General features: G+C 41.9%; 59 protein-coding genes and 1 pseudogene (1 of these 60 cut by a window edge). 23 read left to right on the top strand and 37 right to left on the bottom strand.

The annotated features are described in order from the left end of the window. On the bottom strand, positions 1-82 hold the beginning of the coding sequence (cydB, locus tag RMY31_RS32525) for a cytochrome d ubiquinol oxidase subunit II (RefSeq protein WP_322662692.1). Its footprint begins 932 nt before the window's first position; only the first 82 of its 1,014 coding nucleotides appear in the window; the start codon lies at positions 80-82; the stop codon falls past the left edge of the window. A gap of 339 nt (positions 83-421) precedes the next feature. On the opposite strand from cydB, the gene RMY31_RS32520 reads away from it, so the two are divergent. Further along, the gene (locus RMY31_RS32520) at positions 422-1,192 is read left to right on the top strand and encodes an FkbM family methyltransferase (RefSeq protein WP_322662694.1); all 771 of its coding nucleotides are present in this window, start codon (positions 422-424) and stop codon (positions 1,190-1,192) included. A gap of 179 nt (positions 1,193-1,371) precedes the next feature. Here RMY31_RS32520 and RMY31_RS32515 read toward each other — a convergent pair whose 3' ends face one another. Both RMY31_RS32515 and ald read right to left on the bottom strand, forming a co-directional pair. Continuing rightward, positions 1,372-1,500, bottom strand: coding sequence for a hypothetical protein (locus tag RMY31_RS32515; protein ID WP_409879063.1), 129 nt, complete (start codon positions 1,498-1,500; stop codon positions 1,372-1,374). Positions 1,501-1,682: 182 nt separating this feature from the next. Then, positions 1,683-2,774, bottom strand: a complete 1,092-nt coding sequence (gene ald / locus RMY31_RS32510) for an alanine dehydrogenase (protein ID WP_322662696.1) — start codon at positions 2,772-2,774, stop codon at positions 1,683-1,685. A gap of 350 nt (positions 2,775-3,124) precedes the next feature. Between ald and RMY31_RS32505 the strand changes: the two genes are divergently transcribed. From RMY31_RS32505 to RMY31_RS32495, 3 genes are all read left to right on the top strand, one after another. Then, the gene (locus tag RMY31_RS32505; protein WP_322662698.1) at positions 3,125-3,295 is read left to right on the top strand and encodes a hypothetical protein; all 171 of its coding nucleotides are present in this window, start codon (positions 3,125-3,127) and stop codon (positions 3,293-3,295) included. A 379-nt stretch (positions 3,296-3,674) separates the two neighbouring features. Next, positions 3,675-3,968 carry a hypothetical protein gene (locus RMY31_RS32500; protein WP_322662757.1) on the top strand — a complete coding sequence of 98 codons (294 nt, stop codon included), beginning with the start codon at positions 3,675-3,677 and terminating at the stop codon, positions 3,966-3,968. A 449-nt stretch (positions 3,969-4,417) separates the two neighbouring features. Beyond that, positions 4,418-5,491, top strand: coding sequence for a WD40 repeat domain-containing protein (locus tag RMY31_RS32495; RefSeq protein ID WP_322662700.1), 1,074 nt, complete (start codon positions 4,418-4,420; stop codon positions 5,489-5,491). 142 nt (positions 5,492-5,633) lie between these two features. On the opposite strand, the gene RMY31_RS32490 is transcribed toward RMY31_RS32495, so the two are convergent. Next, entirely contained in the window at positions 5,634-6,434 is an 801-nt protein-coding gene (locus tag RMY31_RS32490; protein ID WP_322662701.1) for a superoxide dismutase, read from the bottom strand. Between the two features lie 746 nt (positions 6,435-7,180). On the opposite strand from RMY31_RS32490, the gene RMY31_RS32485 reads away from it, so the two are divergent. After that, positions 7,181-7,570 (top strand): hypothetical protein, encoded by a 390-nt coding sequence (locus RMY31_RS32485; RefSeq protein ID WP_322662704.1) that lies wholly within the window; start codon positions 7,181-7,183, stop codon positions 7,568-7,570. Between the two features lie 465 nt (positions 7,571-8,035). Here the strand turns inward: RMY31_RS32485 and RMY31_RS32480 are convergent, their stop codons facing one another. Both RMY31_RS32480 and RMY31_RS32475 read right to left on the bottom strand, forming a co-directional pair. Continuing rightward, the gene (locus tag RMY31_RS32480) at positions 8,036-9,163 is read right to left on the bottom strand and encodes a site-2 protease family protein (RefSeq protein ID WP_322662706.1); all 1,128 of its coding nucleotides are present in this window, start codon (positions 9,161-9,163) and stop codon (positions 8,036-8,038) included. A gap of 184 nt (positions 9,164-9,347) precedes the next feature. Next, on the bottom strand, positions 9,348-10,484 hold the full coding sequence (locus tag RMY31_RS32475; RefSeq protein WP_322662708.1) for an HhoA/HhoB/HtrA family serine endopeptidase: 1,137 nt from the start codon (positions 10,482-10,484) through the stop codon (positions 9,348-9,350). Between the two features lie 540 nt (positions 10,485-11,024). On the opposite strand from RMY31_RS32475, the gene RMY31_RS32470 reads away from it, so the two are divergent. Further along, complete coding sequence (locus RMY31_RS32470; RefSeq protein WP_322662710.1) at positions 11,025-11,537, top strand: DUF4278 domain-containing protein; 513 nt, start codon at positions 11,025-11,027, stop codon at positions 11,535-11,537. 117 nt (positions 11,538-11,654) lie between these two features. Here RMY31_RS32470 and RMY31_RS32465 read toward each other — a convergent pair whose 3' ends face one another. Both RMY31_RS32465 and RMY31_RS32460 read right to left on the bottom strand, forming a co-directional pair. Then, the gene (locus tag RMY31_RS32465; protein WP_322662759.1) at positions 11,655-12,188 is read right to left on the bottom strand and encodes a CAP domain-containing protein; all 534 of its coding nucleotides are present in this window, start codon (positions 12,186-12,188) and stop codon (positions 11,655-11,657) included. A gap of 271 nt (positions 12,189-12,459) precedes the next feature. After that, positions 12,460-15,477: a UPF0182 family protein gene (locus RMY31_RS32460; RefSeq protein ID WP_322662712.1), complete on the bottom strand. Its 3,018-nt coding sequence runs from the start codon at positions 15,475-15,477 to the stop codon at positions 12,460-12,462. A 192-nt stretch (positions 15,478-15,669) separates the two neighbouring features. Between RMY31_RS32460 and RMY31_RS32455 the strand changes: the two genes are divergently transcribed. Both RMY31_RS32455 and RMY31_RS32450 read left to right on the top strand, forming a co-directional pair. Further along, complete coding sequence (locus RMY31_RS32455) at positions 15,670-16,092, top strand: cyclic nucleotide-binding domain-containing protein (protein ID WP_322662714.1); 423 nt, start codon at positions 15,670-15,672, stop codon at positions 16,090-16,092. A gap of 212 nt (positions 16,093-16,304) precedes the next feature. Beyond that, positions 16,305-16,496: a hypothetical protein gene (locus RMY31_RS32450; protein ID WP_409879056.1), complete on the top strand. Its 192-nt coding sequence runs from the start codon at positions 16,305-16,307 to the stop codon at positions 16,494-16,496. Between the two features lie 219 nt (positions 16,497-16,715). Here the strand turns inward: RMY31_RS32450 and RMY31_RS32445 are convergent, their stop codons facing one another. After that, positions 16,716-17,468: an SDR family oxidoreductase gene (locus tag RMY31_RS32445; protein WP_322662717.1), complete on the bottom strand. Its 753-nt coding sequence runs from the start codon at positions 17,466-17,468 to the stop codon at positions 16,716-16,718. Here RMY31_RS32445 and RMY31_RS32440 point away from each other — a divergent pair. Further along, positions 17,467-17,604: a hypothetical protein gene (locus RMY31_RS32440; RefSeq protein WP_322662719.1), complete on the top strand. Its 138-nt coding sequence runs from the start codon at positions 17,467-17,469 to the stop codon at positions 17,602-17,604. The two genes, RMY31_RS32445 and RMY31_RS32440, sit on opposite strands and share 2 nt — an antisense overlap. Before the next feature lie 8 nt (positions 17,605-17,612). Here the strand turns inward: RMY31_RS32440 and RMY31_RS32435 are convergent, their stop codons facing one another. Next, a complete protein-coding gene (locus RMY31_RS32435) occupies positions 17,613-18,359 on the bottom strand; it encodes a 3-oxoacyl-ACP reductase family protein (RefSeq protein WP_322662723.1) in 747 nt (248 codons plus the stop codon). A gap of 108 nt (positions 18,360-18,467) precedes the next feature. On the opposite strand from RMY31_RS32435, the gene RMY31_RS32430 reads away from it, so the two are divergent. Continuing rightward, positions 18,468-19,076: a TetR/AcrR family transcriptional regulator gene (locus RMY31_RS32430; protein ID WP_322662725.1), complete on the top strand. Its 609-nt coding sequence runs from the start codon at positions 18,468-18,470 to the stop codon at positions 19,074-19,076. Between the two features lie 117 nt (positions 19,077-19,193). Next, the gene (locus RMY31_RS32425) at positions 19,194-20,612 is read left to right on the top strand and encodes a cobyrinate a,c-diamide synthase (protein WP_322662727.1); all 1,419 of its coding nucleotides are present in this window, start codon (positions 19,194-19,196) and stop codon (positions 20,610-20,612) included. Positions 20,613-20,708: 96 nt separating this feature from the next. Here RMY31_RS32425 and RMY31_RS32420 read toward each other — a convergent pair whose 3' ends face one another. The 5 genes from RMY31_RS32420 to RMY31_RS32400 all read right to left on the bottom strand — a co-directional run bounded on the left by RMY31_RS32420 (position 20,709) and on the right by RMY31_RS32400 (position 25,037). Continuing rightward, positions 20,709-21,455 (bottom strand): Uma2 family endonuclease, encoded by a 747-nt coding sequence (locus RMY31_RS32420; protein WP_409879052.1) that lies wholly within the window; start codon positions 21,453-21,455, stop codon positions 20,709-20,711. Between the two features lie 116 nt (positions 21,456-21,571). Then, positions 21,572-22,693 carry a DNA-processing protein DprA gene (gene dprA, locus RMY31_RS32415; protein ID WP_322662730.1) on the bottom strand — a complete coding sequence of 374 codons (1,122 nt, stop codon included), beginning with the start codon at positions 22,691-22,693 and terminating at the stop codon, positions 21,572-21,574. Positions 22,694-22,840: 147 nt separating this feature from the next. Continuing rightward, positions 22,841-23,518, bottom strand: a complete 678-nt coding sequence (locus RMY31_RS32410) for an ElyC/SanA/YdcF family protein (protein WP_322662732.1) — start codon at positions 23,516-23,518, stop codon at positions 22,841-22,843. Further along, positions 23,518-24,171, bottom strand: a complete 654-nt coding sequence (locus RMY31_RS32405; protein WP_322662734.1) for a DUF2301 domain-containing membrane protein — start codon at positions 24,169-24,171, stop codon at positions 23,518-23,520. Before RMY31_RS32405 ends, RMY31_RS32410 begins: the two co-directional genes overlap by 1 nt. Positions 24,172-24,224: 53 nt before the next feature. Then, positions 24,225-25,037 carry an S-adenosyl-l-methionine hydroxide adenosyltransferase family protein gene (locus RMY31_RS32400; RefSeq protein ID WP_322662736.1) on the bottom strand — a complete coding sequence of 271 codons (813 nt, stop codon included), beginning with the start codon at positions 25,035-25,037 and terminating at the stop codon, positions 24,225-24,227. Positions 25,038-25,149: 112 nt separating this feature from the next. Between RMY31_RS32400 and RMY31_RS32395 the strand changes: the two genes are divergently transcribed. Continuing rightward, complete coding sequence (locus RMY31_RS32395; protein ID WP_322662738.1) at positions 25,150-25,305, top strand: hypothetical protein; 156 nt, start codon at positions 25,150-25,152, stop codon at positions 25,303-25,305. 191 nt (positions 25,306-25,496) lie between these two features. Here RMY31_RS32395 and RMY31_RS32390 read toward each other — a convergent pair whose 3' ends face one another. The 7 genes from RMY31_RS32390 to dndE form a co-directional block, all read right to left on the bottom strand. Beyond that, entirely contained in the window at positions 25,497-26,255 is a 759-nt protein-coding gene (locus tag RMY31_RS32390; RefSeq protein ID WP_322662740.1) for a HEAT repeat domain-containing protein, read from the bottom strand. A 161-nt stretch (positions 26,256-26,416) separates the two neighbouring features. Then, complete coding sequence (locus RMY31_RS32385) at positions 26,417-26,959, bottom strand: GNAT family N-acetyltransferase (protein ID WP_322662742.1); 543 nt, start codon at positions 26,957-26,959, stop codon at positions 26,417-26,419. 17 nt (positions 26,960-26,976) lie between these two features. Then, entirely contained in the window at positions 26,977-27,168 is a 192-nt protein-coding gene (locus tag RMY31_RS32380; RefSeq protein ID WP_322662744.1) for a hypothetical protein, read from the bottom strand. Between the two features lie 243 nt (positions 27,169-27,411). After that, positions 27,412-27,825 (bottom strand): ABC transporter permease, encoded by a 414-nt coding sequence (locus RMY31_RS32375; RefSeq protein WP_322662746.1) that lies wholly within the window; start codon positions 27,823-27,825, stop codon positions 27,412-27,414. Continuing rightward, complete coding sequence (locus RMY31_RS32370; RefSeq protein WP_322662761.1) at positions 27,810-29,318, bottom strand: AmpG family muropeptide MFS transporter; 1,509 nt, start codon at positions 29,316-29,318, stop codon at positions 27,810-27,812. The genes RMY31_RS32375 and RMY31_RS32370 overlap by 16 nt, the downstream gene beginning before the upstream one ends. 257 nt (positions 29,319-29,575) lie before the next feature. Then, entirely contained in the window at positions 29,576-31,024 is a 1,449-nt protein-coding gene (locus tag RMY31_RS32365; RefSeq protein WP_322662748.1) for a DNA phosphorothioation-associated putative methyltransferase, read from the bottom strand. A 45-nt stretch (positions 31,025-31,069) separates the two neighbouring features. Then, positions 31,070-31,456: a DNA sulfur modification protein DndE gene (gene dndE, locus RMY31_RS32360; protein WP_322662750.1), complete on the bottom strand. Its 387-nt coding sequence runs from the start codon at positions 31,454-31,456 to the stop codon at positions 31,070-31,072. A 100-nt stretch (positions 31,457-31,556) separates the two neighbouring features. Here dndE and RMY31_RS32355 point away from each other — a divergent pair, with 100 nt between their 5' ends. Then, positions 31,557-31,913, top strand: coding sequence for a four helix bundle protein (locus RMY31_RS32355; protein ID WP_322662751.1), 357 nt, complete (start codon positions 31,557-31,559; stop codon positions 31,911-31,913). 77 nt (positions 31,914-31,990) lie between these two features. Here RMY31_RS32355 and dndD read toward each other — a convergent pair whose 3' ends face one another. Next, positions 31,991-33,982, bottom strand: coding sequence for a DNA sulfur modification protein DndD (gene dndD, locus RMY31_RS32350; RefSeq protein ID WP_322662461.1), 1,992 nt, complete (start codon positions 33,980-33,982; stop codon positions 31,991-31,993). A 152-nt stretch (positions 33,983-34,134) separates the two neighbouring features. Beyond that, a complete protein-coding gene (locus tag RMY31_RS32345; protein WP_322662459.1) occupies positions 34,135-34,389 on the bottom strand; it encodes a hypothetical protein in 255 nt (84 codons plus the stop codon). A gap of 120 nt (positions 34,390-34,509) precedes the next feature. Between RMY31_RS32345 and RMY31_RS32340 the strand changes: the two genes are divergently transcribed. Next, the gene (locus RMY31_RS32340; RefSeq protein WP_322662457.1) at positions 34,510-34,755 is read left to right on the top strand and encodes a helix-turn-helix transcriptional regulator; all 246 of its coding nucleotides are present in this window, start codon (positions 34,510-34,512) and stop codon (positions 34,753-34,755) included. 39 nt (positions 34,756-34,794) lie between these two features. On the opposite strand, the gene dndC is transcribed toward RMY31_RS32340, so the two are convergent. Further along, on the bottom strand, positions 34,795-36,396 hold the full coding sequence (dndC, locus tag RMY31_RS32335; protein ID WP_322662454.1) for a DNA phosphorothioation system sulfurtransferase DndC: 1,602 nt from the start codon (positions 36,394-36,396) through the stop codon (positions 34,795-34,797). Positions 36,397-36,582: 186 nt separating this feature from the next. On the opposite strand from dndC, the gene RMY31_RS32330 reads away from it, so the two are divergent. Next, positions 36,583-38,181, top strand: coding sequence for a DGQHR domain-containing protein (locus tag RMY31_RS32330; RefSeq protein WP_322662452.1), 1,599 nt, complete (start codon positions 36,583-36,585; stop codon positions 38,179-38,181). On the opposite strand, the gene RMY31_RS32325 is transcribed toward RMY31_RS32330, so the two are convergent. The 3 genes from RMY31_RS32325 to RMY31_RS32315 form a co-directional block, all read right to left on the bottom strand. Beyond that, positions 38,182-39,162: an HNH endonuclease gene (locus RMY31_RS32325; RefSeq protein WP_322662450.1), complete on the bottom strand. Its 981-nt coding sequence runs from the start codon at positions 39,160-39,162 to the stop codon at positions 38,182-38,184. A 59-nt stretch (positions 39,163-39,221) separates the two neighbouring features. Beyond that, complete coding sequence (locus RMY31_RS32320) at positions 39,222-39,692, bottom strand: DNA phosphorothioation-associated protein 4 (RefSeq protein WP_322662448.1); 471 nt, start codon at positions 39,690-39,692, stop codon at positions 39,222-39,224. Positions 39,693-39,761: 69 nt separating this feature from the next. Then, a complete protein-coding gene (locus RMY31_RS32315; protein WP_322662446.1) occupies positions 39,762-39,917 on the bottom strand; it encodes a hypothetical protein in 156 nt (51 codons plus the stop codon). A gap of 453 nt (positions 39,918-40,370) precedes the next feature. Here RMY31_RS32315 and RMY31_RS32310 point away from each other — a divergent pair, with 453 nt between their 5' ends. The 4 genes from RMY31_RS32310 (at position 40,371) to RMY31_RS32295 (ending at position 42,376) form a co-directional block, all read left to right on the top strand. Further along, complete coding sequence (locus RMY31_RS32310) at positions 40,371-40,568, top strand: hypothetical protein (protein ID WP_322662444.1); 198 nt, start codon at positions 40,371-40,373, stop codon at positions 40,566-40,568. A gap of 542 nt (positions 40,569-41,110) precedes the next feature. Continuing rightward, positions 41,111-41,731 carry a hypothetical protein gene (locus RMY31_RS32305; RefSeq protein ID WP_322662442.1) on the top strand — a complete coding sequence of 207 codons (621 nt, stop codon included), beginning with the start codon at positions 41,111-41,113 and terminating at the stop codon, positions 41,729-41,731. Between the two features lie 169 nt (positions 41,732-41,900). After that, the gene (locus RMY31_RS32300; RefSeq protein ID WP_322662440.1) at positions 41,901-42,053 is read left to right on the top strand and encodes a lmo0937 family membrane protein; all 153 of its coding nucleotides are present in this window, start codon (positions 41,901-41,903) and stop codon (positions 42,051-42,053) included. A gap of 134 nt (positions 42,054-42,187) precedes the next feature. Continuing rightward, complete coding sequence (locus RMY31_RS32295) at positions 42,188-42,376, top strand: hypothetical protein (RefSeq protein WP_409879042.1); 189 nt, start codon at positions 42,188-42,190, stop codon at positions 42,374-42,376. A 412-nt stretch (positions 42,377-42,788) separates the two neighbouring features. Here the strand turns inward: RMY31_RS32295 and RMY31_RS32290 are convergent, their stop codons facing one another. From RMY31_RS32290 to modA (RMY31_RS32275), 4 genes are all read right to left on the bottom strand, one after another. Beyond that, positions 42,789-43,061: a hypothetical protein gene (locus RMY31_RS32290; protein WP_322662436.1), complete on the bottom strand. Its 273-nt coding sequence runs from the start codon at positions 43,059-43,061 to the stop codon at positions 42,789-42,791. 190 nt (positions 43,062-43,251) lie between these two features. Then, positions 43,252-45,075: a molybdate ABC transporter permease subunit gene (gene modB / locus RMY31_RS32285; protein ID WP_322662434.1), complete on the bottom strand. Its 1,824-nt coding sequence runs from the start codon at positions 45,073-45,075 to the stop codon at positions 43,252-43,254. Positions 45,076-45,246: 171 nt separating this feature from the next. Continuing rightward, positions 45,247-46,068, bottom strand: coding sequence for a molybdate ABC transporter substrate-binding protein (modA, locus tag RMY31_RS32280; protein WP_322662465.1), 822 nt, complete (start codon positions 46,066-46,068; stop codon positions 45,247-45,249). 124 nt (positions 46,069-46,192) lie between these two features. Beyond that, positions 46,193-46,984, bottom strand: coding sequence for a molybdate ABC transporter substrate-binding protein (gene modA / locus RMY31_RS32275; protein ID WP_322662425.1), 792 nt, complete (start codon positions 46,982-46,984; stop codon positions 46,193-46,195). 208 nt (positions 46,985-47,192) lie between these two features. On the opposite strand from modA (RMY31_RS32275), the gene RMY31_RS32270 reads away from it, so the two are divergent. After that, positions 47,193-47,399, top strand: coding sequence for a hypothetical protein (locus RMY31_RS32270; protein ID WP_322662422.1), 207 nt, complete (start codon positions 47,193-47,195; stop codon positions 47,397-47,399). A gap of 82 nt (positions 47,400-47,481) precedes the next feature. Here RMY31_RS32270 and RMY31_RS32265 read toward each other — a convergent pair whose 3' ends face one another. Together RMY31_RS32265 and RMY31_RS32260 are read right to left on the bottom strand one after the other, a co-directional pair. Continuing rightward, positions 47,482-48,378 (bottom strand): DUF1338 domain-containing protein, encoded by an 897-nt coding sequence (locus RMY31_RS32265; RefSeq protein WP_322662420.1) that lies wholly within the window; start codon positions 48,376-48,378, stop codon positions 47,482-47,484. A 91-nt stretch (positions 48,379-48,469) separates the two neighbouring features. Continuing rightward, positions 48,470-49,789: an acetyl ornithine aminotransferase family protein gene (locus tag RMY31_RS32260; RefSeq protein WP_322662418.1), complete on the bottom strand. Its 1,320-nt coding sequence runs from the start codon at positions 49,787-49,789 to the stop codon at positions 48,470-48,472. A gap of 377 nt (positions 49,790-50,166) precedes the next feature. Between RMY31_RS32260 and RMY31_RS32255 the strand changes: the two genes are divergently transcribed. Beyond that, entirely contained in the window at positions 50,167-51,525 is a 1,359-nt protein-coding gene (locus RMY31_RS32255) for a hypothetical protein (protein ID WP_322662416.1), read from the top strand. 262 nt (positions 51,526-51,787) lie between these two features. On the opposite strand, the gene RMY31_RS32250 is transcribed toward RMY31_RS32255, so the two are convergent. Beyond that, complete coding sequence (locus RMY31_RS32250; RefSeq protein ID WP_322662414.1) at positions 51,788-54,133, bottom strand: WD40 repeat domain-containing protein; 2,346 nt, start codon at positions 54,131-54,133, stop codon at positions 51,788-51,790. A 444-nt stretch (positions 54,134-54,577) separates the two neighbouring features. Here RMY31_RS32250 and RMY31_RS32245 point away from each other — a divergent pair, with 444 nt between their 5' ends. Beyond that, the gene (locus RMY31_RS32245) at positions 54,578-55,183 is read left to right on the top strand and encodes a methyltransferase domain-containing protein (protein WP_322662412.1); all 606 of its coding nucleotides are present in this window, start codon (positions 54,578-54,580) and stop codon (positions 55,181-55,183) included. Positions 55,184-55,438: 255 nt separating this feature from the next. Here RMY31_RS32245 and RMY31_RS32240 read toward each other — a convergent pair whose 3' ends face one another. Beyond that, positions 55,439-55,633: a helix-turn-helix domain-containing protein gene (locus RMY31_RS32240; protein WP_322662410.1), complete on the bottom strand. Its 195-nt coding sequence runs from the start codon at positions 55,631-55,633 to the stop codon at positions 55,439-55,441. A gap of 483 nt (positions 55,634-56,116) precedes the next feature. On the opposite strand from RMY31_RS32240, the pseudogene RMY31_RS32235 reads away from it, so the two are divergent. Beyond that, a pseudogene (locus RMY31_RS32235) lies at positions 56,117-56,359 on the top strand (DUF1830 domain-containing protein); the annotation flags it as partial. A 72-nt stretch (positions 56,360-56,431) separates the two neighbouring features. On the opposite strand, the gene RMY31_RS32230 reads toward RMY31_RS32235, so the two are convergent. Continuing rightward, positions 56,432-56,647: a hypothetical protein gene (locus RMY31_RS32230; protein ID WP_409879038.1), complete on the bottom strand. Its 216-nt coding sequence runs from the start codon at positions 56,645-56,647 to the stop codon at positions 56,432-56,434. Between the last annotated feature and the right edge of the window lie 348 nt (positions 56,648-56,995).

Here is a 56,995-nt window from a genome sequence, read left to right as displayed (position 1 = left end):
CATCTAGCATCACGTAAAGGAAGAGGAAGAGAGCTAAAATCACAAACCAGACTTGGGGAAGAAAATACTTTAGCGTCTCCATACAATCTCCTACTGTTGTGCTTCTACAGGGCGTTTATCCGGAACAAACTCTCCTGGGATCGTTTCTATTGCTAATTTGGTAGGTTCTAAAACTAAACCTCGTCCATGTTAAAACCTTGAGTTGACAATAATTCAGATGCGTAATTGCGACTTCGGATAAAAATTCCACGAATTTCCTCCAATCGTAGCCACATTTTTCAGGATAGACGCTTTCATGCCTAGCGATCGCACCATAACGCTTTATCGAAGTTGTGCGGAAAAATCTCGGCGATAGTTGTAATAAATTTCACACTGGGGTTAAATAAATAGTTAGGCAATACAGGAAGTATGAGGTATAAATATGCAGCTTCTCATAGATATGCTGACTCACTTTCCTCGCATTAAAAGGCATTTGAGGTCTATCTATGACTTTTTTCAAGGACTCCCGCCAGTATCTTATTCTGGTATTAGTAAGAAACTAATACAGGAATGCGTCGGCAAACCCGATCCTACAATTTTAGAGATCGGCTGCAATGATGGTTCGCACACACTTTGGTTTTTACAAATTTTTAAGAATCCCAAGGTTTATTGCTTTGAACCCGATCCTAGAGCAGCAACTCGTTTTAAACAAAAAGTAGGTCAGCACCCCAATTTGCAACTCTTTGAAATTGCATTAAGCGATCTTAACGGTGAGATTGAATTTTATCAAAGTGGCGGTCACAAAAATGAACAAGAAGCTGAAATGATGCCTGATGGTTGGGATCTTTCAGGTTCTATTAGAAAACCGAAAGATCATCTTGTATCGCATCCTTGGATAAAATTTGATCGCGCCATAACAGTCAAAACAGTAACACTGGACGATTGGTGCGAGGAACATGAAATTGAGAGCATCGATTTTATCTGGATGGATGTTCAGGGTGCCGAGCTAGATATATTCCGAGGCGGAAAAAAAGCTTTAAAGAAGACGCGTTTTCTCTACACGGAATACAGCTATAGAGAAATATACGAGGGACAAGCTACAATTGGAAAACTGTTGAAGTATTTAAATAATTTCCAAATATTGGTTAGATATCCTGGCGATGTGCTACTCACAAACAAACAATTAGAGTTTGCACCCCATAAGGCACTATAAGGGATGCTTGTAGACTCGCATCGCTGAGCTTGGTTGTGATGCCAGGTATTGAGCAGGAACCCATTGGTGTATTTGATAAGACAATTAGCCTAATTGCCAAAGGCTAGCACTTTTAAAACAGTGACTGCCTTGTACTTGGACACCTTAATAATATAAATAGGACTTACGCAAGAAATCTCTCAAACTCCAATTTCTCCGTGTCCTCTGCGTCGCGCCAGCTGCTTCAAGTCGGGGAACCCGCCCAACGCACTGGCTTCTCTGTGGTTCGATTTTCCGTTACCTGTGCGTAAGTCCTGATGTCTCAGCATACACAACTTATTGGGCATTAAGGGTGTGGGGTGTAGGAGAAATGATTTTTGTGTGATTTTAATTTAGAGTTGGGAATGGTTGAAAATTCTTCCTACACCTTACTTTTTCACACCCTTATTCTCTCTCTACAATCGAGTTTCCAACTCCCGTAAAAATTCAGTTGAGTTTACTATTTGTGAAATTAATTGACTAAATCAGGAAACACCTCTTGGACGGCAGGATGCACTAAGCGATGATTTTGCACATTTACACCCTTAGCTAAGGCTGGGTTGACTTCCAGTGCCTTGATGCCCAGATTTGCCAATTGGACGACGTAAGGTAGTGTGCTGTTGTTGAGTGCTTGGGTTGCTGTCCAAGGTACTGCCCCTGGCATATTGGGCACACCATAATGTACTACGCTTTCTTCTATGTACACCGGATTGGTGTGGGATGTGGCATGTAAGGTTTCTATACAACCACCCTGATCGACGGCAACGTCAACAATTACAGAACCAGGGTGCATTTGTTTGACCAATTCGCGGGATACTAGTGTAGGTGCCCTACGTCCTAAGACTAAAACAGCACCAATCAGCAAGTCAGCTTCTTTGACTGCGGTTTCGATATGGGCAGAGTTGCTATAAAGCAATTCCACTCTAGAACCAAATAAAGTTTCTAGGTAGGATAAACGTTCAACATTTACATCTAAAATTTGCACGATCGCACCCATGCCTACGGCGATTTTAGCTGCTTCTGTACCGACAACGCCCCCACCTAAAATCACTACTTTCCCTGCTTTGACTCCAGGAACTCCCCCTAAAAGTACGCCCCTGCCTCCCTGCTGGCGTTCTAGGAACCTGGCCCCAAATTGCACTGATAACCGACCTGCAATTACACTCATGGGGGTGAGCAAAGGCAGTCTGTTAGCACCGGGTTGCTCTACGGTTTCGTAGGCGATCGCACAAGTGCCACAATCAATTAAATTCTCAGTTAATTTGCGATCGGCAGCCAAATGCAGATAAGTAAATAATATTTGTTCCTTTTGCAAAAATTTATATTCACTTGTTAGTGGTTCTTTGACTTTGATAACTAACTCTCGATTCCAAGCCGCTTCTGATGTGGGGACAATCTCTGCCCCAGCGCCTATGTAATCATCATCTGTGAATCCAGCACCGCTACCTGCCTGTGTCTGAACAAAGATGGTATGACCATTTTCCTTTAGCACCCGCACGCTAGAAGGACTCAAACCTACCCGAAATTCCTGATCCTTAGTCTCCTTGGGAACGCCAATTTCCATGTACAGCCTCTAATGATTTTTTGTTCAACTTTAGCCTGCCAGTAAGAGACCAGCACTTCCGTATTCAGCTTAACTACATACCAACCTAGCGTTTTCAACCCCACTATGGAAGCTTCAAACTCTTACTCTTGACTATTAACGTAAGATTTCTACAATATATAAAGAATAATTACAATTTGTTAACAGCGCTCTTGCATAGCTTCATCCTAATAACCTGCTAGATTTTTCAAGCTATCTTGGGGTTCAAGCCATGCAATCAGTTCAAAACCCATTGAAGTTCTACTTGGAGAAAGCCTCCGCTTAGACTTCTCGCTATCAAATCCCGTTTGCCGAAAAGAGGTTTTTTGAAAATGACACAACCACAACCAACAGTTACACCTAAACTAGAAGACCCTAAATTTGGTTTTAATGAGTATGCTGAACGATTGAATGGTCGAGCTGCAATGATTGGCTTTGGCTTGATGGTGTTGATTGAGTACGTCACCAATCAAGGTGTGCTTTCATGGCTCGGACTGAAATAGTTCTGAGTGAGGAGACAGAAGGTAGCAGGCTAGAGTTTTATCTTTCCCCGCTCTTCGGTTCCTCCGCCCTGTTTCGGTAAGTTGTAAGCTAGTAATTAGAAAAGTTTGAACCAGCTGGAATACCTAGCTGGTTTTGACTATATTGATTGATAGCGAACTACCTCTTATGACTTGCCGTTTATAACTATGAAGTACGTCCGAGAGTGTCAGTATTATCTTAGACTTGCAAATGACTCACGCAAGATGGTTAATTACTACACTTAATTACCCTACTGAAGAAAATTATAATATTTAGATGCTTTTCATCAGAAAGGCAACTTGCAGGTGAGGTATTCTCGGTAAATTGACACAAAAGGTGAACTGGAAAAACCAAACTGTGATGAATGCTGTATTACCTCGTTTTTTGAAGTCAACCTACAGGAAAGACCCACTAATCAGTGTATTGATTACCGTAGGTGTGGTAGACGCCTTGATTGGTGGATTAGATGATAGCTGGTCATTGTTTGCCTTTGGTTTGGGGACAGCAGGGATAACCCTTGCCTGGAAATTGTGGCGTATCCAGCAACGCCGTTCTACCCCAGAGGAGCCTGTGGTACAACATTACTTGCCTTCTCGCTCATCTAGTCCGACTCTACCCATGCTGACCGTTACTAAGAAGAAGCCACCCTATTAGGGAATGCTGAGGAGCTATTGCGGTGAGACACTCCGTTGCGGAGCCAGTCTCGTGGACGGCTGTGCCGACTTGAGAGAACTGGCGTGGGGTTCCCTCCGTTGTACGCGGAACGCCTTCCCGCAGGGTAGGAAGTGTCGTTAGTGGTAGCGATAGCGAAGCGTTATCGAGCGTCGGAACGAGCGCCACTCGTAAGGGTTTTGCGGTCTCCCCAAGTAAAGAAAGTCGCTTTACTGAGTGAGGAGGAGTGCAAAAACTTGTGCCCGTACAGGATTGCTGTAGAAGCTTGTACGGGGGTTTTCCTTATTGTTGTATACCTCGTGGGAGCGGTTTCCCGTAGGGTAGCAAGTGGTTGCGGTTGGCGTTGCTGAGTAAAGAAACGGTTCTTATTTTTCAACTCGTAGTTTTTAGCAATAAAATGGCTTAACTACTCAAATAGTGAGGAAAAATTTGTGAGTCGTGAGGGAAGAGGTGGTAAAGGTAATTTTGTACTACGCCCGTACATTATTCTGGCATTTATGGCAGCGATCGCCCTTCCAGTAATCTGGCAAGGGTTTTATATTCATATTGCTGATGCTGCCTTGCAAGTAACACCAAATTCCCAAACGAGAAGCTTTGCCAATCCCCAGCTAGTTTATAGCCTGCTCGGACATACAGGAACTGTCAAATCTTTAGTGTTTAGTCCAAATAGCAAAATTCTGGCTAGTGGCGGTGCTGACAATGAAGGGGGAATTCGTTTGTGGAATGCAGAAAAAGGCAAATTAGTGGGGCGAATGAAAGGGCACAAAACATCTGTAGAATCTTTAGTGATTTCACCGGATGGACAAACCCTAGCTAGCTGTAGTAATGACAACACTATTAACCTTTGGAACCTGAAAAATAATAGGTTTAGTCGCTCTTTTGTAGGACATACAAGTAATGTATTGTCTTTAGTTGTATCTCCCGATAGTAAAGTTCTCATCAGTGGTGCTTTAGACGGAATTCGCTTGTGGGATTTGCGACAGCAGCGTCCATTGGCTACTTTAGTACGCTTTGATAACTCAATTTATACTTTGGCTATGAGTCCTAATGGTCAGACTTTAGCTAGTGGTGACAGCAAAGGTGTAATTAAGCTTTGGAACTTAAGTACTGGTAAATTAATTCGAGAATTGGCAGCACATGCTAATGCAGTTAGTGGCGTAGCTTTTACCCCAGATGGAGAAAATTTAGTCAGTGGTAGCCGCGATCGCACGATTAAACTGTGGAATATTAACTCTGGACAACCAATCCGTACTTTCACAGGACACAACAATTGGGTGAATGCGATCGCAATCAACCCTGATGGACAAACCCTGGCTAGTGCTGGTAGAGATGGGATAAAACTGTGGGATTTAACCACAGGCGAGTTATTAAATACAATTTATGGACATAGCGATTGGGTAAGTGCGATCGCATTTAGTCCAGATGGTCAAACCCTTGCCAGTGGTGGATTTGACAGGAAAATTAATATATGGCGCAGTCAACCGCTTCAAGGAATTCAAAATTGAAACTTCATAACTAGAACACCGATTCAGGCGATCGCCTAACGGAGCAACATGCGTCTCGCAACCTTTGTGATGGATTAAGTTGACCAAAAGATGATAAAAAGATAGGTCAATTATTGTCAATAAGACCTATCTAATGGAAATATTACTTTGTTGACGAGATTTGATTGCGTCTGTTGATTTCAGACCAATTCACTACATTCCACCAATTATTTAGGTACTCAGGACGACGGTTGCGATATCTCAGATAATAAGCGTGTTCCCATACGTCATTGCCCAGAATCGGATATAAACCTTCTGTAATCGGGTTATCCTGATTCGCTGTACTCACAATCTGGAGTTTACCTTGGGGATTACGTACTAGCCAAACCCAACCACTACCAAAGCGATCGCCACCTGCTGCATTAAACTGTTTTTTAAATGCATCAAAACTGCCAAAAGTCTGGTTGATTTCTTGAGCGATCGCTCCTGTCGGTTCTCCACCACCTTGGGGACTCATGATTTGCCAGAAAATTGTGTGGTTAAGGTGACCGCCACCATTGTTCCGTACTTTTGTACGAATATCTTCGGGTACTTTATTCAAGTCTTTGAGCAAAGCTTCGACACTATTTTTTTGCAGATCCGGATACCTTTTTAAAGCATTATTGAGATTATTGACGTAGCTAGCATGGTGCGCGTCATGATGCAATTTCATTGTTTCAGCATCAATAGCTTTTTCTAGTGCCCCATAATCATAAGGCAATGGTGGTAACTTCGCGGGGTAGGCACTTAATTCCCCATCAGGAGAAGCTACAGGGGGAAGCGCCGTAATAGGAGTAGGATTTGGATTTGCTGTTGGAGATTGTGAATCAGCTTGTGGTAATGATGACTCACAAGCAATTAGCAGCATCCCCACCATAATCACTGTTAGCAAAAAAGCACTTATCTTATGCACAAACCTAATCATAAATCGTTGCTAGAATATCAACATTTTTAGTCAAACAACTGAAACTTTGCTGTCATCTAATTAGTAAATCAAAATATGATTTTCCTATATTTTTAGGCAATGCCGCCATAAATTGTAAGATAACACAATTAAAAGATACCAAGACAATAGAGATAACTAAAGCACTTTAAAATCCACTTGAACAACTACTAATATAAAAATTATGTCATTTCATACGAACATGAATAATCGCAATCAATAGTTAAATACTACAATCATTAGTATAATTTATAGTACCATCAAAATATACATAGCAATATATTTATCATAAAAACTCTTAGTATATACCTTTAGATATATAACTATCAATAGTAAGCAAAACCATCGACAGAGATAGGATAAATTTTCATTTGCTAAACATATAATTAGAATATTGCTGATACTCTATTTTTCACAAGCCACTGAGATAGAGCATGACTTCAGATCCTTACCTACGGTAACTGCAAGGCTTTGGCTGAAATAGACTGGCCAAGAAATGACCAAGACAAATCAGTAAGAAGTCATCCCACATATGAAGTATTTTTTATCTCCAGTAGCCTTACCTTTTCTCGTCTTGTCCTGGTCAACGGCAAGTAGTAAATGATTAGGCTTTTAACTTTATTAGCCTTTATCTTTACATCGGAATAAATAATTGCTGTTTCACAAATACAAATTATCTTTGTATCAAAAATCAAGGCGTTAAAGATACATAGCCAAGGATAAATAATATGTCTATTAAGATAATAATGCAAAAGAGATTGGCAGCAGATGTAAAACTTCATCAGATAACGCGGAGTGAAGTCAAACAAGAGCAAGTACAAACTAATAGTTCAAATGTACCCGATATAGTCGTATCCTTGACTCCTGTTGGTTTGCTTGTTAGTTGGATAATTTTTTTTCTGATTTTACAAAAGATTAGGAGAGTTTTAGATAATAAGATGGTTTTTACAGTTAAAACCCTACATCAAGTACCTTGTAAAAACTGTCAATTTTATGCTAATAATAATTATCTTAAATGTGCTGTAAAGCCTTCTATTGTTCTCACAGAAGAAGCTAAAAATTGCTCAGAATACTCAGCTAAAAAGGGTGAATTTTCTCCGAAAAATCTTTTTAAATAGGATTAAGTTAAGAGGCAGCCAGAATGAAAATTTTTACCGCAAAGTGATGAAAAAGGGACAGATCCCTCAGCTTTCCTAGCTTGCGTCAACTAGGATTGCCTTATTCCAATAATAAATATTTACGGCTACTTACTTAGTACAGCCCACTACAAAAAGGGTATGGAATTTAATTATTCATAGGTTGGGGAGTCACTTGCCACAACGGGGGGAACCCCAACGCACACTTGCTACCCTTCTCCTTCGGAAACGCGAATGCGAACGGGAAGCCTGGCAGAGCGCGTCTAAAAGTCGGCAAAGCCGACGGCAGTCGCTTTCGGGGAACCCGTCCACCGCGCTGCCTCCCCAACGCAGTGTCCTTCGCAGGCAGTGGCTCGACTTGAGCAAAGTGGTGTTTGAACGGAGTGAAACCCAACATCAACTCTCGATATTTCCGAACCCCTTTTACGGTAGCGTGTACTTAGAGAGTTAAGCAGCTTGACCAAAATCTCGGTGTCGTTGCAGCCAACTAGCTACATCATTAGCAGTAATAATGCCTTTAAGTAAGCCATTTTGAGTCACTAGTACGCGACGTACTCCTGAGTCCTGCATTTTTTGTAAAACCTGAGACATTTGCTCTTCTGGACGAGCTGTAACTCCGTTATCTGTGGGAATCATGATGTCTCTAACAGTCTGATATGTCCATTCTTCTCGCGGAATATCCTTAATTTGATTTAAAGTAACAATGCCTACAGGGTGACTGTCTTGTGTTACGGGAAATGACTGGTAGCGACGACTGAGGAAATATTTATCTACTAGCTCTTGAAGTGTGAGATTGGGACTTACCGTTTCTGGATAGGGTGTCATGATTTCCTGCGCCCGTACTCCTTTTAAACTTGTACGCAGCAAAACCTCCTCATAGCTAGCTTCTGCGGCGTTGTATAAGAACCAACCAATCAAGATAAACCATAGTCCGCTCAAAACAGAGGAATTAAATAACTGCCAGAAACCAAGGGCAATTAGCAAGTAACCTAACCATTTACCACCTGTAGAGGCGATTTTTGTGGCTTTTTCCCGATCGCCAGTGTACTTCCAGATAATAGAACGGAAAACGCGACCGCCATCTAGAGGAAACCCTGGCAGCATGTTGAAAATAGCCAAGACAAGGTTAATAGAGGCTAGGTAGGATGCAATACCTGTAACTACCACACTCCATCCAGCATTTTTGCTGACATACCAAATCAAGCCGAAAAGAGCAGCAAGAACCACACTGGTTAGAGGCCCAACGCCAGCTATCTGGAACTCATCACCAGGTGTTTCTGCATCCATGCGAGTGCGCGAGACTCCACCAAAAATAAACAGGGTGATACCTTCGACGGGAATTCCTTTTGCCCTAGCTACGAAGGAGTGAGAAAGCTCATGAGCCAGCAGCGATGCGAAGAACAGCAGCGTTGCTACTAATCCCATGACAAAATAAGTGGCATTGGCTAGTCCTGGATAGTCTTCTGGAAATAGACCTGCGCTTAAAGTCCAGAGAACTAGGAAGAAAATTAATAACCAAGACAAGTCTATTCGGATTTCAAACCCGAAAATAGAACCTAAGCGAAATCCTTGCATATTGGGATAGGGAGTGAGGAGTTGGAAGTTGGGAACTCAATCACTAAAAGCATAGAAAAAGCAGTCCGTGGCTTCCTCTGGCAAATGATAGAGAGATATTGCCTGGAGATGTAAATTAGATTTATTGCAAACGTTCACAGAAGAAGGTAAGGGTAAAAAAGATGGAACTTACTTAGCTCTTCTTTCAGCCAGCCTCTTTTGCTGGTAAAGCCTCTGGTCTGACTACGATCGCTAGTCTTTTGCCGTTACGATTGATTGTAATTTGCAAGCGATCGCCGATTTTGACCGCTTCCAATTGTTGTTGCACTTGCTGTGTATCTTTAATGGCAACACCGTTGATACTTTCAATGATGTCACCTGGACGTAAACCTGCACGAGCCGCAGGTGAGTTGCGGACAATTCCCAGAACGATTACGCCTGTATCTTGGTTAATTATCAAACCAAGTTTGCTCTGATTGATTTTAGCTCGCAACTCTGGACTCAACTGCGCCATTTGAATGCCGATGTAGGGGTGGTCTACTCGTCCTTTGGCTATCAATTGTGCTGCAATCCGTTGAGCAGTATTGATGGGAATGGCAAAACCTAATCCCTGTGCTCCCCGAATCATGGCAGTATTCATCCCAATCACTTCACTTTCCGCATTCAGTAAAGGCCCGCCAGAGTTACCTGGATTAATCGCTGCATCAGTTTGGATAAAGTCAACACGCTCTGTTGGCACACCTAAATCTGCAATAGAACGTTGAGTGGCACTGATAACTCCTTGAGTAACTGTGTTATCGAGTCCTAAAGGGTTGCCAATAGCGATCGCCCACTGTCCTGGTAATAAATTATCTGAATTGCCGATCTTGACTATTGGTAGTCCCGTAGCTTTAATTTTGACCACGGCAACATCAGTAACAGGGTCAGCACCTACCACATTGCCCTGAAGGCGGCGACCATCTTTCAATACCACTGTGACATTATCCGCTTCTGCGACCACATGGGCATTGGTTAAAATTAGCCCATCAGCACTAGTAATAAACCCAGAACCAATACCCCGTTGTACTCGTTCTGGAGGAGGCGACTGTCTGCCGAAAAAACGTTCCAACAAAGGATCTTGAACGGGGGATGCTTCAACAGTGCGTGTCGAATCGATTCGCACTACTGCGGGGCCTGCTTGCTGCACAACCCGCGTCACATAATTTACGTCAGTGGTTGAACGTGTTGGTGGTAATAAGTTGGGTACAGGTGGTGGTTGAGCATTCCTGACATCTCTAGTAGAGATGCATCCAGTCACTAGCAAAGCTAGGTAAAGCGTAGATTGCTTAAAAAATAGTTTCATATCCCGTTGCGATCGCTTGATGAAGTCCCACAGGATAATTGTTTAAGTTTTCAGGCAGAGCCAAATGAAAGTCCAATGTAACGATCCATCTAGCTCTCACAAGGGGTTCCTGTAATCATGGGGCTAGACTTGTAGTCTAGGTTGGGGTTGCGATCGCTGCACCTATCCTGAGTCTGTCTTCTTGATGATTTCTCTAACGAATCACCAGATAACAACGAGTGAGGATTTAATCTGGCATAGATTAAAACTAATGTCTACATAGAGTGTTAATCAGAAATTTTCTCTGAATTGGGCGCAAGTTAAGAAAAAATAAGCAAGGGAATTAATAACTCGTTTTAGAGCCTTTTTATTGGGTTTTGCGGCAGCCATTACTGAGTAATTCGATCGCGCGATCGAGGTATTACAGACGCTATAAGTATACTTTCCCTCAAATAGTACGGTAACCTCAAATCATGTTCTGAGGTAAAATAAACAACGATTTTCAAAACAAATTCAATCTGCTTTATAAACCCTTAGCTTTTATTTGAGAAGTTAGGAAAAATGGCTTTGTGCTTTTTGATTCTACTGTGCAGTTGTTTCATTGCTAGCTATTTTTTATTAAAAAAGAATAATAATGAAATTGCACATCTTGTGGCTGTATTTGCAGCTATCAGCCTGATTTTGGGTTTAATCTTAGCTCCTTGGCAGATCCTACTTCTACTATTGATTTCTATCCCGCTCAGTACAAGCTACGAGTACTACACTAGCAAGGTGGTCAGCAGAGAAACAGAATATCCACAACAGCCAGTTCGGAAATCTGAACCAGATTATAGCTTGATGTACCGTGGGGTTTCCTATCATGCCGATCCCTGTACCAAATCAAATGCAGTAACCATAGCACCAGAAACCTGTAAATTGAGCTTTCGGGGTAGTACTTATTTTGTTCGTATCGATTCTAACGCCCAATCGGCTGGAGTACCCATAGCACCAGAAACCTGTAAATTGAGCTTTCGGGGAAGTACCTATTCTGTAAACAGAACTGCACACAGAGAAATTAAAGAGCAAGGTGGCTAGAAAATTGGTGCAGTTATAGCAATTCACAATAAAGATAAACAGCATTAATTCATGGCAAGCTTTCTTGTAGTGAGTTGACGGGTGTTGACTTTTGTCCTGCCTAGAGAGAACAACTTTCTAACGTCGCAAAAACAACTGTGTGATGTAGTATGTGTTGCCAACTCGCCATACGCCTATACCCGTTTCTCTAAACACAGGACGTAGAATATTCTCTCGGTGTCCTGGGCTTTGCATCCAACCTTCAACAGCTGCTGGAACGGGTTTAGAAATGTTCTGACTTTTGAACAAGTTCTCTCCTACAATCCAATAGGAAATACCACCAGCGCGGACTCTGTCTTGTAAAGTGCTACCATCAGCACCAGTGTGGCTAAAGAAGTTTCTTTGCGCCATCTGTCGGCTGTAGTTACGGGCAACCTGTGCTAGTTTTTCGTTATTTTGTAGCGGCTGTAGTCCGTCTTTCTGCCGCACTTGGTTAATACCTTGGCGAACTGCTGCCTCCATTTGGGTAATTTGAGTGGATTGAGGAGAAACAGGGGGTTGTGGGGGCTTACCTGATGGTACTTCGATCTTTGGTAAGGGTGGTAAATACTCAATTACTTGCTCACACCCATTTAAGATCGGTGCGATCGCTGCCCATCCTAGCCAAATCATTCGGGATAATTGGCGCTTGTGTTCCTGAGTTATCCAATGGCATAGCACTTGCCATTCCATGAAGCCACCTCGGTAGAGATTCTCCGTAAATTAATACTTTTGCTGCTTATTTCTAACCTAAAACACAGATATGACAGCAAAATGACAAAGATAAGGTAAAAGGGACTGGAGACTGGGGAATAAGGGAGACAAGGGAGGGAAGAATTTACTTCCCCTGCCCCTATGCCCCTATGCCCCTATGCCCCTCTGCCTCTCTGCTCCTCTGCTCCCCCTACTCAGGTGGAACTGCCTGCTCTACGGGACGGATAATCGCAGGGGCTGGTGTCACTTCTGGTTTGAAGATTGCCTGCAATGCCTGTTCTAGGGTTTGGGCCATGACAATCCGATTTTCGTAAGCTACAACTACCCGCACCAAAGTTGGCAGACTGTTTTGGCTGGCTTCTAGATAAATTGGCTCGACATATAACAGAGATTGCTCAATCGGAATTACTAGCAGATTGCCCTGAATTGCTCTCGATCCTTGGCGATTCCATAAGGAAATTTGCTGAGAAATTACTGGGTCTTGGTTAATCAGGGCTTCGATTTGCTCTGGCCCGTAGATCAAGCGTTCCTTGGGAAAGATATACAGCAACAGCCTACCGTAGTTCACGCTATCCGATCGCGCTGCCAACCAAGCGATTAAATTAGTCCGCTGTTTAGGAGTGTAGGGTAAAAGTAAGATAAATTCTTCAAAAGGTACGGTAGGAAGGCCGGTAATCAAATAGTATGGCTCTACTGGTCGGGCTTTGCTGCCATAAATTTCGTTAGGAATCTGCCACTGGTCTTCCCGGTTATAAAATACCTGGGGATCGGTCATGTGGTATGTCATCAACCGCTCAGACTGAATTTTGAAGAAATCCACAGGATAGCGGATATGACTGCGGAGGCTAATTGGCATAGCACTGAGCGGTTTGAACAGCTTCGGAAAAATAGCTGACCAAGTGGCAATTATTGGATCGCTAGAGTCAGCAATGTAAAAATTAACCGTGCCGTGGTAAGCGTCAACCACTACCTTGACTGAATTGCGAATGTAATTTATACCTTCGCTACCCGTATCTGAGTAGGGATAGCGATCGCTTGTTGTGTAGGCATCGATCATCCAGTAAAGATAGTTGTTATTGGTGGAAAAATCTGGATTAGTCTTGTCAAGATTGGCATTAGCTGCCACTAGATAGAGGTCACTATCAAATTTTAAAAAAGGTGCGATCGCCTGAATTCGTTGCTTTACATTCCGCCAGAATAAAACTTTTGTGTCAGGCAGAAAATCCCGTGTCAATACCATTTGCCAGTCTTTCAAATACATGGCAAATAGCCACCGTTGCCACAGTGACCCAATTTTAATACCACCCCGACCATCGTAGGTATTGTAAATATTGTCACTGCCACTGGGATAGTCCAGTTCTTTAGCTCGCGTGCCAGTCATTACATAAGCGTTAGTAATTTCACCGTAATAAATTCGGGGTTGCCCAATGGGAATGCTTTTACGAATGGCTTCACTAGAAGTAGTCAGGGCACTACTATTGCCGCTAATGTCTTTAACAAAATATTCTGGTAGTCCACCCGGTCCAACTGTATTCACTGGGCTAACAGTAAAACCGTAGCCGTGAGTATAAATTAGATGGCGGTTTACCCAGGTCTGAGCCTGCTGGGGCACAGCACTGTGATCTAATTCTCGTGCAGCAATCAATACCTGTCGTCGTTCTGTGGTGTTAGTTGGTTCTTGCTCAGATACTGGCGGCTTTTGGGGAGCAGCCGATCTGCGTTCAACGACATCTGTTTCTAAAGTGTAGCGATCGACATCGGCATCAGGAAACCGATAATATGGTCGAATTTGTTGTAGTTGTCGATTAGTTTCTAACAGCGGTCGCTCATCCCACAAGCGAATATTGCGAATCGTCAGCTCATTTTTTTGCAGATCGGCTTCAGTCAGCGTTCCTTGGGGGTTAAAGATTCTGGCATCAATTGCTTCTAAATCGAATGCCTGCCGAGTCAAGGCAATAGTACGCTGAATGTATGCCCGCTCTCGCTGCAATTCATTAGGCTCGACAATTAAATATTGCACCGCATTCGGCAGGATAAAACCACCCATTACGACTAGCGCCAGATATACCCCCAACCCGTAAAGTACTGATTGGCGATACTGAAATTTAGGTCGCCAAAACAACGTTCGCCAAAATAAGTAAAAGGCGATCGCCACTGCCAAGACACACAAGACAGTGTAAGCTGGCAACTGAGCTGTAACATCGGTATAGCTGGCACCATAACTCACCCCACGGGTGGAATAAACCAATTCATAACGACTCAGCCAATAACTCAAGGCTACCACCAGCATCAGACATCCTCCCAAGCCGGATAGATGACGCTGTTGCTGGGTTGAAAAACCAGGGAATATTCCCTGACTGAGACTGTCTGCCGACAGGAGATAAGTAAGGCTAACGGCAACAAAGCCATACAAAAATAATCCCATCAGCCAGAGTTCTAGCAATTCCCAGGCAGGCAGGGAAAATACATAAAAGCTAATATCTTGACCAAATAGAGGCTCAGAATTATTGAAGGTAGTGGGGTAGAAATATGGCAACACCTTTGTCCAGTGTTGAGACAAAATTAACCCCAACCCGACACTGAACAAAACTGCGATCGCTAAGAGCAATTGGGGATAGATTAATATAGCGATCGCTATTCCCACAAGCAAACCAAGATACCAGATTTGAGAAACTATCTCTTTGAAGAATTGCCAGATAATTTCTGGACGAAACAGGTCAGGAATAGGTAAACTAGCTTTGCTAACTTGAGAATGCCAGTAGAATAGGGCAATTTCACCGTAGTGAAACAGCATTAACCCCACTAACAAGCTCAAGACCAAAACTAGCGGTAAAAGCCAGCGCAACTTTAATGGTAGAAAGCGTTGGCTGTAATTACGAATATCATCACGTTTAGAATATTTGGGACTGAGAAAGTTTTTTAGCTCACGGCTAAATCCTGCTTGCTCGCGCTCGACTTGCTCAATTTTCAAAGGCTTAGGATACTTCAGCTGTTGTGCCAAAGCGAGGTTTCCTAGCAGATAGACAACAGTTGTGCCAGCCACGACTACCCATAAAGCACCGCGAGTCACTACCCTCAGCAAAAATACTTGGAGATAGCCGACTTCCTGAAACCAGAAAATCTCTGCTCCTACGCGAGAAATCAAATCCAAGAGCAACCAAAGCCCCAGGAATAATATTAATAGTCGAAAGCACCATTTCCAGAACATGGGGATTGGGGAAAATGAGGGGGATGAGGGAGCAGGAGGAGAAGAACTATTGACTCTTGGCTGTTGATAACTGACAACTGACCTGAATTTTCAGTTCGCTATGTAAGTTTTGAAACATAGGTTAACATGGCTAATCGCACTCTCACTTCGGTTTTGAGATTGTTGGTGATATTCAATGTTTAAATTGTAGTTATGCTCAGCAGTGTTGACCGTTTATTATTTGTCCGGCGAGTCCCGATTTTTAAAGAATTACGGGATGATTTTATTGTGCGGCTGACTTCAGTGATGCATGAGTTGTCATTTCCAGCTAATTACACCATCTTTAGACAGGGAGAAGAGGGGCGATCGCTCTACATTGTCGTCTCAGGTCGAGTTAAAGTTCATATTGGGGATAAAAACCTGGCAGAGGTAGAACAGGGAAAATATTTTGGTGAAATGGCAGTATTTGATACTCAACCTCGTTCTGCCTCTGCAACTACTTTGGAACCTTGCGAATTTCTGGAACTGACACAAGAGCAACTATATGACGCAATTGAAGAAACTCCGGAAATTGCAGTGAATATTATTCGTGAGTTATCCCGCCTAATTCGCAGACTGAATGATAATAATTCGTAATTAAGATACACAGAAAATGGCTTGATACAGACGGTTTCCAATCTGTTACCCTGTTTCTCTAATCATATATAATAGTTCTATTCAAATTGTGAAAAAGACGAGTGGTGGCTGTTTTCAATCATCAGTCAAAACAGATCCCGGCGAAGATGCTGCCATCCACACCACTCAAGTTTTCAGGCACCTTCTGCTATTGTTGTTTACACCAACCAGAAATGGCTGAAGACGGGTTTTCTCAATCAAGTTTCCCCGTTCGAGAGCGATTAGATTTGTGCCACACCATCAACGAACAATTCGATGCCAGTAATATAGCTGCTGTCCTCGGTAACGAATCGCTTAGCAGTGGCAAGATCGATGCTACTGGTGCCACCTGTAATCAGCGCGACTTTTTCCAAGAGCTTCTGTAACATGGCGATCGCCTCCTTGAGTTATTAGAGTTGAACATGAAGTGGACTATGAGGGACTTCCAGAAATTAAATTATTCAATTCTGAAAGCGAAGACGATTATAAAATTCTTCCTCCCCTACTCCCCCTGCTTCCCCTGCTCCCCCTGCTCGCCAAAGCGATGGGATATTTTTTTAGTTGGAAGTCCCTAAACAGTATGTCTGGAAAGCTTTTGGGACGCTTCAAATTTGTGCCATGCCGCCATCGACAAACAGCTCGATACCGTTCACAAAGCTGCTGTCGTCAGAGGCAAGGAAAACCACAGCTTTAGCGATCTCATCCGGTGTACCCACCCGCCCGAGTGGGATGGTGTTGACCTGGCTTGCTACGAAACCCTGCACCTGTTCCTCGCTCAGTCCCATGAGATTGTAGCCTGGGGTAGGGACTACTCCAGGGCTGATGGAGTTGACGCGGATCTTGCGCTCTTTGAGGTCGAGTGTCCAGTTACGGGCAAACGATCGCACGGCGGCTTTGGTAGCGCTGTAAACGCTGAACGCTGGGGTGCCCTTGATAGAAGTAGTCGAAGCATTCAGGACAATCGAAGCCCCTTCTGACAACAAAGGCAATGCTTTCTGCACAGTGAAAAGCAGACCTTTGACGTTGGTGTTGAAGGTTTTGTCAAAGTGTTCCTCGGTAATCGATCCCAGTGGGGCAATTCCCCCGCCGCCAGCGTTAGCGAAGATGACATCAAGGCGACCTTTCTCTTGCTCAATCGTGGCGAAAAGGCGATCGAGGTCTGCCAGATTTGAGGCATCGCTCTGAACTCCGGTGACATTTTTACCAATCTCTTTCACAGCGGCATCGAGTTCATTCTGACGGCGACCTGTGATGAAGACATACGCGCCTTCGGTGACGAATCGTTTAGCAGTGGCAAGACCGATACCGCTGGTGCCGCCTGTGATGAGTGCGACTTTTTCTGAGAGTTTCTGTGACATGAGATTTCCTTTAGTTGCGTTGTGGTTTCAGACGTTAGGACAGCTAGAACGGGTTATTGCTTTTGAGAAGTTTGCATCGTTTAACGCACCGATGATTCCGATTTGCATCATGGGACTTTTCTTGGTTTTGGTTTGATTGCCGGATCAGGCTGCGAAGCCGCCATCAATCTTGAGGCTTGCACCAGTGACAAAGGCGGCTTCAGGACTGGCGAGATAAGAAACCATTCCAGCAATCTCGCTGCTCTGTCCGTAGCGACCGAGGGCAATCATCTTTTTCAACCCATCGGCAAAGGGCCCGTCTGCCGGGTTCATGTCGGTGTCGGTCGGGCCGGGCTGGACGTTATTGACTGTGATGCCGCGAGGGCCGAGATCGCGGGCAAGACCGCGTGTAAAACCGGCGATCGCACCCTTGGTCAAAGCGTAGACAGAGCCGCCAGCAAAGGGAACGAGGTCACTGTTGATGCTGCCGATCGTGACGATCCGTCCGCCCTCGCCCATATGGCGGACAGCTTCTTGAGTTGCCACGAAGACACCCTTGATGTTAACTGCGACGAGCCGATCAAAATCATCCATCGAGAACTGGTCGATCGGAGCTAAAGCGGCGACCCCCGCGTTGTTTACGAGGATGTCGAGACGACCAAAGACTTTCACTGTCTCGGCAACGGCGTTTCTCACCGCTTCGACATCAGCACTGTCGGCGCGGATCGCCAAGGCTTGGCCACCTGCCGATTCGATGGCGAACACCACCTCGTCGGCTTTTTGTGGCGAGCTGGTATAGGTGAGGGCGACGGCTGCACCATCGTCTGCGAGACGTTTGGCGATCGCCGCCCCTAGACCGCGTGAGCCGCCGGTAACCAGTGCCACCTTACCTGTGAGTTTCTTGGTACTCATAGTATTCTTTTGTGCTTAGAATATGTCGTTGCGATACATTTTTGTATCGTATGGTATAGATATAAGACATGGACGTGAGCCTGTCAAGAAACTATTGTACTGATGAGTATGAAACCGGAAAAAACCACTGCGGCGATGGGTCGGCCCCGCGAGTTCAATATCGATGACGCGCTCGATCGTGCAATGCACGTGTTTTGGCGCAAGGGGTACTTGGGCACGTCCCTCTCGGATCTGACAGAGGCTATAGGTATCAACCGTCCGAGCCTTTATGCCGCCTTTGGCAACAAGGAATCTCTGTTCCGCAAAGTGCTGGAACGCTATGCTGAGGGGCCGTCAGTCTATCTTCGTGAGGCTCTCAAAGAGCCGACTGCGCGTGCGGTCGCCGAGCGGATGATGCACGGGGTTGTTGACCTGGGAACCGATTCGCGTAATCCACCGGGATGTCTCTGGGTTCATGGCACGCTTTCATGCGGAGATCCGACAGATCCGATGCGGCAGGAGTTGTCCGCGTACCGAGCCTCAAGTGAAACCGCCCTGCGTCAGCGTTTCGAGCAAGCGATTTCGGAGGGCGACTTACCGGCCGATTCCGACCCTGCCGCTCTCGCCCGCTTTGTCTTGACGATCAATTGTGGAATGTCAGTCCTGGCGGCGACCGGAGCTACTCGGGCAGAACTACTGCGGGTTGTCGAGACAGCGTTGCAAGCGTGGCCGGAGTAGAACGACACCAAATAGTTGTCGCATGGAAGTCTGACGTGAAAACTATGGGGAAGTGCGCGATCGCTCTGATGAAGATCGGTTTTATCGAGCTAGTGGTTTAAATTTGGTGTTTGTTTTATGGCTTTAGTTATTGCTGGAGAACGTAGTGGGGTGGGTAAGACAACAGTGACACTTACCCTTTTGGCATCTTTATGCCGTCGCGGTAGCAAGGTGCAATCTTTCAAGGTCGGCCCGGACTATATCGATCCGATGTTTCATCAACACGTTACTGGTTGTGCTTGTCGAAATTTAGATCCGGTACTGACTTCAGAAGCTTACGTTCAACAATGTTTTGCTCGTCATAGCCAATTGAGCGAATATGCTTTAGTTGAAGGTGTCATGGGGTTATTTGATGGAGTCAAGGAAATTAAAAATGAAAAATTAAACCTTAAAAATAAACAGAATTTACTCAGCACTGACTTTGCAAGCACGGCTCATATCGCGCGGCTGCTAAATGTGCCTGTAGTTTTGGTGATTGATTGCAGTCGCTTGTCTGGTTCTGTGGCAGCGATCGCTCACGGCTACCGCTCTTTAGATCCTACAATTCAAATAGCCGGAGTCATATTAAATCGTGTGGGTAGCGATCGCCACTTATCCTTGCTCAAAGATTCCCTAGAACCTTTACAATTACCTATTCTCGGCGTGCTGCGCCGTCAGGATAACATTACAATTCCCGATCGCCATCTCGGTTTAGTACCGACAGCAGAATTACCACAGTTGAATACTTTAATTACTCGCCTTGCCGATTTAGGAGATACTTGCTTCGACTGGCAACGCCTGTTACCCCTATTGAAATCTGAAGACACAGAAGAATTTATCAGGGAAAATTCCCCCTCATCTTCCCCACCTCCTATCAGAATTGCAGTTGCTCGCGATCGCGCTTTTAATTTTTACTACCAAGACAATCTCGATTTGCTGCAACACTTGGGTGCAGAACTAGTTTTTTGGAGTCCAATAACAGATGCTGAACTACCACAAGGTGTACGGGGAATGTATTTTGGGGGTGGTTTTCCAGAAGTGTTTGCCCAGCAACTAGCAGAAAACACTAGCGCCCGTGATGCAGTCAAAGCAGCAATTCTGGCGGGAATGCCCACAATTGCCGAGTGTGGGGGATTGATGTATTTGTGCGAGCAAATTATCGATTTTGAAGGTAAATCTTGGCCGATGGTGGGAGTGTTAATCACATCTGCTGTGATGGGCGGGGGCCTTACTTTAGGTTATCGTCGTGCAATAGCTATGCAAGATAGTCTGCTAGTGAATGCAGGTACAAATATTTACGGGCATGAATTTCACCGTTCTCGTTTAAGTCCAATTCCTACTCAACCTCTATTTGAAACTTACCGCTACGATTGTGAAGAAAATATGGGATATGAGGGATGGGGTTTTCCTGTCAATGTTCATGCCTCTTATGTTCATCTGCATTGGGGAGAAAGTGTAGAAATTCCCCAGCGTTTTTTTCAACAATGTTTTGATTTGAAATCACATTTAACAAAATAAAACCCGTTGTTTCCAGCGTGCCATCAAAACGGTAACCGGCCATGGCAATCCATCGGCTTTTCATGTCAATGCCTTTTGTCTTTTGACTTAATTCCACTAGGGTAAATTATTCGGGTCGATACCTTGAGATTGTAGATAAGCAATTAGCCGTTCTTTTTGCTGACGTTCCTGTTCGGCGCGTTGACGTTCCTGTTCAATCTGTTCCACTGCCCAAGGTAACAAATTACCTGCCTCATCCCACCAACGTAACCAATAGCCAGTACGGGCTTCTTTTGTTCCTTGCCAAGTTCCTAAAAATAATCCCATAAAGTCAATCCAATGGCGACCATTTTCATCAGGTTGCTGCAACTCATAGCGTCTATTTTCGAGTTGATAAAACTCTAACAAACCACCATTTGGGTCAAAAATTACATAAATTGGAACTTGAATAATTTGTTCGTAAAAAAACCATTTTCCTGGTGGATAAGTTCGCTTAAAAGAATATTCTTCTCCGTCAGTGTCCGAAAGAAATTCCATCACAACTGCTGGAATATTTCCCTCTAAATTGGGTGTATAGCTTTTACGTTCTTCTAAAACATCATTCACCGATGGAACATAAACCCAGTCTGGTGTTTTAACGACAAATTGCCCGTTCAACTTTGCACAAAGACCAAAATTCGAGGCGATCAACATTCGAGGTTGGATAAAACCACTTATTTCTAAACTTTCACGCAAAGCGCCAGCCAATATTGGCTGACCTGTATTTTCCACTGGTTTATCCTCTAGTTGAAAATCATCGGGCAACGCTTCCCAAGATATTATCAGTTCTTTTGAGGATTTGGCTTCACCGAGTTGGGTTGCCATAAAAATCGCCTTTTTTTGATTTGTTTTTATGTTATCGCTCTGGGCGGAATCAGGAACCAAGTATAGTAATCAAAAACCAACTGTATCAAGCCTCGTTGTGTATATCTTAATTAAGATTATGAATTAGTACGATACCTCATTCCAGGCAGTTGTGACACTAAACCCATGAGTTCCAACTGTAATAAAGCACTGGAAACTGAGCCAGCATTCATGCCTGTTTGTTGCACAATAAAATCGAAGGACAAAGCATCAACTGCGATCGCATTTATCACTTGTTGTAGTTCTGGCGATAAATTTGGCAAGTTTAACTGTTCTGATTTTGGTGAAGCTGCAACTACATCAAGCTGTGGTACTGCTCCCAACATTGTTAAAAGTTCGTCTAATTCCTTGAGAATAAAAGAAGCACCTTGACTGAGTAACTTTAAACAACCTTGAGATGGGCGATCGTCTAGTCTGCCAGGTAGTGCATAGACATCTCTGCCAAAATCATTCGCATAGGTGGCTGTGATTAACGCACCAGATTTTAAAGGTGCTTCCATTACCAAGATGGCGCGGCTTAACCCGGCAATTATTCTGTTACGGCGGGGAAAGTTAGTGCGATCGGGTGGGGTTTTACCTGGATATTCACTTACGACTAACCCTGCACTCAAAATCTGTTTGTACAAATCCCGATTTTTGTGTGGATAAATAACATCGACTCCCGTACCTAAAACTGCGATCGTTCTTCCACCAGCTTTCATTGCGGCTGTGTGGCTTTCTGTATCAATTCCCTCTGCCATACCAGAAACAACTGTAAAGCCATTTTTAGCCAAAGCCGTGCTGATTTGGCGAGTCCAACGAATACCGTAATCGGAAGGTTGGCGCGTTCCGACAATCCCAACCATCGGTTTTTGTCCCAGATTTTCTTGTAGTTCAACTTCACCGCGATAGTACAAAAGTGGTGGTGGACTGGGAGTTTCCAGCAGTAAGCGGGGATAATCTGCATCTGCTGGTGTCCAAAAATAGGGGTTTTCTTGCTGGTGCTTGGTAAGTAGTTGTTCTGGATGCAGATGCGATCGCTGTTGTACTACCTTTTCTAATGTCTGAAAACCAAAACCCTCCACCTCTCCCAACTGTGCCTTAGTAGCCTTCCAAGCTGTTGCTAGCGTGCCAAAATGCTGCTGTAATCGTCGCAGCAATACTGGGCCAATCCCAGAAATTTGCGACCACGCAAGCCAATATGCACGTTCTTCTGCCACTTTTGCATCCTCACCCTACTCGATTGAGTATTCCCATTTTAGGTTGCTCTATTGACGTGCAAAGCAGATGAGGGAGCAGAGGGGCAGAGGAACAGGGGAGGATATAACTGATGACCCTTGACTATTAACTCTCGATCTTTAAGCTTTCTAATTAACAAATAGGGCATAAATATAAGCTATGGTTTCAGAGATAATTATCCGCACACCTTCGCTAGAATTCCACCATTTCTTTGGGTCATAATATGGTGGTTCAGCCGAAATTACACCCACTTTAATTTTGGGAGAAAGTATTTTTTGATATATCAGCCAGCTTCTGCGAGCATGGGCATCAGTCGTAAACAGATTTATTGAATCTATGGTTGAATTTGACTCTGTTATCCACTGAAGTAATGCAACAACAGATGCATTAGTACGATTCTTAACTACATTAGGAGTAGGAATAGCTATTATCTTTTCTTTTGCTACACCCAGTTTCTTGAGAGTGGCTGCGCCAATTTCTGCAAAATTTTTGTATTCAGCTAGATAATAACCGTTATCTACGGTAACTCCTAAGGTAATTAATTGGCGATAGGAACCACGTTTAAATTCATCTGCTGCTTGTTCTAGTGCATAGTCTGATATCCAGCCATCAACAACTAATATATCTGCTGCTTTAATCGGGGAGGTTACGGCGAGAAATGGGTATAAGTGAGCGATTACAAAAAACATTGAAGCTGTAAAAGTTGAAAGAAATAACACCCATCCCTGAGCCGTAAGTGTCCATAGTTCTTGGCGTTTGATTAGCCGGATTTCTGGAAGTTTTTTATCTTGAGGATTTTTCTGCATTAAATCTTAGTTGAATGCTGTTCTTTCAAATAAGCAAATACAGATTTATCTCCGATATCTAGAGGAATTGCTTGCACTGTTTTACGCAGAGCAAATACCAAGAATAGAATTGCCCAAGTTCCTAATAAAATTTGTTCCGGCTGAGTTGGTAAAATTCCTACTAAATGTCCTAACAATAGTAGCGGAACTATAACGGTTAAGACTTTTGTTTCCAAACGATTGAAGCAAAAAGCTTCTTTGAAGTAAATACCCGTCAAAGCAACAAAGATAAAACCTAATCCAAATAAGGTAATGGGTTGGTTGTAAACGGTAACAGCTAAAGGTTCACTGCTAGACAGTGCCAGTACTACTGATGCAATAGTACCGATCGCCCAAAAAGCTTGCAACACTCGGTGCAGTGATGCCATATAGATGTGAATGGTCAATAAACTTACACCAAGAGCAAGACTAAAACAAGCATACAGAGGTGTTAGCACAGTGAAAACCGACGGATTATTGTTGAATAACACCAAAGCACTGCCTATGGCAAAGCTAAGTGCAGCTACCATTAACCCAGCGCGGTAGATAATTACGCCAGTGCGATCGCTTTGAGTAATTGTAAATTCCCCAAATTGACCCTGATAAACTTCTGGTGCAGTTATTTGCGTAGTCATAAGAAAACAGTGATAACAGAATTGGAAATATTCCCTAGTACCTAGTCTAATAATTAATGACTAATGACTGATAGAGCCTCTTGCAACTTGATTTGTAATTGTAAGTGTGCATTACCGCTATTTATGGCAATTTCTACCCAGCCGTGACTACCTACTAAAGCGAGCGCCTCGCCAGTCTCGACATCACCGTAAGTTTCACCCCCTGGTATCGTCAACCCAACAGCTTGCACACACCAAGTTTTACCTTGCACGTAACTCCCTGGAATATTGCTCACTAAGTTGCCAAAGCGATCAATATATTGAATGCAACCCATGACACCAGTTGCTGTCTCTTTGCAGTTACCTATGTCCAGTTGTACCAAAGTCGCTGGATCGATTTCTTGTCCTAGCTGTTCCAGAGGAACGCCATTAGCAAGATGCGCCGCTACTGGTGCAAAGATATCTCTACCGTGAAAAGTTTTACTAGGTTCTTGGGTTCGCCAATAGTTAAGATTTGTGAGTTCCACTGCTGCGATCGCTGGACTTTGGCTTAATACTCCACTGAATATGCCATTATCTGGGCCTACTAGAAACCCTTGAGCAAATTCTACTGCGATCGCCCTTCGCCTACTTCCCACACCCGGATCTACTACCGCTACATGTACAGTCCCCACCGGGAAATAGGGGTAAGTATTCATCAGGCAAAACCGAGCTGCGGCAATATTTTGTGGCGGAATCTGATGCGTTAAGTCTACTATTGTCAGCTTGGGGTTGATTTGGGCTACAACTCCTTTCATCACGCCTACATACACATCGCGATCGCCAAAATCGCTCAACAGTGTAAGGACTCTTGCTTGTGGAGCCACTAGGTTCTGGTTGTTGGACATGATTCGACAGTTAAATTATATTAATTCATATTTTTCTGTAGCAACAGCTACAAAATATGTGTTATGTTAGGAAAATAAGACATAAACAGAACAATTACAGTGGGTAATCACTATGAGCCAAAATAGATTGCAAGCTGTCAGCAAATCAAAAGAAACCCATAGACAGAATATTCAAAGAAACATAGAGCATCGCTTGGAAGTAGCCAAAGCAAAAGGTGACGAAAGGCTAGTTCGTCAATTGGAAGCTGAAATTAAGTATTTCGGCTAAATCAAGAGTTTGTTGTTCATAGTTATGTTGTGTTTAACCCGCTTCGGCGGGTTTTATATTTTGTACCAAATTATGGCAAGAGACATAGGAGTAGAGACGCGATTATACTCTTACGAGAAGCCGCTCTTACGAGCGTCTACGCGTCTGTACAAGAGTTAGGAGTTATTTCTCCCCTTGCTCCCCTGCTCTGTTTAGAACCAACCTTCTTGTTCTAAAGTTTCAATCAACTGCAAGCCACGGGGATCGCCTACGCCCAAGAGTGAGGCTTTAGCATCTTCGCGCACTCCTAAATCTTGGTCTTCGGCGAAGGCTTGAATCAGTGCATCGATGGCTGTAGCATATACTATGTTGGAAGGTAGTTCTCGACACAATTGTCCAATTGTCCAGGCGCAATTACTCCGCACCGCTGCTACTGGGTCTTGGACTAAAGCTTCAATTAATGGTGGGATTGCCCCGACAACAGCTTCATAACCTACGTCTGCCATCTGCGCCAAGGCACTAGCAGACCACAAACGGACTGCGGAAATATCAGTTCTGAGGGCATCTGCTAGGGGTGCTAAAGAACGGCGATCGCGGCAGTTTCCTAAAGCCCAAACAACACCTTTACGTACATAGCCATTCCAATCTCGGTTGAGTTGGGCAATTAACGGTTCCACTGCATCGGGACTGGGATTACGTCCGATACCATAGGCAGCACTGACTCGCACCAAAGGACAGGTATCAGTTAACAAGCGAATTAGATGGGGAATAGCTCGTGCATCTTCAATGTCACAGAAAGCACGAGCTGCTAGCATTCTTTGTTGCGGTTGGGGATTTTCCAGAAGAGCTAGCATCATTTCTGGATTGGGCTTTGCCACTTCTGACTCAGCAGTTAGCGGCTCCATTTTATCTAGGGGGCTTTCTAGCTCTTCCTCGACATCGAGTAGGCTTAAATCGTATTCGTCATACATATTTCACTTACATACCCAATTGGGATTTATATGTAACCCCCTACGTCAACAAGTCAAAGCCTGATAGGTTTTAACTGAATTATTGTACACTTTCTCAGCCATCTAGTTGACTGTTAGCCGCAGGAGAATTGCTATAACTAATGCGCTATAGGATGCTAACTCTATGCACCAGTTTCTTTATTGATATGGAGTGATTTTACCATCCACAGAGATTGGGTTTGATAACCCAGTTGATTGTAAAGATTTAAGGCGGCTTGGTTGGATTGAAACACTTGCAATCCGATTTGGCGATCGCCTCTTTGAGTCGCCCAATTTTCTAAATATCGCAACAAAGCCGTACCAATACCCCGCCGCCGATGTTCTGGCTCGACGAAGAGCAGAAAAATGTGAGCATGGCGATCGCCTTGGACTTGATCTATTGCATTGCCCACCCAGAGGCAGGCGACTGGCAGAGGGGCGGAGGGGCAGAGGGGCGGAGGGGCAGAGGAGAAATTTGGATTCTTATGCTCCCCTGCTCCCTCAAAATCCACCCACCACAAAGGCGTGTCATTAGACAGGTATTGCTCGACTGTGCGTGCGAGGTGGGCAAAATCTTGGTCTGGAAATAGATACTGGTAAGTCCGCTGCATGAATTTTACTAGCAGCGATCGCTCTAATGTTGAACCACGACGAATATAGTACCCCGGTAGCAGTTGCTCAGACACTTTAGTTGCTTATTGAGTTAACTAGCTGAGTTGTTTGCTACTGGTGGCAAATGAGCATGAGTGGGTGAAAAATTCCCTCCTACCTCTTCAATAGGTGCGGGGGCTGCCATGTCAGAGGGTAAAAATATGCGAGCGCTAACTGCTACTAGAGCAAATAAAAATACCAACACTACGAGCAATGGGGCAATGTATTGACGAAAAATAGCCATGTTTTGATTACAACTGCCTAGGTTTTGTTTGAGAACCTAGCTGAACATTTATAAATTTTTCTGAAATAATTTTAGCGACTTTTTAAACCTACAAACATCATGCTACACCAAGATTGAGCAGTGGGTGCGTTAGGCTGAACGCCGTAACGCACCGTCTAACAGATAAAAGATGCCGTACTCAAGGGCGATAATACACGCTACAACTGAATTACGAATTACGAATTACGAATTACGAATTACGAATTACCGCCGATCGCGTTCCAAATCATCGAGTACTCTTTCGCAATACCAGCTATCTGGCATATCTGGATAATTCTGTTTTGCCTGCTCAATTAACCGTTCGGCTGCCGCCACATCACCGCCTAACTTAGCGATTAGCTTATTTTTGAGATTATTCTCAGATATGCTCTCGCTAACGCTCTCGTTTACCTGAGTAGGTCTTTGTACTGGCGATACTTGCGATTGTTCTCTCTTTAATTGCCAAAATAAAACGTAATAGAGTGTACCAAAAATTAAAATCAGACTGAGTGTTCCGAAAAGAGTTAAAAGATTAAATGTCAGAAATCCTAAAACTAACTGTGAAAGAACGTAGCCAAGTAATAAACCAGTAAGTAAGAGAATAAATGTGCCGACAATAATAACTACTTGGTTCCCCATAAATCCTCTTCTTCCTCAAGTCCTGGTCTGGATATTGCCACTGGCTTTTGATTCCAAGGGGCAACAAAAGGTAAAAGTAGCAATCCAGGTAAGGCTGCTACTATGGTCAGCAAGAAAAATGAGGGCCAGCCTGTAGCCTTTGCCCAATTTCCTGCGGGAGCAGAGAGAACATCTCTACTAATAGCCATTAAGCTAGAGAATAAAGCGAACTGAGTAGTTGTAAAGCGGTGGTTACAAAGATTCATTAAAAAGGCTACTGTTGCCACTGTCACCAGTCCAGCACTGAAGTTTTCGATATTCACTGCCAGCACTAAAAGCGAATAATCTTTGCCTGTCACCGCTAAGGCATAGTAACCCAAGTTACTGAGTAATTGCAGCCCTCCAAATATCCATAAACTGCGATTTAAGCTAATTTTAGGCATGATAACGCCAGCAGCTAACACGCCAACTGTCGTTGCTAGAAAGCCCATCCCCGCTTGAATTGCACCAATTTCAGTTTTGGTAAAGTTAATTTCTCGCAGAAACAAATTTGCCGTGATACCTACCAAGGAATCACCCAATTTATAGAGGATGATGAAAATCAGAATTACACCAGCTTGAGCTATTCCAAAACGGTGAAAAAATTCTTTGAACGGCAGAAAAATTGCTTCTTGTAAATTTTGGGGGGCACGATTTTCTCTGTTTTCACTGAGTAACTCAGTGGGTAACAACAAAGATGAGACTATCCAGGCTATTATCAAACCTGCCAATAGCCAATAAAACACGGGTAGAGCGATAAAGCCAACGAAAACGCCTCCCAGTAACCCAGCTACTAAGGCAGTAATGAATAACAGAAAAATTACATCTTTAAAAGATAGAGGTGCTTTTTCTGTGTCATCGCGCACCTTTGGTTCCGCTGGTGCTGACAAGGTTGTAAGTATTCCCCCTGCCATTAAAACTGCCATGAGGAGATAAACAGCATTCCAAGGGATGTGGTCGGCTAAAACCAAAGCTAAGGAACTAGTGACAAACAGTGCTACGCGATAACCTAGCACCCAGACTGATGCCCCAGTTTCAGATTCTATCGGTTCTAAAATGTCGGTGCGATAGGCATCGCCTGCAATATCCTGGGTAGCGCTCAAAAAAGTAATAATTAGGCAGTTGATGGCCAGTATTTGCAGTACTTGGCTACTTTGGGCAGGCTGTTGTAATGCTAGAGTTGCGATCGCTAATACTAACCCAATTTGAGTAAGTATTAGCCAGCCCCGCCTTGCTCCCAAAAGTGGCGGCACAAATCTATCTAACAATGGCGACCACAAGAATTTCAGGGAATAAGGTAGCGCCAACAACCCAAATAAAGTGATTTTCCCGATATCAACGTTGGCATCTTGCATCCACAGCTGCAATGTCCTACTGGTTAAGAACAGAGGCAAACCAGAGGCAAAACCCAGTAATAACAAAGCACCCATTTTCCGGCTTTGGACTGCCTGCCGTAGTGCTTGAACTTCTCTCATCGTTTCAACATTCCTTTTCACCTGAGTGAATTGCAGCTATCTTGCCACACCGTTTTGTAATTACCTGCAAACATAACAACTTACCAATATTTCCTTAACTGACGTACACATCAGGAATGCCCCGTGTTGAAGAGGACAGGGGGTGGAGGGGCAGAGGGAGCAGGGGGGACGTAGAGAATAATTGCCTCCTAACTCTTGTACAGACGCGTAGACGCTCGTAAGAGCGGCTTCTCGTAAGAGTATAATCGCGTCTCTACTCAACACTTATAAACTTGATGATCCCTAATTTCTACTCCATGTGCGGCGAGGCATTTCTCCCAACCTTGGCGAGTACCAATTTCGCTTTTGAGCTTGAGGAGTCCTAATTCCTGTTCTTGTTGGGTGAGTTTGGCAAATTCTTCATAGCGAGGGTAATTGCTAGTTACAAAATTTTCTTTGCGGTGCAGAATGGGCGGATTTGCTCTATTTTCATAGTCTCTGTGAGTTATATATAGAGTTTTTAAGTCAATAGTTATACTTGCTTTTAAGGCTGGATGGGGGTCGTTATCGAATTCTGGATAAAAAAGATAGGATATTTGCGGTTGGTCTGTGTAGTATTTGATTAATGTCGCTCCGTCTACGCGCCCAATGGTACGGCTGGCACAACCTTCGTAAATTCGCAATAAGGGATCGAGTGCTGCTAAGGCAGAAACATGAACGTAAAGGGCACCGCGTGTGTGTTTGCCGATTTTACTTTTTTCGCAAGCAGTCTGCACAATTCTGGAATTGCCTAAGCTAAAAAGTTTTTGGTCGGCTACTTGGCAAGCTTCTTCATAGCTACCAAAAAAGGCTTTGATATCATGACGCATTTCTGGCGCTAGTTGATGGAATTTTGGGCGTTGAGCGAAGTGGGTAAGGGCAAGATAAACTTGGATATCTAACGAGCGACGGTAAGCGATCGCATCCCATTCTGCTTCATCAGTGGCCTGTAAAACTATAGCAAAGGCACGGCGGAAGTTACCAAATTCGGTTAGTAATTCTTGTTCGTTTGCTAATTCACCTTTGACAGGTAGTCTGCCACGTTTGGTAAAAAAGTCCATCAGTGGTTCGAGTTTTTCTTGATAGTCTTCAAACCGCTTGGTAGGGATGCGGACTCGCGGCGTGGAAGTACGAGAAAAGAAGCGGATAGCTTTGTAGTTTTCTTTTTCAGCTTCATCACGAAAAACAAAGTAGACTCCTAGTGCCACTGGCACTGCATCTACATTTAAGACTTCATCAATGTATGTTTTAAGTTCTTGTTGCTCGTAATATTTCTGAAAAGTATTGCGGCAAGTGACGATGCCATCGCTGTAGGCAAACTGGGCTTTGCTGGGGGCGTTAATTAGCACTTGAGCCGCGACAATTAAAACTTTGTGGGTGAGTTCCCAAGCTTGAATGAGGCTTTGGCGACGTTCTTCTTGGTCTTCAATGACGTTGAGGACGTAACCCAAGTTAACTATATCGGCGGCGGCGATTGGTGTATTGGGGTAGTAATAAGGATCCCAGCCTGCACTGGTGTAGCCTAAGTTTGCTACTCGCTCTACATCACCACCGTATCCGCAGCCGTAGTCAAAAAATGAGGTATCCTGATTCAGGATTGACCATTCTATTGCCAATCGTACAGGGCGAGAGATGTCAGTGCGAGCGATCGCAGCTCTGTGACGCTCGATTTCTAGCGCTTCGGGCATAATATTCAGTTAACAGTCAACAGTTAACAGTTAACTAATATCCTTTCAATCTTTAATCGCTAGTTCAATTAAATCTTCAATTTTCTTGATATTTGGATCGCCTGCTAAGTAACCGATACCGCGATGCAAGTGCAGGCGAAATTGGGTGGCGAGAGTTTCTTTGTCGGTGGGGTAGCCATCGTTATGACAGCGTTGCTTGAGGGCGAGGAGGAGAAGATCGGACATTTCGCCGCCAAAGATACGCCAAGTCAGTTCGACGTTGCTATCTTGGGGAATTGGTACGGGGGAGGGTGGAGTTGGTTCTGCTAGGGAACGACAAAATGCCCAACGGCAAAGGATATTCCATTGGTCGATTTTGGTGTTGCGTTTGAGTTTGAGAAGTTGGTCTTTGGCTGTTTGGGAAAGTTTTATTCTTTCAATTGGGGATTCCATAATAATTCGTAATTCGTAATTCGTAATTTGTAATTAACTTGAGAGCTGGTTGTTCGTTTGGAAATGGGATAGATTTTAATTCTAATTTCCAGTAAAAAATATGGTAGCTAATATTAGTATTACTGAGCGTACAAAAAGTTTTGCAATCAGAATTGTTAAAGCTTGTTGCTTTTTAGATGAAAAACCTGGAATTTATCGAACACTCTCCAAACAACTACTTCGTTCCGGTACTTCGATAGGGGCGAATTGTCGAGAAGCTCAGTCTGCCCAATCTGACAAAGATTTTATCAATAAATTGGAGATTGCTTTAAAAGAAGCGAGAGAAACCCAATACTGGTTGGAAATCTTAATTGAATCTGAGCTAGTTGATAAGCAAAGATTTCAACTACTTCTCCAAGAAGCAAATGAAATTGGTAAGATTCTAGTTGCCTCCACTAAAAAACTTAAAGGAAAATAATTACGAATTACGAATTACGAATTACGAATTACGAATTACGAATTACGAATTACGAATTACGAATTACGAATTACGAATTACCAAAAGTATTTATTTTCTATCACTGTTGTTTGGCGGGTGGCGGAGTCATATTTGAGGAGATATTCGCGGGCGATCGCTTCATTTTTTCGCAGTGTTTCTACTTCTTTTTTGCCGATTTCGGTATCGGTGGACAGTAAGATGACTTGATGGCTGGCAGATGGGAAGTAACGTTCAACTAAGTTGCTGCGGTGAGAGGAATCTAGTCTGCCTAGGGGGGTGTCGATGGCGACTGGAAGGCGGTGTCCGGAGACTCTGGCTAAACCCCAGAGGAAGGCGATCGCTAGTAGTTGTTTTTCCCCAGCCGAGAGGCGATGTTTGGGAACGGGTTGACCGTTTAAATCATAAAGGGAAAGGCTAAATGTGTTGGTGTCAATGGCGACGCGATATACTAAGTCTGATTTGTGCAAGAGGAAACGGAAGCATTCGGTAACTTCGATTTCTAGTTTATTGAGTTTTCTCAAAGTTAATTTTTCACGGAAAACTTTTAATGTATCTTGAACTTTAGCAGCGGCCGCAATAATATGTTCGTAATTTTTGCGGTCAAGATTTTCTTTAGTATATTCTTGTAAGTCATTCTTAATATTGTTAATCTCAGCGTCCAATTCATCACAACTGCGTTTGGAAACTTCGCTAGTAGCTTTAATTTCAGCAACTTTATCTTGTGCTACTTCTAGTGCATCAACTAGCTGTTTATAAGCTTCTGGTTCAGCCGCTGTTTGGATTTGTCTTTCTAATGTGAGAATCTCTTCTTGTTTATTTTTAAGAATATTTAGTTGTTGCTTGGCAATATTTTTGAAATTCTGCAAATAATAGAAAACATTACCTAATTGACTCAAAGTTTCAGTGTCAGCTAATAACCAAGATTCTTCTGCTTGAATAAAACTTGCTCTTAACGTCTCTTCATCTTGGTCTAGAAATAGTTTTATTTTTTCTATTTGTTCTTCTGAAATGCCTACCTGACCAATCCAATTAAGTAAACGTTTATCTCGCTCAAATAATAGATCGCTGGCTACTTGTGCCTGTTGAATACGAAACTCTGTTTCTCCTTGGCGTTGTGCTTGAGTAAGTAGATTTTCAATCAAAGCTAAGGGTAAAACATCCGCTGCTAATTCACACATCCCCTGACGTGCTTGTTCTACTTCAGCAGTCTTTTGTTTTTGCTGTAATTCTAGTTGATTCCGTTCGGCCGCAATTTTACCGCCTTCAGAAACAAATTTATCAAACTTTTCTTGTTTCTCTTTTTCTGCTTTTTGTAAATCTTTGTTTAATTTTTCTAACTGCTTATTGGTGATTTCGTATTCATTTTGTTGCTGTTTTAATTTCTCTTCAATTTCCTCTAAATCTGCTAAATCTTTAGTATCAGCAAGCTCTTTGCGTTTGCGGTTGGCTAAAATTTCTATATCAACTGCTAAACGTTCCGCTAATTCTAAACCCAAAAGTCCGCGAATAGCATCTACTACGATTGCTGGAGGTTCATCTTGGTCTGCTAATTCTTTAACTTGTTCGCCATCAAAAAGAAATAAATTAGATATTCCTAAAGGTAAGACATTTTCAATGTAATCATCCCAGGTATTAATTAAGGCATCATCACGCCAATCTTCATCCTTCTCATATATACCTAAGTTATCTTTTCCTTCTTTTGGATTTTTTGTCCAGCTGCGAATAATTCGATATTTTACTGGTTTGCTATCTTGGATGTGTTCAAACAGCAATTCAATTTGTGTTTTTTCATATGCTGGAGTTTGGCTGTTAACACATTGACTGAGAAAATCTGTATAACTTAAGTTGCCACGAGTAGAACATTGGGCGCGATGTCCATAAAGTGCAAGACGAATGGCATCCATTAAGGTTGTTTTCCCGCCACCATTCATGCCACCCAATAGAATAATTGGGCAAGAATTTTCTTCATCAATTTTTGGATCGAGGTTGATAATCTGACGACCACTATAGGGGCCAAAGTTTTGTAGTACGAGTTCCAGAAATATCATTTATTCTATTTTGGGCTTATATAATATCAGGCGAATGGAATTCGCAAATCACAGACAGAGATTTTTATAATAATTGGCGAATGGAATTTGCCGGGTATTTTTTGTAGGGTGTGCATTGCCCACCCTACCATTTTTTATTAGCTGAATTATGGTCAGTTGGTTAGAATGTAGCGCGTTAAAATACTCATCACTTCGCCAAGATTGGAACTAGGTAATAAAGGACTCCATTCATTAACTTGAGCAAAACCGAGTTTGTATAAGGTGAGAATTGTGTTGTTGACACCTGTTTTAGAACCAAAAATTACCACTTTCACAGGTTCTCTGTTTGGTGTTATTTCGGTAGAGGTGCTGGAGGAAACAGACGGTGTGGGAATTTGAAAGGTATCTGCCAAAAAGCTTGTAGTCATTAGGATTTACCTGTTTGTTGATAAAAGTTACGTTACATAAAAGTAACAATACTATCTTACATTGTTTGTTACATATATAGAACATTTACTCGGTTATGAGCCTTTGACACAATCAAAGGCATGGGAAAAGCAGGAAAAGCGCTGAAACAGGTGTTGGAAACTTATGGCATTAGCCAAAACAAGTTAGCAGTAACAATGGGAACTGGTCGTCCCAATGTACACCGCTGGGTTAACGAGATGACAGACCCTGTAGCTGAGGCGGTTCTAGAAATTCGTAATGCACTGAAGAAAATTAATCCAGCAGCGGCGGAAGAGTTTATCAGGCTGTATTTGGAGGACTCTATAGAGCATGATAAGCAACTCTAGTACGTCACAGCGTAACAAAAGGTAATTACGAATTACGAATTACGAATTATTTTGGAATTTTATGCTTGCCCAAGATGACTGTTTACCGAGTTCATTTTCACCTTCATCGACAGCATCCCCCAAAGTTAGCTGCTTGACTTTTTCAACATCGCCTTTATCAATTGCTGTTTTCAAATCCCTTTTCAAGTGAGCATTCTTAATCGCTTCTTCTTGAGAACGCGAACTCGTTTTAAAACAATTCTCCAGAGTCTCGTATATTCCAACGCGACGACTCTTCTTGCGATACTGGTGTTCTGTGTCTAAAAGCTTCGCCATGAGTTCTAAGTGCATGGCATCACCTTCACAAATTTCCTCCAGCACAGCCCATTCATCGCTACCGAGTAGACTATAACCAGCACCTGGACGGGGGTCTTGAAATTCTTCTCCTGTCACTTCTTTATATATGCGAGGTAAACTATCATCAAATTCATGTTTTTTTTCAAGCCATACACGCCGAATTTCACTCATTTCTTCCAGAGTGATTAAGGTGATGTCGCGCATATTTTCTGGTGCTGTGCGACGGATTTTTGTTTGCGCTTCTAAGACGAGTCTTAGCCAATACTCCCTCCAATATTTTGTATAAGGTCCATGAATTGGTTCAACTGAGATTTCACCTTCTACATTGCGCTCAAAAAGCTGAACTTCGCCCCAAATTCGTCGGAAGTCTCTTTTGTCACGGTCATCTCTAATATCTAATTCATTACGTATATCGAGTAGAGGTTGCATCCATTCTTTCTCTTCATCATTTTGGATCATGGCCTCCATCGATTTATCTTTATTAACAATTGTGCAAACCCAGCAGCCAAATCGGGAATCACCACAACTAGGAGTAGAAGTATCAACAACTAAGGGACATTCGTTATCTGCTGTAGCACCTCGGTACATACTAAATAAGTCTTTGTTACTATATCCCCAAGGGTTTTGCCATTGATTCAAGTAAATCCACACTTCATCAGTACGCCAGTCTTCAATGGGAAGATAAATTAATGAGTTAGGTCGATTGGGATTAGCATTCATGCGATCGCGTACCCGCCATTCTCGGTGTTTAGCCATCGTGACAGCACGTTTGACACTTTCAGTTTTGCGAGTACCCAAAACGAGAATTACTTCACCATTGGCTTGAATTACTTCACGAATAAAACTATCAGTGGGTTTAATTTTCAATCGTTCAGTACACCAGCGCATACGATTTCGAGGTGCTGGGTAGCCTTTACCGATTAAGTTGACCCAAAAAGTATCTCTAACTGCGGGATAAAGCAAATGAGCTTGAATTGGCATTTCTTGTTCTTTAGCTGCCACCTTCATCTGTTCTAGAGAATTGCGTACCCAAACAGAGACTACAGGATTTTCTACTAGCGTGTCAGTTGTAATAACATGGACTGGCTTTGTACGTTTTTCCTCTGGTAGTGCTGCGATCGCATTCCAAACAAGCTGCAACGTCGCAGTGCTGTCTTTTCCACCTGAGTAGCCTACAACCCATGGTATTTGATCTAAGCAGTATAATTCCTGAATTTCAGTGGTGAGAGCTTGGATGTAGTCTACTAACTCTGCTACAGTACGAGTTTGCTGCTCTTTATTTTCTGGCTGTTGTGCTGTAGTCATTATCTCTCTACCTCTAGAAACATGGTTGTGACCTCATCTTTTAATATTCTGGCCACTAGAATTCGCTGCTACACAGGCAAAACTCGCCTACGCAGGTTTACAAAAAGTTTTTAAAAACTTTACTATTAATACCTAACTTTTTAGACAATTAATCTATTCCACGTCATCTAGTTTTGAAAAATTAACATGAAAGAGAGTGCATCTGACCCAACGGCTGACATTGCTAGGGAGTATCTGGAACGGGAAACTAAGGATAAACAGGTACTTGCTTTACTGCTAGAGAAGTTTCTAGGCAAGAAAGATCGGATTCTCGTTCAAAAAACAGAGATGGGTGGTACTGAGGCTTATGTTGGTTCTGTCAGCTTGGAATGGTTTGCAGGCCGTGTTCACTTTGCCTCTGGCTTACCGTTGCTTCAGAAAAAGTACAATCCAGAAACTGATAATGTCGAAATTGACGCAGATAGTATTGATGAAATTCAACAGCGTCCTCTTGACTGGTCGCGTCAAGCTGCTTTGGTACAGTATCTAGCTGCTAGAAAAAATCATAAGTTCCCACCTGTTCTTGTAGTTATTAATCAACCGTGGGTAGATAATCTCAAAGCTGCTGAGTGGGACGGTGAAGGAATAGCTTTAAAATCCACAACTGATTTTACCCCTCTAGATAAAGACGGTAAAGTTGGTTTGCTCAATGTTTCTGAGGAATATGTGACTATTTATGCACTGGACGGTCAACATCGATTGATGGGGGTACAGGGATTAATAGAGTTACTTAAAACTGGTAAACTCCAACGTTACAAAAAAGATAAAACTGCTGATGATTCTGTCATTACTATTAATGAATTAAAAAATCAATATCAACTAGATCCTGCTGATTTGCAAAGCTTGCCCAAGGAAAGAATTGGTATTGAGTTTATTTGTGCAGTTGCCGCGGGAGAAACTCGTACCGAGGCTAGGCGACGAGTAAGATCCATCTTTGTTCATGTCAATTTAATGGCTGCACCCTTAACTAAAGGTCAGTTAGCACAGCTGAATGAAGATGATGGTTTTTCAATTGTTGCCAGAAAAATCGCGGTTACGCATCCACTTTTAGAACAACAGCAGAACCGCAACCCTCGTGTTAATTGGAATAGTGCGACGGTGGCGACTAATTCTACAGTTTTGACAACGCTGCAAGCTTTGCAAGATATGTCAGAACGATACTTGGGGCAAAAGTTTCCTCACTGGAAACCTTCTGATAAAGGCTTAATTCCCATGCGACCAGAAGATGAAGAACTTGAGCAGGGAATTAGGGAATTTAAACAGCTATTTGATTATTTGGCGAGTCTTCCTAGCTATAAACTGCTTGAAGATGAGGATACACCTGCTTTGCGACGCTTCAGCTTTGAAAAGGAAGGTGGTGAAGGAAATATGCTTTTCCGTCCTGTTGGTCAAGTAGCACTCTCTCAAGCTATCGGAATTTTGGTTTTTAAAAAAGGTTTTTCCCTAGCAGATATCTTTAAGAAGTTGCGGAAGTTTGACCAGCAAGGCGGTTTTAGTGGGATGGAATATCCTCAATCTCTGTGGTATGGAATTTTGTATGATCCAAATAAAAAACGGGTGCAGGTTGTAGGACGAGATTTAGCTGCAAAGCTACTGATTTATGTCCTGGGTGGAATTCAAGATCAGATGGAACGTGCTGAACTTCGCAAAGCTTTAGCTAATAGTAGAACTATAGAAAATAAAACAATTGGTTTTGATGGTAAGTTTGTTGAACCCAAGCAAGTTGGACTTCCACTAGTCTTGTAATTATGCTTGAAATACATTTTGGCGATGCCATTGAAGTGCTTCCAATTCTGGAAAGTATTGCTCTTTATTTGGTAGCAGTAGCTTTTCACCATGAAAATCTTGCATGGATTTGGCGTGAGGAGATACTTCTTTTAAATCATTGCTAACTATGATTTTGTATTGCTCATCTACAGCAAACCAGCCACAATCAAATGCCCAATGATGATTTTTACAAAGAGCTATACCATTATGAATTCTACTATCATAAAATTGTGAAAATGGTTTGATGTGAGCGCCATCTACAATATTTTGATTGCTATTTTTAGTTACTTTTAAACCACAAAAAGCACATTTACAATCGTAAACCTGAACAATTGCTTTTCTAAAAAAAGCATTTCTAATAACAGTGCTTCTCAAACTACTTCTTGGATTATCCTCAAAATTTTTTGAATTTTCATTAAATATTTCTGTCTCTAATTTAACTTCTTCAAAATTTTGATTGATTTTTAAAATTTCTTCTATTAAATTCTTGTCAGAAGAAAGCCAAGTTGAAACAAGTGCATCAATTAGTTCTTTCCTAGTAACTTCATCTTGCATTAAACGAAGTAGTTCTTCGTCTAAATAAGCATAGTCAACATCATCCCTGAGTTTAGGAATTGTTTGAGGACGACCACCATCATATTCAGAACTATACTTGAGATGCCAAAATTTACATTTATCATTTTTTAAATGAAAAAAAGGAAGTGCAAAATCACTACCTTTAAAAGAGCTACAAGTAGTTAGCTTCCAATACTTTTTAAATGTTTCAATTAACTCATTAGAAATGGGAATCTGCTTATCTTTGATTATATTTTCTGTAATCAAGTCAATTATAGATAAAAGCAGTATTGGCTTATTTAGGGCATCACCCTTTTTCTGACTTTTATATACCTTAAGATTAGAAAAACACTCACGATAATAAGCTAAATTTCGCTGATGGTCTGCTGGTTGTGCTTTACTCATATTTTGAATTTAAATTTAACTTATAAAAAATTATTGATTGTTACCAATCAACTTTTACTTTATGAAATAAATCGACTTAAATCAAACTCTTCTTCAGAGTCATCCTGAAATCTCTCCGAACTGAGAAATAATAATATTCGCTCGGAATAGTCTACAGCGCCCCTGAGTTCTGTTTGTAGTATTTCGAGTCCACCATTAGCATATTCTTCAAATGTAAAATTACGTCGCTCATTATTATTTTCTTTTTGAAAAGATAAAAATTTTATATCTTGAGTTTCTGTAATTGCTAATAAATTTATTACCGTATCGTATCCTCTGACAATAAACTGTTCTTGAGGAATTGGAGATGGTTCTCTTTTAGAAATTTCTCCTAAAGGTACTCGCTTTTTATGCTTTGCACCCAAAGCAGCTGCAAATACGATTACATCAGCAAAAGTTTGGAAAGGCCCAGTTCCACCATCTGAGGATATTAAAGCTTTGACTAAATCTGCTTTGTCTTTAGCAACCCTGATTCTGCCAGTTTCAGCCATGATGTTGATATCTACTTTGTTGCCATCTTAACCGAAGCCAAAAGCGATCGCACTCATAAGCTCATTATTTTATACCAAAGACTGTTCAGCAAAGTTTGTTTTGGGGCGATCGCACACTTGCCATATTAAATAAAAATAACCTTGAGCTAGAGTAATGTCACAAATAGCTGTCGTTACTAACGGCTTACCAGTTATAACTACATCAAAAGCCGTTCTTAAGAACATCGACGCGTTTGTTCATAACGTTTACTCTTGTATAAAAAAACTAAAGCTGTTCTTAATACAACTTAAGTTGTTTTTATGGATGGGGAAGCTGTTGTTAGAAACTTTTACTTTTATATAAGAAAAACTAAAGCTGTTATTAATACAGCTTAAAGTGTTTTTATGAATGGGGAAGCTGTTGTTAGAAATGTGGAAGCTGTCTTTATGAACGCTAAAATTTTTTGTCATTCATGTTGAAGTTGTCGTTATAACACTTAAATTGTCATGAATAGCGATCGCTCCTATAACCAAATTATTTTATACCAACTACAAGAGCGATCGCCCTGAAGCAGTGCAAGGATTATAGGACATCTGCATCACAACAAAGCCGTAAGCGATCGCCCGTCTTAGTCACAAGTCCCACGCTCGGATAACAAAACGTCTTAAAACCTTCTGTCGTCTGCCTTCTGCCTTAAAGTGCGTAACTTTCAACGATCGCCAAAAGCTGACAAGAACCATAACTTAGTTTTATTTGCAGGGATGGCTCCGGGTGATGGTGTTAGCCATGTGACGATTGGCAATTTAGTACTACTGAATATGCCTATTTTGGAAGAAGCTAGTTGTGAAACTTATACGTGGATTGTTCCACAAGTAGAAGGAAAATTTCCTAAGTAAGTCGGTGAAAATAAACCTAGCTATGTAACAGAATGTAAAATCGATATAACCCTTGCGATTGCTTCATTCTACTTCGTTCCATTCGCAATGACATAGCGTGAATTATTTCAGCCGTTCTACTTAATCCGAGATTTGGTCATTCAACTATACAGTTCGATCGTCAAATGATTGTCTATGGTGGCTTATGGATTGACACTTATACTGGAAATCATAGCTATGATAATGACGTATATATTCTTGAACTCTATAACTGAAAGTTAACTAAAAATATACTTTTATATTGGTTATCTTAACTGCAAGTTAAAAGCGATCGCCAGATGAACTATGTACCTGGATGTTTGCTGGCGATCGCTATCTTTAACAATAATTTATTATATAAATTAGGAGATGATGCTTAGTTGACATACAGCCAATAAGGTTGCGATCGCCCAAAAGCAACGACTGAGTTGTGCCCAATTGCCAAAGCTTTGCAAAAAAATTTTGGAGAAGATAACTGTTAAAGGCTATCTAAATATTGACTTTGAAAATTATATTCCTCACACATGATGAACTTACTACAGACAATTCCGGTGTTGATTTTCGGGACTGGCTTGGCTGTCCTTTCTCCGCATCTTTGTGCAGCCTTTTCCATTCCAGAAGTAACTAATATTGCCCAAGCATCAAGCAATTTGCCAGTGGTCAAATCAGCAGGACTGTCACCCGATATGGATGTGCCTTGGTCAAAACCTGTAAGAATTGTTGACCCTTTTGAAGGGGAGTTTGTGGGTGTCTTCGACCGCAATACACTAGGTGGACGTTTATACCGTGAGGGTTCCAAACAAATTATCAGTTTGTGGACTCGTTCAAGTATTCGAGTACTCGTAACAATAAATTCGGCTCAAGCTGAGTCTTTTTTTTACACCGCAGGACGTGTGTATCCTAGACCCGATTATCTTAAGTTTGTTACTACCAGGAAAGTCACCAAACTCTTACTCAAAGTTGGGCAACAGGTCTTTCAATTAGATGGGTCAGGCGGCACGTTTGCTGTCAGTAACGAGTTAGCCACTGCTTTAAAAAATGCTCCAGATCAAAATCTAGACATCAGATTACTGTTGGAAGGAGGTCAAACTGTAGATAGCGAAATTGGGAAAGGGACGGTGAAAGCGTGGCGAAGCGTTTACTAAGCAAAGGCAAGTTCGTTAATTAATTACTTAATTCTATTTTTTAATTAATTTTATATCTCAAGGAAGATGATTTCAATTTCTAGACCTCTCTTAAGGCAAATAGAATTAAGTGAAGTTAAGGAGTAAAATATCTGAACAAATTAAAACTTACTTTACTCAGAGCAAATATATGTTGAGTATACTTTGGGGCATTGTTGTTGTATTGATTGCTTTTTGGGCATTAGGATTGGTACTTCATATTGCCGGAAATTTAATTCATGCAGTGTTGCTTTTAGCCATTGCTCTTGCTATCTACAATTTTTTGAAAACGCGTGATGTGTAAATAACTCCTGACACATTTATGACTTTCAACTGAGTCAGTTAAATTTAGATATATCAGCTTGAGATTTAAGAGTAAATTCCCTAAAAGAATTTCACCACTAAAGCTCTTAATTTGTGCTGATACTTTTCTTAATAATGAATCAAGTAGATGCCCATGTTGTTCAGCCTTTGGTGATGGGTCAGCTATTTGGATTCATTGGTGTGCTGCTTGCCGTGCCTGCGGCAGCAGTGATAATTGCACTTATTAATGAGTTTACGCCTGAAGAACCTGCTTTAGAGCAACTAGGAATTCAAAGTATAACAAATGTTAAATCGAACGACTAAATGAGCAATTTTCTAGCAAATTTCCGATCCAGCTCGTATGCTATAAATACAGCGTTTTGTAAGTACACGAGGTACACCCCTCTCTAACCCTCACGCCACTTTGCTCAAGTCGGGAAACATAATATGTTCTGTCATTGCGAGGAACAAAGCAATCCCAGTCTTTGCGATTGCTACTCTGCGAGAAGGCTCTGCCTACGTCGTTCCTCCTCTTTACGAGACGCTACGCGAACGCAATGACATCTTACATTTAATTATGTCTACCTGACTTGAAAAAGGCAGAGGGCAGATGGCAGAAGGCAGAAGGAAAGAAAGTTTTTTCATCTGTCCTGGTGTATGTAGTTCATGACGGCTACTTACACAAAGGAATTAGAGTTCCTTAAATAATTTTGCTTAATTAGTGAGTTAATTATAACTACTGAATTTTTAATATGATAAAACCAATTAATACAGCAAGACCTAGCGCTCTGCGAAAATAATTAACGCCTTGAAATAATTCCAGCCACGCCCAAGTAAACAACGAGCCATCTGCCACTACGTTTAACACTGTATTAATTGTGCCATTTGTAAAAATTAGAGCTAGTAAACTAGTTACTATCCAAACAATAAGCGGTGGGTTTGGCATCTGAGCTATAACAATATTGCCATTGCTATCACGGAAAGTTTTATCAACGAGTGTATTTTCCATTTCAATTACCACTAAGCTAAAAATTATTAATTTGCAAAAACTTCTGGCTAGTTTATTCAGAATAAGCTTAGATTTAATTGCAAATTATTCAATAACATTAAAACATTCAGATAAATCTGTTTTCAAGCATCTAATTACTGAGATACAGGCGGTAAAGCATACTCATATATGACTATATTAAAAGGCATAGTCAACAGTACTCATTGAAATCCCGTTCCATCAAAATCAATCGCAGAGGGTCTAAATGAACGTACCATGGCAAAGGTTGGTCTTTCATGATTGCCCATTTTTCTTTGAACACTTCTGCTTGCAGATGATAATCATTAGAATTGCTATGAGCGGAATGCAGTTTGAGAAACAGCGTCATTCGGTGGGGTGTTTCGCTAGTCCTGACTAGCCAACAGGGAAAGGTATTGTCTTGGGATGAGTCATTAGTAAAGATTAGCTGATGGGCGCGAATTCCCACAGAAGATAATTGGTCGGGAATTGGTTGAATAACTCGCAATCTACAACCCCAATCAACAGCCTCCACCTCTTGAACTGCTTTGACGACAGCGCCTGAAAAGTTCTTGCAACCTGTTAATTGAGCAACGCTGACAGTAGCAGGACGCTCAAAGATATCATTTTTAGAGCCATACTGAATCGCCTTACCCTGTTCCATGACTAATAGATTAGTGCAAACTCGGTAAGCCTCTTCCATATTGTGGGTAACAAACAGAGTGATACCTTGGTAAGAGGTTAGTATTGCCACCATTTGCTGCTCTAGTTGACTGCGTAAGTGGGTATCCAGTGCGGAAAATGGTTCATCCAACAATAGCACTTCTGGCTGACTGGCTAAAGCTCTCGCCAATGCTACCCGCTGCTGCTGACCCCCAGACAGTTGGTGTGGATAGCGATCGCCTAATCCTGATAACTGTACTGCTATCAGTTGGGCTTCCACCTGTTGCTTGATAGCTAATTTTGAGAGTTGTTTAGGTAAACCGAAAGCAATATTTTGAACCACAGTCATATTTGGGAACAGAGCATAGTTCTGTACTAAAAGACCTATGTGGCGATCGCGGCTAGGAATATTAATTCCCTGTTGCGAATCAAACAATACCCGTCCATTCAAAACAATGCGACCTTTAGTCGGTGTTTCTATCCCTGCAATACAGCGCAAAATCATACTCTTGCCAGCGCCAGAACCCCCCAACAATCCTAAAGGCTGCTCATTAGCAGCGAACGCAACTTTTAAATGAAAACTAGGAAGTATTTTTTCAATATCTACCAATAACCCCGACTCAGAAGTAGCTTGCAAAGTGTAGGATCGAGAAAAAATTTCCCCCCCAGCCTCCCCTGCTCCCCCTGCTCTTGCCTTCTCCCTGAATTCTTGCCAAAAATTAACTCCAATAATTCCAGATAGAGAAATTACCATAATAGCGATCGCCCAGAACCAAGCTTCATCCATTGCTCCGGCTTCTACCGCGAAATAAATCGCCATGGGAATTGTCTGGGTTTGTCCGGGTATGTTACCAGCAAGCATCAAGGTAGCACCGAATTCACCCAAGGCGCGAGCAAAAGCTAGAGTTGTGGCAGCTACAATGCCGGGAAGCGCTAGAGGTAAACTGATGCGCCAAAAGATTGTCGATTCAGTCGCACTCAGGGTTCTGGCTACTCGCAGCAGATTTTGGTCAATTTGTTCAAAGGCTCCCAGCGCTGTTTTATACATTAGCGGGAAGGCAACAACTGTTGCTGCGATCGCTGCACCATACCAAGTGAAGACAATGCTGAAGTCAAAAGACTGCATCAGTTTCCCAGCCGGGCCATTCTTGCCAAAAAAGACCAGTAGTATAAAGCCGACAACTGTTGGCGGCAAAATTAGAGGAGCGACAAATAGACCTTCAATTAACGACTTGCCTTTGCCACGATATCTGAGCATCCAATAGGCAGCAGCAATACCAATAAAAAAAGTAATAAATGTAGCTAGTAACGAAGTCTTAAGCGATATCCAAAGTGGAGATAAATCTTGTGGCATAGTCAAAAGGCAAGATTTAATAGTTAGGAGTAGAGAGACGCGATTATACTCTTACGAGAAGCCGCTCTTACGAGCGTCTACGCGTCTGTACAGGAGTTAGAAGTAGAGACGCGATTAATCGCGTCTGTTGTCAGTTGTAATTTTTCTCCCCCAGCCTCCCCTGCTCTCTATTTAGCTTCCAGTTACTGTAAATCCCTGCTTTTCAAACACTGTTTTGGCTTGATTTCCAGATAAAAATTGCACAAAATCTTTAGCAGCATCGACATTTTTACTGTTTTTAAGAACCGCGATGGGATAGACAACGGGAGAATGAGTGTTTTCGGGTGCAGTTGCCACAATTTTTACTTTCGGAGTACTTTTTGCATCTGAAAGGTACACTATTCCAGCGTCAGCATTTCCCGATTCGACGTAGTTAAGGGCTTGCCGAACGTCTTTGGCGTAGACAGTTTTGCTTTTAATTTGGTCAAAAATTTTTGATGAAGTCAAGACTTGCTGGGCATATTGTCCAGCTGGAACGCTTTTGGGTTCACCCAAAGCAATTTTCTTCACGCTGGGCTTGGTTAAGTCTTTGAAGTCAGCTACAACTGTGGAATTTTGAGGTGTAATTAACACCACCTGATTTTTGAGCAAGTCCTTGCGCGTACCATCGAGCAAAAGCCCTTTTTTCTGTAATGCATCTACTTGTTTAGTAGCAGCAGAAATGAAAATATCAACTCCTGCACCCTGTTCAATCTGTTGTTGTAGCGCACCTGATGAGCCAAAATTGTAAGTCAGTTTAACGTTTGAATTTTGGTTTGCATACAGTGGTTTGATTTCTTCCATTGCATCTTTGAGACTGGCAGCAGCTGATATAGTCAAAGTTGCAGACTGAGATGCTGGACTAGTAGTTGAGGATTTAGGTATAGTTGTTTGATTACAGCCGACAACCAGCAGCAATGAGAGGCAGACCCAACTCAAAAAAGCAAAGATTCGTTTATTGTTGATTGGCAACATCACAAACATTTTTTCTTAATTCACCAACTACCAACTATTAAAAAAGTTGGTAATAAACAAGGAATAGATGCAGAAGTCTAATTAAAACTCAGAATTCAAACAGCTAAAAGCTTACAGATAGTTCTTAAGGCAAAATAAACCCATATTTTTTAAGTACATTTTTTGCTTGTTCGCCAGATAAAAACTGAATAAATTCTTTAGCTGCTTGAATATTCTTGCTACTCTTGAGTGCTGCAATGGGATAGACAATTGGAGAGTGATATTTCTCATCAGCAGCAACTACGACTTTTACCTTGTCAGAAATTTTAGCATCGGTCAGATAAACTAAACCTGCATCAGCATTGCCGCTTTCTACTGCTGCTAAAACTTGACGCACGTTGTTAGAGTAGACAAACTTGGGTTTTATCTGCTCGTAAATTTTTAATTTCTGCAATACTTGCTCGGCGTATTGACCAGCAGGCACGCTTCTCGGTTCGCCAATAGCAATTTTCTTAATTTTGGAGTCCTTGAGATTGTATAGGCTGGTAACGCCGACAACATTCTTAGGCACTATCAAGACCAGACGGTTTTTTGCCAGGATACCGCGAGTGCCTGGAACTAGCTGCCCTTGTTGCTCTAAAGTATCCACCTGTTTTTTGCCAGCAGAGATGAAAACATCAACTGGCGCACCCTGCTGAATCTGTTGCAACAATGCACCAGAAGCTCCAAAGTTATAGTTAATATTAATATTGGGTTTACTTTGTTGGTAGAGAGGTTTGATTTCTTCCATCACATCTTTCATACTGGCAGCGGCAGACACAAGCAAGTTTGCATCTGCTGCTGCTACAGGGTGGAGATTAACTAAAGGCAACCCAATTGCTAGCATTAAGCTAGCAAGTGCCATACCAATAGAGGTAATAAATTGTCTTCTTTTCATGAAAAATCACTCAAATTGTCGCTTGGTAAAATATTACCAGGACTACCAAAAATTTACCAATTACATTGGTAAATTTATGTCAGGAAAAGCACACGGCTAGTAGAAGCATTTGACAAAAGACGCAAAATATGAAGGTTGCGTTGGCGAAGCATCTAGTTTGAAGATATGAAGGCGATCGCCATAATTTATTTTTAGTTATGTCAAATTTATGAGTCATGAAGATAGACAATCATTGCCATGTCAAACTATCTGCAACGACTGTGCTTTTCATGTCAAGGTAGAAGGAGCGATAGAGTGTATTCACCCCGACGAATTAGAAGTTATTTGTTCTACTATTACTTTCTGCAATTCATTCCAACCAGCACAAGAAATTGACAGTCCTTGTGTGTCCTTTGGCAATGATGAGGAGGGATGAGGGAGCAGGGGAAGCAGAGGGAGATAAAAGTATTAACTCTTGTACAGACGCGATTAATCGCGTCTGTACTCCTGCCTCCTAACTATTTTCCAGCCAATCGAGTCATTTCAAACAATTGTTGAGCATTGTTTCCTAAAAAAGCATCAAACAGCTTTTGCATTTCTGGTTCCGCTTCTACCATATAGCGCTGGGCGATTTCATAGTAGGCGTAAGTCCAAGGAATTTGAATTTCTTCTCTACTAACATCATCCAGTACTGTCACCATTTCTTTTACTGCTTGAGTTGCAGTTTGTCGCAAACCACAGGCAACATTACCCTCTATTTCAGCTTTCATCGGTACGCCCAAATTAGCTAAACCACGAGCAGTAGTATCTATATCTGGGTATTGTGGCGTGTTCTGGCGGTTAACATAGCCTGTAAAGTGATTGACAGCGTAACCGTGCAACAGCACCCAAGCACCGTACTGAGTAACTTGATTCACCTGTTCCACAACAGAACGCAAGGGAGGTTGCCAAGGACGAGTAAAGATTTTTTGAATATCGTTAATATTGAATTGAAATAGCGGTGTCTTGAAGCTGAGTAAATCAGCACTTGTTACTGTTTGATAGATGAGTTGCACAATATCAGCAGGCAATTTATCTACAATCAATTCACTAATAAACAGCTTGGGTAAATCAAATTCCTCTTGCTGCGGATGTTGATAGTGACGGGCATAAAGATAAGTTTGAGGAAAAATATATTCCCCAGCCGCTTCGTAACCAAAAAATTTGGCAACTCGTTCGAGATAATTAATACCTAAATTAACTTCTCCCTGCGGACTATCGGCAGTGATACGCAAAGACCGAAAAGCAATATGGTCATTGGCAACAGTGCCACCCGCAGCAGTAATCATTTGCTGGTAGGTGCGAGCGTAATTTACTCTGGCACTGTATTCTTGCCAAAGTAATTCCCAAAAATCGCGGACATGTTCTGGAGACATAAAGCAGAGAGTGATAGATGACGATTTTTCAGAAATTCTCACGCACAGACAACAAAGACGCAGAAAAATTTTCTGCGCCTTTGCATGAGATTTAAAGTATTTCTACTAACACATCAGAGATGATATCTAAAGCAGTTTTAATTTGCTCGCTGTCGATAACTAGAGGCGGACAAAAACGAATTGCTGCTTTACCGCAACCCAGTAATAACAGACCCCGCGAAAAAGCTTCTTGGATGATGCGATCGCGCAATCTGCTATCATAATTGCCTTCTTCATCTAATAAATCTACTGCAACCATTAAACCCTTACCTCTTGGCAGGGAAACGCTAGGAAATTTTTCATGTAACTGAGTCAGACCGGCTTGTAAAAATTCTCCCATTCGGGAAGCGTTCGCCATCAAGCCGCTTTCTAACAGTCGCAAAGTAGCAATAGCAGCAGCACAAGCTACAGGATTACCGCCAAATGTGGTAGCGTGGGCACCAGGAGGCCAAGCCATTAATTCAGACCGGGAAAGAATCGCTCCTAAAGGCATCCCACTAGCAATACCTTTAGCAGTGGTGATGATATCAGGCATCACACCCCAATGCTCGATCGCAAACAGGCGACCTGTCCGCCCCATGCCAGCTTGCACCTCATCTACCACCATCAGAATGCCATAGCGATCGCATATCTCGCGAATTCTCTGTAAGAAGCCATCTTCCGGAACGATATAGCCGCCTTCACCTTGAATTGGTTCGACTACGATGGCTGCGACTTCATGGGGTGGCAAGATGGTTGCAAACAAGTTTTTTTCTAAGTAATCGAGGCTAGCGTGAGTGCCGTAAGGAATATGAGTTACTCCAGGAACTAAAGGGCCAAAATTAGCCCGCTGTACTGCTTTGGAACCTGTGAGCGACATTGCCCCATAGGTGCGTCCGTGAAATGCTCCTAAGAAAGCTACAATTAGCGATCGCTTGGTGTAGTATCGAGCTAGTTTGATGGCTCCTTCGTTAGACTCTGCCCCAGAGTTGGTAAAAAATACTTTTGCTGGAAACGCATGATTACCACTGGGAAAAGGGGCACGCAAAGCTAATTGTTCTGCGAGTTCCACCATCGGTTCGTAGTAAAAATCAGTCCCCGACATGTGCAGAAGCCGCGCCGACTGTTCTTGAATTGCTCTAACGACTTCTGGGTGGGCGTGTCCGGTGGCGGTGACAGCAATACCCGCTGTCATATCGAGAAATACATTACCATCCACATCTTCCACCATACAGCCTTCACCACGAGCCACAACTAAGGGATAGTCGCGGGTGTAGGAAGGAGAAGTGACTGCGCGATCGCGTTCTACAATTGCTTTAGCACGAGGACCGGGTAAGGATGTAACCAAGCGAGGCACACTAGGTAAAGGTAAGTTAATGGGGATACTTAACATATTTTTTGAAGATTGTTGTCAAATTATTGATGATTAAACTGTCAGGTGCGAATAGTTACAGTAACATTTGATTCTATTCATGTAATATTTACGCATTGACAGAAAATCAGATTACTCCCCACTCCCCAACGCCACTTTCACTAAGTCAGCAGAACTGCCGAACGCAGTGGCTCCTTCCCGTTTTAAATACGAGATTTAAAAGTACATACGTAATTAGGGGTGCAAGAGTATAATGCACTGTTAGGCTAGTTAGCCCCCTAGAACTGGACAAGGTATTATGCCCAATTGTATACATGGTTGACACATTGTCAAGTTAGTATCGTTCAGATATTCAGCAAGTGTAATTATTATCAAACATCAAAAACTTTTCCCAACATATGAGCATCCAATTCAACCACAAAATTCGCCTCACACTAGGTATTGCTACCTTCTTACTTGTTGGTTTCGCTAGTAGCTATCTATATAATACTCAGACAAAAAATAAACAACTAGTTCAACAACATCAGGCTGCACAAAATTTATCCTTTACTCAGCAGGAAAATTATAACCCACCTCAATCACAAGTTACCCCAGGTTCAACTCCAACTACTCGTATACCTATCACTTTTCAAAATTCTTTGATTGCTTCTCAAACATCTAATGAAAATACAAGCAAACAAAATACACCTACCTCTGATAAATATGCGGCATCAGTACCTGTAACTTATCCAGTCATTGACGAGTGGCAAAAGTATAAATTCAGCATTAGTGGCAATAAAATTTTAACTACCGGAAAATTGCCTAGTGCTAAAGTTAATTTTAATCAAACAGATTTATTGACTGTTCTTATCAATACCAGAAAATATTTTCAAGACTATTCTTCGGAAGATCCAGATATTCAACGTAAGGGAATTTTGGGCACTCAAGGAGTGACTGTACAAGATATGCTCAGAACGTTGGATTTCATGATTGTTACTTTGCAAGAAGATATTGCCAATCAGCGAACTACTCGTTTACAAGATCCTAATTTTATCAACAGCAACTTCAAAGTCATTAAATGGTCTGCCTATAACCCTAGCAACCAGAAGCAGGACAGATTGCGAATTACCAAATATGCTGTTTTTACTCATCCAGGTTCTCATAAAAAAACCTCTACTTTTAACACACCAATCTACAGTTTAAAAGAAACAGCTAGTAATGATAAGTTCTACACCAGATATACAAAGCAGGATGTTTTATCTGGTATTTATGAACCAGGTGGTAAAGAATTTGGAAAAGTTCAACCCCTCGCTTATTTAACACGCGATGGCTTAGAAGAAGCTTTAATGGAAGGAACAGTACTGATTAATTTTACAGATGGTTCTCAAGCATTTTTTAACGTAGATAGAAATAATGGTATGTCATACGTTCGCGGATTAAAAGCCACAGCACAAAAGCGCTATTGGTATTTTAAACAGGTTGATGCGATTAAAGGCTATGGATATAAAATAGATGCAAAAATTTCCATTAAGCCAGGAGTAACTTTTGCTGGAGATGTGCTGAATATTGGCTTAGGGAAAGTGATTGTAATTGAGCATACTCAAAGTGGACGCAAACGCTTGCAAATGGGAGTCATTGCAGATACAGGCGGAGCATTTTTACCGAATCTTTATCAACTCGATTTTTTGGCAGGTATTTTTCAGAATAAAAAAGATTTTCAGCAGCATATCAGACATCTGCCTGAATATGCTACAGCTTACGTTTTAGTGAAAAAATAAATACAGCAGAATTCAGGAGTCAGGAGTCAGAATTCAGAAGTAAAACAGGCTTTATGCCTAGCTTTTAGACCTAGGTTGCGTACTTCACTCAGTTAAAATCCGCTGTAATGCTCTACTAACTATTTACAGCAGATTGCAAGTTAATGGAGTACACTCCTCCCCAACCCTCACGCCACTTTGCTCAAGTCGGGAAACCCGCCCACACAAGTGGCTCCCCTTGGTAAGGAGAGGGTACCCGATAGGGCGGGTGGGGTAATGTACTTCATTTAGATGAAAAGTGCTGTATTTGCCACATTCTGATGGTTTTATCAGAACTTCCACTGGCGAGAAACTTACCGTTTGGACTAAGGGCAACAGAATTCACCGTTTGTGAATGTCCAGTGAGTGTTTGCAACAGTTCACCTGTAGAAAGCCGCCAAATTTTGACTGTTTTATCGGCACTACCACTAAATAGGGTTTGTCCATCGGCACTAACAGCTAAGGATTTCACTTCGTTGACGTGACCAGTCAGAGTATAAAGAAGTTTACCTGTGATGAGATGCCAAATTCTGATGGTTGTGTCGGCACTGCCGCTAAAGAGGAGTTGTCCATCAGGACTCATGGCAATTGATTTGATCTCTCCGTCGTGACCGTTGAGCGTGCGTAACGGATCGCCGGTGCGTGGGTTCCACAACCTGATTTTGGTATCAGAACTGCCACTGGCAAGGATGGTAGCGTCGGGGTTGATAGCTACGGCATGAACAGCGGATGAATGCCACAGAGTACAAATGCGATCGCCTTTGTAAAGATGCCAAATTTTAATTTTATTACTGCCACTAGCGAGAATCTGCCCATCTGGGCTAATTGCTACGACATTGACTGGTTTTTGATGCCCTAAGAGTGTGTGGAGTAATTTGCCTGTTTTCAAATGCCAAACTTGGACATTACTTCTGGGGTGTTCGCAGCTGCCAACGACGAGGAAATTACCATCGGGACTGACGGCAACGGATGAAACTTCTCCGATATTTCCTGCAAGAGTACGGATAAGAGTACCAGTGTTAATCTGCCAGACATTGATGGTTTTATCTGCACATCCGCTGACTAAAATTTCACTATCAGGACTAATGGCAACAGATACAACTCGATCTGCATGTCCAGCTAGGATGTAGCTGATATCTGGGGATTCTAAGGTGAGTTTGTATTTGAGAATGGCAATGGCATCTAAAAGTTTGTCTACATTCAGAATATTTTGGCGATCGCCCACTGCCGTAAAATATTCTTTTAACTTTTGGATATATTCCTCATCTTCTATTTTGATGGCTGACTGCATCGCCTCTAAGGGATTAGCAAATTCTTGGGGAGAGACTTGACGCAGTTCCAACCATGTGTATATAGAATATTCGATTTGTTCGTCTGCCCAAGCGCGATCGGGTAAATTAGATAAACTTTGAGCTAGCTGCAAAGCTAATTCTGGAATCCAGTAGCGTCGCTCGTTTTCTAAAGCTTGGTAGACTTGTTTGTAACCTGTCGCAATTGCTTGCACTGATTGCAAATCAAGTGCATCTTTGAGCATACCTGGTAGCAACTCTGGTAACAATGGAGGTACATCATAATGCACTAAATGATAAGCATCTGCTACCCAAGCAGCAACTAGACAGTGACAGGAAATCAATACTTGGCAAAGTTTTTCAAAATCTTGATGATTAACTTGATATTGTAAGGATAACTTACTAATATCAATACCCTTATCTTGCCATTTTTCTGATTTTTCTAAAATTGCTAAATTGTAAACATTATCTCTACCTAATTGATTAATGTCTTCTAAATGTTCTCCCAGCGCTAACAATTCATCTCTAATTTTCTTCCATTCTAAAGCGCGACTTTTGGCAGATTCCTGAACAATTTCTCTGTAAGGTAAACGAGCAATAGTTTTGTAGTAATATTTTTCTTGTCCTAATCCCCAATAAGCTATACGGAAATTGAGATAATCTCCATCATTTTCTGATTCTAAAATTAAAATCGGTTCTGTCTTCAACGCACCAAACAAAGCTTTGATACTAGATTCGCTATGAAAACGCTTACTATCCCAAGCTCCAGCTAGTAATTCTGTGGGTCTGCTTGGACTTTGCAGTGAATAATACTTGTTAATAAATTCTCGTAAACCTTCGGCCAATATTAACTCTATTTCTGAAGTTCCTTCACTCCTATGGTCGAATCGATCAAACTGTACTTGTGGAGGAGCTAGAAAAATTTTCAATGGACTGCGGTCATAATTAGTACGCTCTAAAATTTGCGAAGGATATAACCTTAAAGGCCAGCCATCAAGAATTTTGTTAACTTCTGGTAATTTGAGTGCTGTATCTCTCTTTTGGTTGACTATTTGTAATTGTGTTTCGCGGTGATAAATTGCTAATTGCTGTTGCAGAAGTTTTTCTTTTTCCAGTCCTCCTGGCAAATAAGTATTTATATTAGTTGAAATATTGACAGATTTGGCAAATTCTTGAATAGCTTTAGGAAATTGGGAACTAGTTGTAGCTAAACTTTCTTCTGTTCTCTTTTGTATGAGAGATACAATTACAGGCGCAAACTCTAGCACCAATTGAATAAGTAATCTTAACCCTTGCTCCATAAGGAGATTCCTGTTAAATAACACTAATACTGTGCTGCAAAGATAAATAGGAACTTGTCACTAGCTACTGCCTAGACTATCCCTACTTTGTCCACTCTTGCCGTCAATCGAGAAAACTACTAGCCATTGCCCATGGTACTACTTTCAGGGTACATCTTTGGGAAGAGAATAAAAAAGTCAATTACGAATTTTGCTCAACCAAAGTATCAAAGTTCACATTTTAATAATATTCTCAATTAGCTTTATTACTTACTTTGCACTAAATTGCAGAGTATCATAGCTTAACTAAATACAAAAATTGAGTATATTTTTTGTCTAAGAGGATGTTTTAAAAGTTCTCTTATAAATAACAAAACGTTTTAGATCGGGAGCATCCCAAATGTGTAAAAATAAAGTAAAATAATTCGCAATTATAACTTGCGAAGTACAATCGAAAGGGAGTTGGTGCTACTTATCCTTTGGTGGATGCAGGAAGCCATTGAGATAGGCACAACGCACAGACAGAATATATGGTATGTTTTCGTAATTCCAGCAAGCTTTTTGCCCTTTCCTATCCGTCGAACTCACGTTTTTTTACCAGATATACTACCAGAAAAAGTCTATAAAGATGACGCTATTGTTACTAAGTATTTAGATGGTAAGCCTGTAAGTTCTTTGTCACAGCCAGCAGTGATGGCAATTATGTTAGAACAACTCGATCTGCAAAGGGGCGATCGCGTCTTGGAAATCGGTGCAGGAACTGGTTATAATGCTGCACTCATAGCCCATGTTGTTGGTGAAAGCGGTCAAGTAATTGCAATTGATATTGATGAAGATATTGTCCAAGCTGCTCAAATGCATCTAGCAGAAGCTGGCTTTGAGCAAGTAAAAGTTATCTGTGCTGATGGCAGGTTTGGTTATCCCAGCACTGTACCATACGATCGCATTATCCTTACGGTAGCAGTATGGGATATTGCGATCGCTTGGCAAGAAAAATTAAAACCCCAAGGAAAACTTGTTTTACCCTTAACTCTCAAAGACGATATCCAAATCATCATCGCTTTTGAATGAGCTGATGGCTATTTGGTCAGCGTCTCAACTAGCAATTGCGGTTTTATGAAACTCCATGATGCTTTTGCGAACCTCAAAAAGTTCAAAAGGCTCAGAATAATATCTCTTTTCGCTTCAAGAAACTACTTTTTCAAGCCGCGCTGGCTCCTCCGCAGGTGACTGCGTTAGCGTCAGCGGTAGCGACGTTAGGAGTGTCACCCGAAGGGGGACACAGAGAGTTATTTCTCTATGTTTCCCTCATCACTCCATACTCAGCTAGAAATTGCGCCAATGTTGAAAATTAATCTGTTTTCTAGCTTGATATTCCATTAAGGCACCTGAAGTAACTACAGTTCGCCCATTTTGTCTTCGAGTGGGAATTTGTCCTTTTTGCAAAGCCATATATAGACTACTCTGGTCTACACCCAAAAACCTAGCTGCTTGTACAAGTGAAATTCCTGGTCTGAGCATATTCTGTCTTCTTCTGTTTCTAGTTGATGAGCGGTATAACATGGCCAAATGTAAATCAACTACTACAAAAAATCTCCATCACAGAAATGCAGAACTAGCCAATAGTTTTTGGATAAGTAATCTTTACCTACCTGTGCTACAGGAACAGATATTGAGAACCTATCAGCGCGACACCATTACTACTTTAAAGAAAAGTCGCAACTCTAGTTATATGCAAGTCTAATTAGATTTGCATCTAATCATACCAGACTCTAAAGAAATAATTAAGACATTGAGAAAATATTAAAAAAGTATAATAATTATTTACATAAGTTAATAATTAATTAACTAACCTATACCTCTCATTCATGGTTACATTTCTTGTCTACTGTTATTTAGTACAAAATTTTACAAATATAAAAGCCTACTAGTCAGCCAATCAAAGTTGCTAGCTACTCAATTTTCCCCAGTCGCGTTACCAGGATTTCATTTAGTTTATTGAAAATGCTGAATTCATCACCTGCTGACAGTTCTACCTATATCCTTTGCTGCTACGTTAACGTAACTAATCAGATTCAGGTTGCTCGAATCTCTAATATTCCTGGTTGGTACTTTGAGCGTGTTGTATTTCCGGGACAACGTCTTTTTTTTGAAGCACCACAAGAGGCACAGATGGAATTCCATACCCATGTAATAGCCAGTGCTGTACTCTCAGATCGGATTCCTTGTGAACGCCTGCAAATTGACTGTGGTGTAGACGAGCAGCTAGTTGCCAGACATCGCCTTTTAGTTTCATCCGTAAAATAGATACAAATAATCTTAAGCCAGACGTGCATGAGCCAAGTCACGAATTAATGGGACTCTGGAATGAATGTAAGCTTTCATGGTGTTGGTTTCTTCACCTGTAAGTAGCTTATCTTGTTCGACCTGTCTCAATAACTGCTGAATCAGTTCTGCATCACTGAACCCTAGAAGGACACTGGCCTGGGTTTGCTCAATTACAAACCAAAGATGACGTAATACTGAATAGTTCACAGTACATACCCTCATTACAACTACTCGTCGTTTTTTTTGCTCCGTATCACAGTGGAGCTATAAACAATCTAAAGAAAATCTTAAAATGTAAAAACTCAAAAAAACCTAAAGTAAGCAAAACTTAACTAATTAGATAGTAATCTACACAGTATGTGATAAATTGTATAAGAACTGACAGCAAGCGGCTTCCTGAGGATACCTTTCTTTTGTCACTCTCGGAAAACAATAATCGAAGCAAGATTCTGAAACTTTGATTGAGTCAAGCTTTGAGCCTTTATTTTCTAACAGTAACTAAAATTTATAGCCAAAACTTAGAAATTAAAGCCTCGAAAGGCTTTCAGCGATTGG

The organism is Dendronalium sp. ChiSLP03b, from assembly GCF_034531165.2.
GTDB lineage: Bacteria > Cyanobacteriota > Cyanobacteriia > Cyanobacteriales > Nostocaceae > Dendronalium > Dendronalium minutum.
This window is presented reverse-complemented; position numbering and strand designations above follow the sequence as displayed.

Coding starts and splice junctions, on each gene's coding strand:
- RMY31_RS32330 (WP_322662452.1), top strand. CDS start 36,583: ATGAAAGAGAGTGCATCTGACCCAACGGCTGACATTGCTAGGGAGTAT.
- RMY31_RS32370 (WP_322662761.1), bottom strand. CDS start 29,318: ATGAGAGAAGTTCAAGCACTACGGCAGGCAGTCCAAAGCCGGAAAATG.
- RMY31_RS32270 (WP_322662422.1), top strand. CDS start 47,193: ATGAGTCATGAAGATAGACAATCATTGCCATGTCAAACTATCTGCAAC.
- RMY31_RS32460 (WP_322662712.1), bottom strand. CDS start 15,477: ATGTTCTGGAAATGGTGCTTTCGACTATTAATATTATTCCTGGGGCTT.
- RMY31_RS32295 (WP_409879042.1), top strand. CDS start 42,188: ATGAATCAAGTAGATGCCCATGTTGTTCAGCCTTTGGTGATGGGTCAG.
- RMY31_RS32255 (WP_322662416.1), top strand. CDS start 50,167: ATGAGCATCCAATTCAACCACAAAATTCGCCTCACACTAGGTATTGCT.
- modA (WP_322662425.1), bottom strand. CDS start 46,984: ATGAAAAGAAGACAATTTATTACCTCTATTGGTATGGCACTTGCTAGC.
- RMY31_RS32290 (WP_322662436.1), bottom strand. CDS start 43,061: ATGGAAAATACACTCGTTGATAAAACTTTCCGTGATAGCAATGGCAAT.
- RMY31_RS32390 (WP_322662740.1), bottom strand. CDS start 26,255: ATGTATGACGAATACGATTTAAGCCTACTCGATGTCGAGGAAGAGCTA.
- RMY31_RS32340 (WP_322662457.1), top strand. CDS start 34,510: ATGGGAAAAGCAGGAAAAGCGCTGAAACAGGTGTTGGAAACTTATGGC.
- RMY31_RS32475 (WP_322662708.1), bottom strand. CDS start 10,484: ATGAAACTATTTTTTAAGCAATCTACGCTTTACCTAGCTTTGCTAGTG.
- RMY31_RS32520 (WP_322662694.1), top strand. CDS start 422: ATGCAGCTTCTCATAGATATGCTGACTCACTTTCCTCGCATTAAAAGG.
- RMY31_RS32375 (WP_322662746.1), bottom strand. CDS start 27,825: ATGGGGAACCAAGTAGTTATTATTGTCGGCACATTTATTCTCTTACTT.
- RMY31_RS32250 (WP_322662414.1), bottom strand. CDS start 54,133: ATGGAGCAAGGGTTAAGATTACTTATTCAATTGGTGCTAGAGTTTGCG.
- RMY31_RS32505 (WP_322662698.1), top strand. CDS start 3,125: ATGACACAACCACAACCAACAGTTACACCTAAACTAGAAGACCCTAAA.
- RMY31_RS32440 (WP_322662719.1), top strand. CDS start 17,467: ATGAGATTTCCTTTAGTTGCGTTGTGGTTTCAGACGTTAGGACAGCTA.
- RMY31_RS32480 (WP_322662706.1), bottom strand. CDS start 9,163: ATGCAAGGATTTCGCTTAGGTTCTATTTTCGGGTTTGAAATCCGAATA.
- RMY31_RS32445 (WP_322662717.1), bottom strand. CDS start 17,468: ATGTCACAGAAACTCTCAGAAAAAGTCGCACTCATCACAGGCGGCACC.
- RMY31_RS32380 (WP_322662744.1), bottom strand. CDS start 27,168: ATGGCTATTTTTCGTCAATACATTGCCCCATTGCTCGTAGTGTTGGTA.
- RMY31_RS32315 (WP_322662446.1), bottom strand. CDS start 39,917: ATGTTCTTAAGAACGGCTTTTGATGTAGTTATAACTGGTAAGCCGTTA.
- RMY31_RS32485 (WP_322662704.1), top strand. CDS start 7,181: ATGTCTATTAAGATAATAATGCAAAAGAGATTGGCAGCAGATGTAAAA.
- dndD (WP_322662461.1), bottom strand. CDS start 33,982: ATGATATTTCTGGAACTCGTACTACAAAACTTTGGCCCCTATAGTGGT.
- modA (WP_322662465.1), bottom strand. CDS start 46,068: ATGTTGCCAATCAACAATAAACGAATCTTTGCTTTTTTGAGTTGGGTC.
- RMY31_RS32260 (WP_322662418.1), bottom strand. CDS start 49,789: ATGTTAAGTATCCCCATTAACTTACCTTTACCTAGTGTGCCTCGCTTG.
- RMY31_RS32405 (WP_322662734.1), bottom strand. CDS start 24,171: ATGACTACGCAAATAACTGCACCAGAAGTTTATCAGGGTCAATTTGGG.
- RMY31_RS32425 (WP_322662727.1), top strand. CDS start 19,194: ATGGCTTTAGTTATTGCTGGAGAACGTAGTGGGGTGGGTAAGACAACA.
- RMY31_RS32515 (WP_409879063.1), bottom strand. CDS start 1,500: ATGCTGAGACATCAGGACTTACGCACAGGTAACGGAAAATCGAACCAC.
- dndC (WP_322662454.1), bottom strand. CDS start 36,396: ATGACTACAGCACAACAGCCAGAAAATAAAGAGCAGCAAACTCGTACT.
- ald (WP_322662696.1), bottom strand. CDS start 2,774: ATGGAAATTGGCGTTCCCAAGGAGACTAAGGATCAGGAATTTCGGGTA.
- RMY31_RS32410 (WP_322662732.1), bottom strand. CDS start 23,518: ATGCAGAAAAATCCTCAAGATAAAAAACTTCCAGAAATCCGGCTAATC.
- RMY31_RS32465 (WP_322662759.1), bottom strand. CDS start 12,188: ATGATTTGGCTAGGATGGGCAGCGATCGCACCGATCTTAAATGGGTGT.
- RMY31_RS32435 (WP_322662723.1), bottom strand. CDS start 18,359: ATGAGTACCAAGAAACTCACAGGTAAGGTGGCACTGGTTACCGGCGGC.
- RMY31_RS32430 (WP_322662725.1), top strand. CDS start 18,468: ATGAAACCGGAAAAAACCACTGCGGCGATGGGTCGGCCCCGCGAGTTC.
- RMY31_RS32300 (WP_322662440.1), top strand. CDS start 41,901: ATGTTGAGTATACTTTGGGGCATTGTTGTTGTATTGATTGCTTTTTGG.
- RMY31_RS32470 (WP_322662710.1), top strand. CDS start 11,025: ATGGCTTTGTGCTTTTTGATTCTACTGTGCAGTTGTTTCATTGCTAGC.
- RMY31_RS32325 (WP_322662450.1), bottom strand. CDS start 39,162: ATGAGTAAAGCACAACCAGCAGACCATCAGCGAAATTTAGCTTATTAT.
- dndE (WP_322662750.1), bottom strand. CDS start 31,456: ATGGAATCCCCAATTGAAAGAATAAAACTTTCCCAAACAGCCAAAGAC.
- RMY31_RS32365 (WP_322662748.1), bottom strand. CDS start 31,024: ATGCCCGAAGCGCTAGAAATCGAGCGTCACAGAGCTGCGATCGCTCGC.
- RMY31_RS32320 (WP_322662448.1), bottom strand. CDS start 39,692: ATGGCTGAAACTGGCAGAATCAGGGTTGCTAAAGACAAAGCAGATTTA.
- RMY31_RS32305 (WP_322662442.1), top strand. CDS start 41,111: ATGATGAACTTACTACAGACAATTCCGGTGTTGATTTTCGGGACTGGC.
- RMY31_RS32395 (WP_322662738.1), top strand. CDS start 25,150: ATGAGCCAAAATAGATTGCAAGCTGTCAGCAAATCAAAAGAAACCCAT.
- RMY31_RS32345 (WP_322662459.1), bottom strand. CDS start 34,389: ATGACTACAAGCTTTTTGGCAGATACCTTTCAAATTCCCACACCGTCT.
- RMY31_RS32455 (WP_322662714.1), top strand. CDS start 15,670: ATGCTCAGCAGTGTTGACCGTTTATTATTTGTCCGGCGAGTCCCGATT.
- RMY31_RS32240 (WP_322662410.1), bottom strand. CDS start 55,633: ATGCTCAGACCAGGAATTTCACTTGTACAAGCAGCTAGGTTTTTGGGT.
- RMY31_RS32265 (WP_322662420.1), bottom strand. CDS start 48,378: ATGTCTCCAGAACATGTCCGCGATTTTTGGGAATTACTTTGGCAAGAA.
- RMY31_RS32400 (WP_322662736.1), bottom strand. CDS start 25,037: ATGTCCAACAACCAGAACCTAGTGGCTCCACAAGCAAGAGTCCTTACA.
- RMY31_RS32420 (WP_409879052.1), bottom strand. CDS start 21,455: ATGGCAACCCAACTCGGTGAAGCCAAATCCTCAAAAGAACTGATAATA.
- RMY31_RS32450 (WP_409879056.1), top strand. CDS start 16,305: ATGGCTGAAGACGGGTTTTCTCAATCAAGTTTCCCCGTTCGAGAGCGA.
- modB (WP_322662434.1), bottom strand. CDS start 45,075: ATGCCACAAGATTTATCTCCACTTTGGATATCGCTTAAGACTTCGTTA.
- RMY31_RS32355 (WP_322662751.1), top strand. CDS start 31,557: ATGGTAGCTAATATTAGTATTACTGAGCGTACAAAAAGTTTTGCAATC.
- RMY31_RS32490 (WP_322662701.1), bottom strand. CDS start 6,434: ATGATTAGGTTTGTGCATAAGATAAGTGCTTTTTTGCTAACAGTGATT.
- RMY31_RS32500 (WP_322662757.1), top strand. CDS start 3,675: ATGAATGCTGTATTACCTCGTTTTTTGAAGTCAACCTACAGGAAAGAC.